The sequence below is a fragment of the Micromonospora sp. NBC_00362 genome (assembly GCF_026342155.1).
Lineage (GTDB): Bacteria > Actinomycetota > Actinomycetes > Mycobacteriales > Micromonosporaceae > Micromonospora > Micromonospora hortensis.
In genome coordinates this window covers 4,914,196-4,971,866 of sequence record NZ_JAPENH010000001.1, presented here as the reverse complement: position 1 = coordinate 4,971,866, position 57,671 = coordinate 4,914,196, and the positions used below count along the sequence as shown (strand labels likewise).

Here is a 57,671-nt window from a genome sequence, read left to right as displayed (position 1 = left end):
GCAGCACGCCCGTGACCTGCCGTGGCGCGAGCCCGGCGTCACCCCGTGGGCCATCCTGGTCAGTGAGGTCATGCTCCAGCAGACACCCGTGGTCCGGGTGGTGCCGGCCTGGCAGGCGTGGCTGGCCCGCTGGCCGGAGCCAGCCGCGTTGGCAGCGGACACGCCAGCCGAGGCCATCCGAATGTGGGGACGCCTCGGCTACCCCCGTCGGGCGGTCCGCCTACGCGAATGCGCTGTCGCGATCGTGGACCGGCACGGCGGCCAGGTGCCGGACCGGCTGGAGCAACTGCTCGCGCTGCCCGGCGTCGGCACGTACACAGCGCGGGCGGTCGCCGCCTTCGCATACGGACAGCGGCACCCCGTCGTCGACACCAACGTACGCAGAGTCGTATGCCGGGCGGTGGCCGGCGAACCGGACGCCGGGCCTGTCACCCGACCGGCGGACCTCGTCGCCACCGAAGAACTACTCCCGACTGAGCCGGCCGCAGCGGCACTGGCCAGCGCCGCGTTCATGGAACTGGGCGCGGTGATCTGCACAGCCCGGTCACCGCGCTGCACCGCCTGCCCCGTCGAGTCGGTCTGCGCCTGGCGGGCGTCTGGCCAGGAGGCGCCGGCCGGGCCGACCCGCCGACCCCAGCGGTACGCGGGCACCGACCGACAGGTCCGCGGTCTACTGCTCGGAGTGCTCAGGGACAGCACCGGCCCGGTCCCACACCAGCGGTTGGACCAGGTCTGGACCGACGACGTGCAACGCGCCCGCGCCCTCGCCGGGCTGGTGCAGGACGGGCTGGTCGAAGCCGCCGGCACCGACTCCTTCCGCCTGGTCGGTGACGGCCCGTCCCTGCCAACCGCGGACCTCACCACCTGACCCCCGCGCATCCTGCGCGCCACGGGCCACGCGCCACGCGCGAAGGCCGGCCTATCGGCGCCCTTCCACACCAAGATCGTGCTCGATCCTGGATGTAGTGGTGTCGGGCGCATCGGATGCCACTACATCAAGGATGTAGCGCGATCTTGCGGTCCGAGGCACCCACGGGAGCGAGGCCGCCGGCAAGCTCACCCTTCCCCACCAATACGCGCCGCAACATCAGGGAAAGTGCTGCCTCCGGACGACGCGAGGCAGCACTTTCCCTGATGTTGCGGGGATCTTGCCGGGCGCGGCAGCGTGAGAGCGCCGCATGCGGGCGGGGTGCGGGCGGGGCGGGGTGCGGGCGCGGTCCGGGCGCGGTGCGGGCGGGGTGCGTCGGGGCGGGGTGCGGGCGGGGTCCGGGCGGGGTGCGTCGGGGCGTGGTGCGGGCGGGGTCCGGGCGCGGTGCGGGCGGGGCGTGGTGCGGGCGGGGTCCGGGCGCGGCGCGGGCGGGGCGTGGTGCGGGCGGGGTCCGGGCGCAGTGCGGGCGGGGCGTGGTGCGGGCGGGGTCCGGGCGCAGTGCGGGCGGGGCGTGGTGCGGGCGGGGTCCGGGCGCAGTGCGGGCGGGGCGTGGTGCGGGCGGGGTCCGGGCGCAGTGCGGGCGGGGCGGGGTGCGGGCGGAGTGCGACGCCGAGGCTGGCCGGGAGAGCACGAGCAGGGGCCGGCGAGGTGATTGGGACGCAACAAAGGCGGGGCCCCGGTGGCTTGCGCCACCGGGGCCCCGCCCCTTGCTGGTTGTGTTACTCGTCCACTCCCGCGGCGGCGGTGCCAGCGGCAGTGCCACCGAGATCGGCCGGGACGGCGTCCGGAACTTCGACCGGCTTGTCCGAGCCCCGGAAGACGAGCTTGGAATTGTCGATGTCGTCCGGGTCGCCCTCGCAGTCCACCACGACGATCTGACCTGGGGTCAGCTCGTTGAACAGGATCCGCTCGGAGAGGTTGTCCTCGATGTCGCGCTGGATCGTGCGACGAAGCGGACGGGCACCGAGCACCGGGTCGAAGCCCTTCGCGGCCAGGTACTTCTTGGCGTTGTCGGTCAGCTCCAGACCCATGTCCTTGTTCCGCAGCTGGCCCTCGATCCGCTGGATCATGATGTCCACGATCGAGAGGATCTCGGTCTGGCGCAGCTGGTGGAAGACGATGGTGTCGTCGATCCGGTTGAGGAACTCAGGCCGGAAGTGCTGCTTGAGCTCGTCGTTGACCTTCTGCTTCATCCGGTCGTAGTTGGACTCGGAGTCCTCCGACTGCTGGAAGCCCAGCGACACCGCCTTGGCGACGTCACGGGTGCCCAGGTTGGTGGTCAGGATGATGACCGTGTTCTTGAAGTCCACGATCCGACCCTGACCGTCGGTGAGCCGACCGTCTTCGAGGATCTGCAGGAGCGTGTTGAACACGTCCGGGTGGGCCTTCTCGATCTCGTCGAAGAGGACCACCGAGAACGGCCGACGCCGCACCTTCTCGGTCAGCTGCCCGCCCTCGTCGTAGCCGACGTAGCCGGGAGGGGCACCCACGAGCCGGGAGACCGTGTAACGGTCGTGGAACTCGGACATGTCCAGCTGGATGAGGGAGTCCTCGCTGCCGAAGAGGAACTCGGCGAGCGCCTTGGACAGCTCGGTCTTACCGACACCGGACGGGCCGGCGAAGATGAACGAGCCCGACGGGCGCTTCGGGTCCTTCAGGCCGGCCCGGGTACGCCGGATCGCCTTCGAGACCGCCTTGACCGCGTCCTCCTGGCCGATGACGCGCTTGTGCAGCTCGTCCTCCATGCGCAGCAGGCGCGAGGTCTCTTCCTCGGTCAGCTTGTAGACCGGGATGCCGGTCCAGTTGCCGAGCACCTCGGCGATCTGCTCGTCGTCAACCTCGCTGACGACGTCCAGGTCACCGGCCTTCCACTCCTTCTCCCGCTGAGCCTTCTGCCCGAGGAGCTGCTTCTCCTTGTCGCGCAGCTGGGCGGCGCGCTCGAAGTCCTGCGCGTCGATCGCGGACTCCTTGTCGCGACGCACCTGGGCGATGCGCTCGTCGAAGTCACGCAGGTCTGGCGGCGCGGTCATCCGACGGATCCGCATCCGCGCACCGGCCTCGTCGATCAGGTCGATCGCCTTGTCCGGGAGGAAGCGGTCGGAGATGTACCGGTCGGCCAGGGTCGCGGCGGCCACGAGAGCGGCATCCGTGATCGAGACGCGGTGGTGGGCCTCGTAGCGGTCCCGCAGGCCCTTAAGGATCTCGATGGTGTGGGCCAGCGACGGCTCACCCACCTGGATCGGCTGGAAGCGGCGCTCGAGAGCGGCGTCCTTCTCCAGGTGCTTGCGGTACTCGTCGAGCGTGGTGGCACCGATGGTCTGCAGCTCACCACGGGCCAACATCGGCTTGAGGATGCTCGCGGCGTCGATCGCGCCCTCGGCGGCACCCGCACCCACCAGGGTGTGGATCTCGTCGATGAACAGGATGATGTCGCCGCGGGTGCGGATCTCCTTGAGCACCTTCTTGAGGCGCTCCTCGAAGTCACCGCGGTAGCGGGAACCGGCGACGAGCGCGCCCAGGTCGAGCGTGTAGAGCTGCTTGTCCTTGAGGGTCTCGGGCACCTCGCCCTTGATGATCTTCTGGGACAGGCCCTCCACCACGGCGGTCTTGCCGACGCCGGGCTCACCGATCAGGACCGGGTTGTTCTTGGTACGGCGGGAGAGCACCTGCATGACCCGCTCGATTTCCTTCTCGCGCCCGATGACCGGGTCGAGCTTGCCCTCGCGGGCGGCCTGAGTCAGGTTGCGGCCGAACTGGTCCAGCACCAGGCTGGTCGACGGCGCGGCCTCACCCGGCGCGGCGCCCGCCGCGGCAGGCTCCTTGCCCTGGTAGCCGGAGAGCAGCTGGATCACCTGCTGGCGGACCCGGTTAAGGTCGGCGCCGAGCTTGACCAGCACCTGGGCGGCGACGCCCTCGCCCTCACGGATCAGCCCGAGCAGGATGTGCTCAGTGCCGATGTAGTTGTGGCCGAGCTGCAGCGCCTCGCGCAGCGACAGCTCCAGCACCTTCTTGGCCCGCGGCGTGAACGGGATGTGCCCGCTCGGCGCCTGCTGGCCCTGGCCGATGATCTCCTCGACCTGCTGGCGGACGCCCTCCAGGGAGATGCCGAGGCTCTCCAGGGCCTTTGCCGCGACGCCTTCACCTTCGTGGATCAGGCCCAGCAGGATGTGTTCCGTACCGATGTAGTTGTGGTTGAGCATCCGGGCCTCTTCTTGGGCCAGGACGACAACCCGTCGCGCTCGGTCGGTGAACCGCTCGAACATGCCCTCGTGCTCCTCACGTGCCGTGCGCCTTGATGGTCAAGATCTTGGCGGGGCCGGTGCACGAACGTCCAGGACGGGCGTCCGTGCCTCCTTACTCTATCGTCGCCGACCGACTCAGCTGAGGTCGTGTGTCTCTGCTCTGGGTCGGTTCCACGTCGTTTTGAACAACCGTCCGCGCTCAGGAGGTGTTCCGGTAGCCCTGTCGCTACGCGCAGAGCGAAATCCGACTGGGTCGACGGAAGCCCGATCGGGGGTCCGGAAGCGCTCCGGAAGGCCCTGGAGGGCGAACCGGCGGTCGCGACGAGTGCCGCGCCGGGCCCCTGGGGAAGGTTGTCCACAGGCTGTGGATGGCTGTTCCACTGGTTGTGGACAACGTCGATTGGCCCGGAATGCTTCCCAGCCCCGAACGGGCACGAGAGGCCGCCCCGGACGGGCACGAGACGCCGCCCCGAACGGGCACGACGACCGCGCCCGGACACGGCGACGCCGGCCCGGAGAACTCCTCCGGCCCGGCGTCGGTGTCGCCTGCGGTGGCGGCTGGCCACCAAGCTGCTGACGGATCAGCGCTTCGCGTGGAACTCGTCCACGATCTCCTGCGGGATACGACCCCGGTCCGAGATGTCCTTGCCGGCCTTCTTGGCCCACTCCCGGATCGCCTTGTTCTGTTCCCGATCGGCGGTCGCGCCACCCCGACCGCGGGCAGCCCGCCCACCGATCACGACACCACCCCGGCCGACCTTGGTGCCAGCGCCCACGTACGACGCAAATGCATCGCGCAATTTCGCGGCGTTGGCGCTCGACAGGTCGATCTCGTACTGAACGCCGTCGAGGGCGAACTTGACGGTCTCGTCCGCGTCCCCGCCGTCCAGGTCATCGACCAGCTTGTGAATGATCTGCTTGGCCACGTCCCACATTCCTTTCGAGCAGGGTGCTCCTGCTAACGAGAGCACAATAACCCGCGCGCCGCTCGTCGCGTCAATAGGATCCGGTTACGGCTCGGCGTACGCCCGGACGGGACTACTCCTGGCGGACCAACGGGAAGAGGATCGTTTCCCGAATTCCGAGGCCGGTCAGGGCCATCAAGAGCCTGTCGATTCCCATTCCCATACCGCCGGCCGGCGGCATTCCATACTCCATCGCCCGAAGAAAGTCCTCGTCGAGCCGCATCGCCTCGTCGTCGCCACGGGCGGCCAACTGGGCCTGGGCGACCAGTCGCTCGCGCTGCACGATCGGGTCGACCAGCTCGGAGTACCCGGTGCCCAACTCGAAGCCGAGCACGTACAGGTCCCACTTCTCGGCCAGCCCCGGCTCGCTGCGGTGCGCCCGGGTCAGCGGGCTGGTCTCCTCCGGGTAGTCCCGCACGAAGGTGGGCGCCTGCAGGCCGGGGACGACCAGTTCCTCGAACAGTTCCTCGGCCAGCTTGCCCGAGCCCCACTTCGGGTCCACGGCCAATCCCACCTTGTCCGCGTACTCCACCAGACGGGACCGTTCGGTACGGACGGTGACCTCCTCGCCCAGCGCTTCGGAAAGCACACCGAACAACGTCACGGACCGCCACTCGCCACCCAGGTCGAACTCCCGCCCGTCGGCATGGGTCACCACCGTCGAGCCGCTGACCGCGATCGCCGCCTGTTGCACGAGATTACGGGTCAGCTCGCCGATCGTGTCGTAGTCGCCGTACGCCTGGTACGTCTCCAGCATCGCGAACTCCGGCGAGTGCGAAGAGTCGACACCCTCATTACGGAAGTTGCGGTTGATCTCGAAGACGCGGTCGACGCCGCCGACCACAGCGCGCTTGAGAAACAGTTCCGGAGCGATTCGCAGATACAGATCGGTGTTCAACGCATTGCTGTGGGTCACGAACGGTCGGGCCGTCGCTCCGCCATGCAGCAGTTGCAACATCGGCGTTTCCACCTCGATGAAGCCCTGCCCGTGCAGTGAATCGCGCAGACTGCGTACCGCGGCGGCCCGGGTGCGCACCATCTCCCGTGCCTGCGGCCGGACGATCAGGTCGACGTAACGCTGCCGGACGCGCGCCTCCTCGGAGAGGGGCTTGTGGGCCACCGGCAACGGTCGCAGCGCCTTGGCGGTCATTTCCCACTGCTGGGCCAGCACCGACAGCTCACCCCGACGGCTGGTGATCACCTCGCCGGTGACGCCGACGTGGTCGCCGAGGTCGACGAGGCGCTTCCACGCCTCCAGCCGCTCCGGCCCGACCCGGTCCAGGGAGAGCATCGCCTGCAACTCGGTGCCGTCGCCGTCCCGGAGGGTGGCGAAGCAGAGCTTGCCCGTGTTGCGGACGAAGATCACCCGGCCGGTGACGGCGACCTGGTCGCCGGTGGCGGTGTCGGTGGGCAGGTCGGCGTAGGCCGACCGGACCTGCGCCAGGGTGGTGGTGCGGGGAAAGCCGACCGGGTAGGGCTCAACGCCCTCGGCGAGCATCCGGTCCCGCTTCTCCCGGCGGACCTTCATCTGCTCGGGAAGGTCGTCGGCGGGGTCCACTGGCACGGGGTTCTGCTCGGTCACGGCACGCTTCCTCGTCACGGAGATACAGGGGGTCAGGCCCGAGCGTACTCAAGCGGCCCGGAGGCCGTTACGGGATAACCTGCCCGTCATGGTCGATCACACTCACGCCCTGTCGTTCGGTGCCGCTGCGAGTGATTACGACCGGTTTCGGCCACGTTATCCCGAGGCTGCGGTCCGGTGGGCACTCGACGGGCTGAGCGAAGCCCGGGTGGTCGACCTCGCCGCGGGCACCGGCATCCTGACGCGCGCTGTGCTGGCAGTGGGTCACGAGGTCGTACCGGTCGAGCCCGATCCGGGGATGCGGGCGCAGCTCGCTGCCAGCACCCCGGGCACGACGGCCCTGGCGGGCAGCGCCGAGGCCATGCCGCTGCCCGACTCGACGGCGGACGCGGTGCTGGTCGGGACGGCGTACCACTGGTTCGACCGGGAGCCCGCGCACGCCGAGATCGCCCGGGTGCTCCGCCCCGGCGGCACCTTCGCCCCCATCTGGAACATCCGGGACGGCAGCGTCGACTGGGTGGCGGAGCTGGGTCGCATCGCCCACTTCGGGGACAAGTCGACCAGCCAGCTCTTCGGCGAGCACCCCGACTTCGGCCCCGCGTTCGACGCCGTCGACAAGCGCGAGTTCACGCACCGCACCACGCTCACGCGGGACGAGGTGCTCGGCATGGTCCGCACCCGCTCGTACTGGCTCACCGCCTCCACTGACGATCAGCGGCGGGTCGAGCGGGAACTGACCGAACTCCTGGACACCCACCCCGCCCTGGCTGGCCGGGACGCCATCGAGCTGCCGTACCGGACGCTGGTGCTGCGCGCCCGGCGACGCTGACGCCCACACGAGGCCGGCGCCCGACGGCGGCCGGGGTCACAGGTTGCGGTCGTAGACCATCCGCAGACCGATCAAGGTGATCATCGGCTCGTGGTGGGTGATGCTGCGACACTCGTTGATCACCAGGGAGGCGAGGCCGCCGGTGGCGATCACCGCCCGCACCTCGCCCAACTCCTCGGTCATCCGCTCGACGATCCGGTCCACCTGTCCGGCGAAGCCGAAGTACAGGCCGGCCTGGAGGCACTCCACGGTGTTCTTGCCGATCACCGAGCGGGGCTTGGTGGCCTCGACCTTGCGCAGCTGCGCGGCCCGGGCCGCCAGCGCGTCGAAGGAGATCTCGATGCCCGGGGCGAACGCGCCGCCGAGGAACTCACCGCGCTCGCTGATCACGTCGAAGTTGGTGGTGGTGCCGAAGTCCACCACGATCGACGGACCGCCGTAGAGGGTGTACGCGGCCAGGGTGTTCACCACCCGGTCGGCGCCGACCTCCTTCGGGTTGTCGATCGCCAACTGCACCCCGGTCCGCACCCCCGGCTCGACCACGACGCTGGGCAGGTCGGCGTAGTAACGACTGAGCATGGTGCGCAGCGACCGCAGCGCGGCCGGCACCGTGGAACAGGCGGCCACACCGGTGATCTCGACGTTGTCCCCGGCGAGCAGACCCCGGAACATCAGGCCCAGCTCGTCCGCCGTCGAGCGGGCATCGGTCTTGATCCGCCAGGAGTGCACCAGCTTGTCGCCGTCGAAGGTCGCCAGCACGGTGTTGGTGTTTCCGATGTCGATGCAGAGCAGCACGCACGCAGCCTAGACAACTACTCCGTGCGCAGGTCCAGCGCGATGTCCAGGATCGGCGACGAGTGCGTCAGCGCCCCCACCGAGAGGAAGTCCACGCCGGTGGCCGCGTACCGGCCGGCCACCTCCAGGGTCAGCCCGCCGGTCGCCTCCAACTCCGCCCGGTCACCCACAGCGGCCACCGCCTCGGCCAGCACCTCCGGCGTCATGTTGTCGCAGAGCAGAAAGTTCGCACCGGCCTCCACCGCCTCCACCGCTTCGTCGACAGTGGTCACCTCGACCTGCACCGGCACCTCCGGGAACGCCTCCCGGACCCGCCGGTAGGCCGCAGTGATGCCGCCGGCCGCCAGCTTGTGGTTGTCCTTGATCATGGCCACGTCGTAGAGGCCCATCCGCTTGTTGGTGCCGCCGCCGGCCCGCACCGCGTATTTCTCCAGCGCCCGCAGGCCCGGCGTCGTCTTGCGGGTGTCCAGCACCATCGCCTTCGAGCCGGCCAGCGCGTCCGCCCAGGCGCGGGTGTGGGTGGCCACCCCGGACATCCGGCAGAGCAGGTTGAGCGCCGTCCGCTCGGCCGTCAGCAGCAGCCGGGTCGGGCCGGTCACCGTCGCCAGCACGTCGCCGCGGGCCACCCGCTCGCCGTCGCGGGCCAGCACCGACACCTCGACGGTACGACCGAAGCCAGTCACCTCGCCCACCAGCTCGAACACGGCGGCGGCCACCGCCATCCCGGCCAACACCCCATCCGCTCGGGCCACCAGGTCGGCGGTGTCGGTCTGTTCCGCCGGGATGGTGGCCACGCTTGTGACGTCCAGGAAATCCGGGCCCAGATCCTCGACCAGCGCGCCCTCGATCACCTGCCGGACGTGCGCCGGATCCAGCCCGGCCGCCCGCAACGCCGTCTCCGTCGACTCGATCATTGCCATCTCCGTTCGCGACTGCGGGGCTCGCAAGACCGGCTCGCTCCTCGCGCTCACTGGGCCGTCTCCGTTCGCGACTGCGGGGCTCGCAACACCGGCTCACTCCTCGCGCTCACTGTGAATTCCCCTTCCACTGTTGCGTCACCCGGCCCTGCGCCCCGACCGCCCCGACCAGATGGCCCAGCCACCGTTCGTCGGCCGTCGGGAAGTCCTCCCGCCAGTGGCAGCCCCGGGTCTCACCACGGGCGTACGCGGCGGCAACCAGCGTCGACGCCACGGTGAGCAGGTTCGTCGCCTCCCAGTCGGCGGTCCGCGGCCGGCCCCGGGCAACGCCCAGCTCGGTCAACGTCCCGGCCGTCTCGGCCAGCGTCGCCGCGGATCGGAGCACCCCGGCCCCCCGGGTCATCGCCCGTTGCAGGGTCGGCGTCACCTCCGCGGGCAGCACCCAGCCCGTCCCGCCACGCCACGCGCCGGTCTCCGCCGGCTGGGCCTGCTCGGGCAGGCCGGCAGCGATGTCCTCGGCGATCCGCCGCGAGAAGACCAGACCCTCCAGCAGCGAGTTGCTGGCCAGCCGGTTCGCGCCGTGCACGCCGGTGCAGGCGACCTCGCCACAGGCGTACAGGCCCGGGATGGAGGTACGGCCGCGCAGATCGGTACGGACCCCGCCGGAGGCGTAGTGGGCAGCCGGCGCCACCGGGATCAGATCGGTCGCCGGGTCCACGCCGATCGCCAGGCAGGACGCCACGATGGTGGGAAACCGACCGGCCAGGAAGTCGCCGCCCAGATGCCGTGCGTCGAGGAAGACGTGGTCCGCGCCGGTGGCCAGCAGCACCCGGTGGATGCCCTTGGCCACCACGTCCCGGGGTGCCAGCTCAGCCAACTCGTGCTGGCCCACCATGAACCTCTTGCCGTCCGCGTCCACCAGGTACGCGCCCTCGCCGCGCAACGCCTCCGAGACCAGTGGCTGCTGCGCGTGCCCCGCCCCGGGCACGCCCGCGCCGGACGGGGTGATCAGGGCGGTCGGATGGAACTGGACGAACTCCACGTCGGTCACCGCCGCACCGGCCCGCAGCGCCAGCGCCACCCCGTCCCCGGTCGAGACCGCCGGGTTGGTGGTGGCCGAGAAGATCTGCCCCATGCCGCCGGTGGCGAGCACCACGGCACGGGCCAGCAGCGCGCCGACGCCGTCCTCGCTGCCCTCACCCAACACGTGCAGGGTGATCCCGCAGGCCGGGCCCAGCCCGTCCGGGCCGTCGCCGGGCGCCCGCAGGAGATCCAGCACGAGGGCGTGCTCGACCAGCCGGATCCACGGGTCGCGCTGCACAGCGGCGTGCAGGGCCCGCTGCACCTCCGCGCCGGTGGCGTCGCCGCCGGCGTGCACGATCCGGTCCGCCCGGTGCCCGCCCTCACGGGTCAGCATCAGCGAGCCGTCCGGGTGACGATCGAACTCGGCGCCGATCCGCATCAGCTCGCGGAGCCGGGTCGGGCCCTCCTCGACCAGCACCCGGACCGCCGCCGGGTCGCACAGCCCGACCCCGGCTACCTCGGTGTCCCGGGCATGCGCCGCCGGGGTGTCGGCCGGGTCGAGCACGGCGGCGATGCCGCCCTGCGCCCACCGCGTCGAGCCGTCGTCAATGTTGACCTTGGTGACCACAGTGACGTGCAGACCGGCCTCACGCAGGTGCAGCGCCGCGGTCAACCCGGCCACGCCGGAGCCCACCACGATCACGTCGGTGGTCTCCACCCAGCCGGGCGCGGGCGCGGCCAGCAGCGCGGGCAGGGCAGGCAGGTCGACGGTCGGGAGGTCCATCCCCCCAGTCAACCCGAACCATCCTCGCCCGGGGCGGCGGGGGCGGGACGAGTGTTTTGGGCGACCCCGTCCGGCGCGCGCCGCGCCGCGCCGACCGTCAGGCAGTGGTCACTTCGTCCGGACCGGCAGACCAGCCGGGCCTGCGCCCTTCAGCGAGGCGGTCACCGTACGGTCGCTGAGCCACAGATAGCAGCGGACGCCCCGATCACCGACCTTCCAGCGCCCCGCTCCGGGCGGACGGACCACCACACCGCTGCGGAAGCGCAGCTTGGCGTCGTCCGGTACGCCCGCGTACCGGGCCAGGACGGTGCGACAACCCGTGTAGAGCGGCAGCCAGTCGGCGTCCCGGGTCGGGTACGCCAGGTCCGGTGCGCGCCACACCCCGACGAACTCGGCGTCGTGCTGTTTGCCGCACTCCACCGGGGTCAGCGTCTGCACACCCCGGCCGGCGCCACCGCGGGTCTGCTGGCAACCGAGGCGCAACCCGCTGGGGCCCTTCAACGCGTCCCGCAGACTGCCCGACCGGACCACCACTGTGGCCGCCGCCTCGACAGTGGTCAGCTCAGTGAGGTCGCAGCGGAACCACCGGGAACCCGCCGCCCACCCCGGCCCGTTGGGCAGCGCCACTGACAGCCGCAGCCGGCCGGACCGCCAGTCGTCACCCACATAGCCGGTCGCCCGGGTGTCGCACTCGGCGAACGCACCCCGCAGCTCGGCCGAACCACCCGCCGGAGCGACCGTCCGCTCGGCCGGGAAAGCCCCCACGTGCACGGTCTCCAGACGGTGCGGCCCGGCGCAGTCCACCGGCTCATAGCTGGCCAGGCTGACCAGATCGGTGAAATCGGCGGCGTGACACACACCGGCGGCCGGGGTGAACGCCGACGGTGCCGGCAACGCCGCCCAGTCATCGGTCAGATCACCGTCCAGGCCGCCGGACCCGGCACAGCCCACCAGCAGCGCCGCCGCGACAACAGCGGCGAACAGGGTCGTTCTGGCACGGCGCATCGCGGCCTCCCCCAGCCACCGACCGGCTTCCGCCAGCGTGCCCAGGGTAACCGGAAATGACCTTCTGGTGACAGACCGGAATCGCGGTACGCGGGATCAGACTCCGGACACGGCCAGCGGGCTGGGCACCGGGTTCCCGGCCGTGCCGGGCGCCGCTGCTGCCGGGTCGGCACCCAACTCGATGACCCGGTTGTCGGCGTCGACGTGCACGACCCGTGGCCGGTAGGACCGGGCCTCGGCGTCGTCCATCTGCCCGTACGAGATCAGGATGACCAGGTCGCCGGGGTGCACCAGGTGCGCGGCGGCGCCGTTGATGCCGATCACGCCACTGCCCCGCTCGCCCGGGATCACGTACGTCTCCAGCCGGGCGCCATTGGTGATGTCCACGATCGCCACCTGCTCGCCGGGGAGCAGGTCGGCGGCGTCGAGCAGATCCTCGTCCACAGTCACCGATCCGACGTAGTGCAGGTCGGCCTGGGTCACAGTGGCTCGGTGGATCTTCGACTTGAGCATGGTCCGCAACATCGAAGTGGCCTTTCGCGGTATCGGTGGGGGTGGTACGGCCGGGTCAGGGACGCGGGGCGAGGTGGATCGCCGCGTTGTCGATCAACCGGGTGGCGCCCACCCAGGCGGCGATCACCAGCCGGGCCGGCCCGGCCACCGGCCCCGGTTCCAACTCGGGATCGGTGAGCACCAGGTAGTCGAGGCGGGCACCGGGCGTACCGGCGCCGAACGCGGCGTGCGCGGCGGTCAGCACCGCGCCCGCGTCCAGGCCGTCGTCGGCGGCTTGCGCCCCAGCCCGCAGCGCGGCGGACAGACTCAGCGCGGCGGCCCGCTCCGGCTCGCTCAGGTAACGGTTGCGGCTGGAGAGGGCCAACCCGTCCGGCTCCCGGACCGTCGGCACGCCGACCACCTCGACCGGCACGTCCAGGTCGCGGGTCATCCGCCGGACCAGGGTGAGCTGCTGGTAGTCCTTCTCGCCGAAGAAGGTCAGGTCCGGCCGGGTGAGCTGGAGCAGCTTCAGCACCACTGTGAGCACCCCGTGGAAGAAGCCGGGGCGGCTCGCCCCCTCCAACTCGGCGCCGAGCGGGCCCGGATCGAGGCGTACGCGGGGCTGACCGTCCGGGTACATGTCCGCCACCGACGGGGCGAAGACCAGATCGGCGCCCGCCCGCCGGCACACCTCAAGGTCGGCGTCGAGGGTGCGCGGGTAGCGGTCGAAGTCCTCGTTCGGCCCGAACTGCAACGGGTTCACGAAGACCGTAACCAGCACGTGGTCGGCCTGTTCCCGGGCCGCGCGCAGCAACGTCTCGTGCCCGGAGTGCAGCGCGCCCATTGTCATCACCACCCCGACAGTGCCCTTCAGCCCGGCCCGGGCCTCGGCCAACTCGGCGCGCGTGTGCACCACCCGTGTCACAGCGGCACCTCGGTTCGCGACTGCGGGGCTCGGAAGATGGGCTCACTCCTCACGCTCACAGCGGCACCTCGGTTCGCGACTGCGGGGCTCGCAAGATCGGCTCACTCCTCACGCTCACAGCGACACCTCGGTTCGCGACTGCGGGGCTCGCAAGATCGGCTCACTCCTCACGCTCACGCAGCCACCTCCCGACCGCTGTCGGCCAGCACGCCGAGCAGCGACTGTGCGTCCACCGGCCGCAGCCGACCGGCGGCGATCGCCCGGTCGGCGGTACGACGGGCCAACGCCAGGTAGGCGGGGACGGACTCCGGTGCGGTGGCCGCCAACCGGGCCAGGTGCCGCTGCACGGTGCCCGCGTCGCCGCGGGAGACCGGGCCGGTCAACGCGTCGTCGCCGAGCCGCAGCGCGTTCTCCAGGGCGGCCCGCAGCAGCGGGGCGAGCACCTTCTCCGGCCGGGACACCCCGGCGTCCCGCAACCGGTCGGTCGCCTCGTTGACCAGGGTCACCAGGTGGTTAGCGCCGTGGGCCAGCGCGGCGTGGTAGAGCGGGCGGTCCGACTCGGCCACCCACTCGGGCACGCCACCGAGGTCGGCGACCAGCCGGGCAGCCAGCGGGCGCAACTCGGCCGGAGCGGTCACCCCGTACGAGATGCCGTCCAGCCGGGCCAGGTCGTCCGGCGTACCGGTGAAGGTCATCGCGGGGTGCAGGGCGAGCGGCCGGGCGCCGGCCGCGACGGCCGGCGCCAGCACGGCCAGGCCGTGCGCTCCCGAGGTGTGCGCGATGATCTGGCCCGGATGCAGCGCGCCCCGCTCCGCGAGGTCGGTCACCACACCGGCCAGTTTGTCGTCCGGCACCGCGATCAGCAGCAGGTCGGCGGCGGCGTGGGCCACGGCGGTGACCGGGCGGCGAGGGACGTCGGGCAACAGCAGGGCGAGGCGGGCGCGGCTGGCTCCTGAGTTGCCGGAGACGGCGACCACAGGGTGCCCGGCGGCGGCGAGCGCGGCGCCCAGCACGGCGCCGACCCGACCGGCGCCAACGACACCGACGGTGAGCAGACGGGAGGTGGCGCGGGCGCCGGGAACGGCGCTATCCCACGAGGCGGCGGGCCCGTGCGGGCCGGCCGGACGCGGGCGCAACGGTGCGCTCATGACGACGATCCAGTCCTCGAGAAGGGGTACCGGTCGATCGCAAGTATGCGCCCGGCCTACCGAACCCGGACAAGCATGTGTGAAAACCTTCACCACCGCCGGAAGGCCCCTCGTCAACGCCTTCCCGGAGCGGACGTGATCGCGCGGAGCTCCGTGGCCACCTCGTCGATCAGGTCGGCGAGCGAGGCGTCATCGTCGGACGCGACCCAGCGGGCGTACGCCACGCGGAAGACCGTGCCACCCGACTCGGTGGCCAGCGTGGCCGTGGTCTCGTCGAGGCCCTTGGCGCGGAGGGCTGCGCTGACGGCGGCCAGCAGTGCGCCCGTCTTGCGCAGTTCGCGCTCCTGCAGCTCCGGGCTGCTCTCAATGATCGAATGGCGCATCCGGACCAGCTCACGGCGGTCGGCGAAGATGTCCACCGCCATCTGACGGAAGGCGGCGATGACCGCCTCGAAGGGGGCGGCGTCCGTCTCGGCCACCACCTTGACGAGGGCCTCCTCCACGCGCTCGCTGCCGCTGAAGAGAGCCTCACGCTTGTCGCCGAGGAGCCGGTAGAAGGTGCGTTTGTCGAGGCCGGCATGGGCGGCGATGTCGGCGACAGTGGTCTGCTCGAAGCCGCGCTCGCGGAACAACTCGAAAGCAGCCGCTTCCAAGCGGCCGCGCGCGTCTGGTTGCCAGCGAGCCATGTGGCGATGGTAGCCGATGTCACGCTGCGACATTATTTTCCCCGAGCCATGTCACATAGCGACATCGCGAGGTACGGTCATGTCGCAAGGTGACATTGCCCCTACCCGCGAAGGAACCACCATGCGCGTATTCGTCACAGGCGCCTCCGGCCATCTCGGCTCCGCAGTCGTGCCGGCACTGCTCTCCGCCGGACACGAAGTCGTCGGTCTGGCCCGCTCCGAAACGTCCGCCGCCGCGATCGAGAAGCTCGGCGCTGAGGCGCGCCGCGGCGACCTGTCCGACCTCGACCTGCTTCGCGACGAGGCGGCCGCCTCCGACGGGGTCATCCACCTGGCGTTCCGCCACGACCTCATGCTCAACGGCGACATGGCCGGCGCAGCCGAGGCCGACCTGGACGCCCTCACGGCACTAGCCGACGGGTTGGGCGGCTCCGGCAAACCCCTGGTCGGCACGAGCGGGACGGCCATGCTCGCGATGGGCGGCATCGTCGGCCGCCCCGGGACCGAACGCGACGCCTTCCCAAGCGGCTACCGGATCGACGCGGAGAATTTCGTAGTCGACCTTGCCTCTCGCGGTGTGCGCTCCTCCATCGTCCGGCTCGCGCCCACAGTGCACAGCTCGCTCGACCGCTACGGCTTCATCACCGCCATCATCGCCACCGCCCGCCAGAATGGGTACGCCGCATACGTCGGCGACGGCGCCAACCGGTGGCCGGCCGTGCACACGCTCGACGCGGCAGAGCTCTACCGTCTGGCCCTCGAAAAGGCCCCGGCCGGCACGCGCCTGCACGCAGCCGCCGACGAAGGAGTCCCCTTCCAGCAGATCGCCACCGTCATCGGCCGCAGCCTCGACATCCCGGTCCGGAGCATCGGCCCCGACGAGGCAGACGACTACTTCGGCTTCCTCGGAGCGTTCGCCCAGATGGACAATCCGACGTCGTCCGCGATCACACGCGAACTGCTGGGCTGGGCCCCTGCCCGCCCCGGCCTGATCGCCGACCTGGACGAGGGGCACTACTTCCAGGCGTGAACCACGAACGGCGGCCCTGACCGTAGGGTCGGCACTGTGACCCACGCTCAACTCGGAGTGGACTGATGTCGATCCTGTGGCGAGACGCGATGAGTCGGGCGCTCTACGGCCCGGGCGGCTTCTTCGTTAGCGGTACCGGGCCGGCCGACCACTTCCGCACCAGCGTGCACGCGTCCCCCGCCTTCGCCACCGCCCTGCTGCGCCTGATCACAGAGGTGGACGCTGCCCTCGGCCACCCCTCTCGACTTGACGTGGTCGACGTGGGGGCCGGGCGTGGGGAACTGCTGCAAAGCCTGCTCGGGCTCGTCGCGTCTGGGGACGCCATCGTGGTTGCGGTGGGGGTTTCCGAGGAGCCCACCCGCCCAGGGCGGTCAGGCTTGATCCCTCCGCGGGCGGGCTCCCCGGAAACCCTGACTCCCACGGCCTCCGTCCGTCGGTCGCCCGACGAGCCGTCGTCGGTCGCCGCCCGCCCGCCGCTCGCGGACCGCGTTCGCTTCACAGCCGTCGAGTACGCGGACCGCCCCGAGAACCTGCCCGAAGAGATCACCTGGACAGCCGAGATCCCCGCCGGAATCACCGGAGTGCTGCTGGCCACCGAGTGGCTGGACAACGTCCCGCTGGACGTCGCGCTGCACACCGAGGACGGCTGGCGATACCTGCTGGTCGACCCCGACAACGGTGCCGAATCAGTTGGTGAGCCGGTCAGCCCCGATGATCTCGACTGGCTCAACGCCTGGTGGCCCAGCCCCGCAACCGTGCCCAGTACGGACAGTGACCCGGATCTGGGAGTGACCTCATCGGGCGCGACAAGCGGTAGCGAGTCGGGTTTCGGGGCAGCCCGGTCGGCGCAGGGATCAAGCCTGACCGCCCGGAGCCGGCCGGGCTGCCCCGAAACCCCCAGCAGTGACTACCGACGAGCCGAGATCGGCCGCTCGAGAGACGAAGCCTGGGCGCAGGCGTTAACAAAGATCGAGCGAGGGCTGGCGGTCGCGGTCGACTACGGGCATCTGCGGGAGAGCAGACCGGTCGACGGGACGTTGACCGGGTACCGGGGTGGTCGGCAGGTGCCCCCCGTGCCCGACGGGTCGAGTGATGTCACAGCGCACGTGGCAATGGACTCGGTGGCCTCCGCTGGTGCGGCGGTCGCCCGGTGCGCGTACTCCCTGGTCTTGCAGCGTGAGGCGCTGCGGGCGCTCGGGGCCGACGGCGGGCGACCGCCGCTCAGCCTGGCCGGCACCGACCCGGTCGGGTACGTGCGGGCGCTGGCCACCGCGTCGGCGGTGGCCGAGCTGACCGACCCGGCCGGGCTCGGCGGGCACTGGTGGTTGCGCCAGCCGGTCGGCATCCCGCTCGGGCCGGCCGTGGCACGATGACGGGCATGACCACCGACGCCGGGGACCTTCGTGAACTGACCGTCGGCACCGGGGCCGGGCTGATCGCCGGCACCGGCGATCAGCAGCTCGGCACCGACATGGTGCTGAACATCGGGCCGCAGCACCCCTCCACCCATGGTGTGCTGCGGTTGAAGCTGGTGCTCGACGGCGAGCGAGTGGTCGCCTGCGAACCGATCGTCGGTTACATGCACCGGGGCGCGGAGAAGCTCTTCGAGGTGCGTGACTACCGGCAGATCATCGTGCTGGCCAACCGGCACGACTGGCTCTCGGCGTTCTCCAACGAGCTGGGTGTGGTGCTCGCTGTGGAACGCCTGATGGGCATGGAGGTGCCGGAGCGGGCCACCTGGCTGCGGATGGCCCTCGCGGAGCTGAACCGGGTGCTGAACCACCTGATGTTCCTCGGCTCGTACCCGTTGGAGATCGGGGCGATCACGCCGATCTTCTACGCCTTCCGGGAACGCGAGACCATCCAGGCGGTGATGGAGGAGGTCTCCGGCGGCCGGATCCACTACATGTTCAACCGGGTGGGTGGCCTCAAGGAAGAGGTGCCCTACGGGTGGACCGGGCGGGCCCGGGCGGCGATCGGCGAGGTACGCCGGCGGTTACCCGACCTGGACCACCTGATCCGGCGTAACGAGATCTTCCTGGCCCGTACCGTCGGCGTGGGCGTGCTGTCCGCCGCGGACGCCGCCGCGTTCGGCGCGTCCGGCCCGGTGGCCCGGGCCTCGGGGCTCGACCTGGACCTGCGCCGCGACGACCCCTACCTGGCCTACGACGAGCTGGACGTTCCGGTGGTCACCAAGACCGCCGGGGACTGCCACGCCCGTTTCGAGGTGCTGCTCGACCAGGTGTACGCGTCACTGGACCTTGCCGAGCAGTGCCTCGACCGGGTGGACCGGCTGACCGGGCCGATCAACACCCGGCTACCGAAGGTACTCAAGGCGCCGGAGGGGCACACGTACGCCTGGACGGAGAACCCGCTCGGCATCAACGGCTACTACCTTGTGTCGCGGGGTGAGAAGACGCCGTGGCGGTTGAAGCTGCGTACCGCCTCGTACGCGAACGTGCAGGCGTTGGCCACCCTGCTCCCCGGCTGCCTGGTCCCGGATCTGATCGCGATCCTCGGCTCGATGTTCTTCGTGGTCGGCGACATCGACAAGTGACCCGGGTCGCCTGACCGGTCACCGCCAGCGGTCGGCGGGTGGCGCACCGCCGGCACGCGGTACGTCGTCCTGCGGCGGGTAGCCGTAGCGCTCGTCGACCCGTCGACGGCCGGTCCGTTCCGGCTCGGGTTCCGCCTGGTGGCCGCGTTGGCGTGGCGGGCGCCACTCGTCCGGCACCGGCACACCGCCCACCGGCAGCGCGGGCCGTCCCGGCTCGGCCCGCCGACCGTCGTGACGGCGCGGTTCGTCATACCGGCCGGCGTCCTCGTAGCGGCGCGGCTCCTCGTGACGGCGCGGCTCCTCGTGGCGGCGCGGCTCCTCGTGGCGGCGCGGCTCCTCGTGACGGCGCGGCTCCTCGTGACGGACGGCGGCCCAGCGGTCGGCCACCCGGTACTCGGTGCCGGTGGCGTCGGCGTGCACCTCGGCCCGACGCTCGCCGACCCGCACCTCGCGACCGTTCTCGTCGTCGCGGACGGCGGCCCACCGGTCACCGCCCCGCAACTGCGACCAGTACTCGCCGGTGTCGTCGGCCCGCAGCGGCGGCCCGGCCTGCGCTGCCGGGGCGCCCGCCCGGTCACGCTGCTCCGACCAGCCCCGATCGTCAGGACTGTCCCAGGATTCCGCCGCCGGCCTCTCCGGGGTGCGGTGTGACCGGGCGGTTGGGGCCGCCTCGTCGGGCTGGGCGTACGCGTCGCGCCGATCCGTCCACTCCGGTTCGTCGCGGCGGCCCGTCCAGCCCGGCTCGTCGCCGTACCCGGCCCTGGGGTGCTGCTCCGGCTCGCTCCTCGCCCTCCCGGACGGGCGAGGGGGCTGATCGGCGTCGCCGCCCCGGTTCCACTCCTGCGCGGGTGGGGTCCACTGACCGGCGTACCCGCCGCCGTAGCGCCCGGCCGGCTCGGCCGGGCCGCCGTCCACCACCGTGTGCCGGGTGGTGACGTGCACGGTCTCGGTGTGTCGGACCACGCCGCCCGGCCGGTGCGCAGCCTCGGGGCGGTCGTGTTCCCGAGGGCGAGCTGAGCCGTACGCGGTGGGGGCCGGCCGTTCCCCGCCGTACGTCCCGGCGGGGGCCGGCGGTTCGGGGGCCTCCCGGGCGTACGCCGGCTCGTCGTCGTCCGGGTGCTCGGGGCGCCCCCAACGGGACGCGTCGTCGGGGCTGGACACCCGGACGCGGCCGGCCGACGCGTCGCCCCGGGAACGGACCACGGGCGTGTCGTCCACCGGCGGCTCGACGGCGGCCACCCGCGCCCGCCCGGCGCCCGCCGGTTCGACGGCGGGGGCGGCACCGGCGAGGGCGGCACCGCTGGCGTCGAGACGGCGGCGCACCGCGGCGATCCCCTCGTGGGCCCGTTGCGCCTGATCGAGCGCCTGGTTACCGCGCTGGGCGGCGGCCACGATCTCGCCGCGCAACTCCCGACGCAGTTCCTCGATCTCGTCAAACAACTCGTCGGTCCGCGCCGAGGCGTCCTCACCGTCGGGCCGCAACGCGATGGAGAGGCCGATCAGCACCACGGCGAGGATGGCGAGCACCGCGGCGAAACGCAGCGGGCCATTGCCGTCGGCCACCAGCAGGATCAGCGCCGCCACCGGCGCGAGAGCGACGCCCGCCCAGAAGAGCATGGTCAGCAGCGGTGGTTGACGCCGGGCGTCAGAGGTGGCCGGGGCTGGCATGGATGTGCAGCCTACCCACGATATCCACCGGAGGGAACGGGGTCCCCGGGACGCGCGGACGCCCCCGCCCGGTCGGGGGCGGGGGCGTCCTCAGCACGTGCGGAACGGGCTCAGCTGGTGGCGAAGGCGCCATCCGAGGAGAAGATCAGACCCACGCTGATCGAGCCGTCACGCAGCCCGCTCTTGGTCAGCGGCCCGCCCTGGTCCAGGGAGGAAAACTTGCCGACCGACAGCCCGTAGGTCTTCTCCAGGCCCGGCTTGCAGAACGGACGCTGCTCGCACTCCGGCGGGCCACCCAGCACCGTCGCGCTGCCGGAGCACTTCGCGGCCAGCTCGGAGAGGGTCCGCACGCCGTACTTGTCGGCGAAGGCCTGGGTCACCGCGAAGGCGTTCTGGTCCTGTGCGGCGGCCGGGGTGCCGAAGGTGAGGCCGGCCTTGTCGCCCTCGGCCTTCAGCGCGGTCACCGTCGTGTTGACGTCCGGCGAGGAGATCGGCTGGGCGTTCTGGCCGTTGGCCTTGGTGTTGAGGAACTCGGCCATTGTCGCCGCGTACTCCGGGACGACCTGGATCTCGCCCTTCTCCAGAGCCGGCGCGTAGAGCTCCCGGTTGCCGATCTGCTGCACCTTGACCTGGTAGCCGGCGGCGCTGAGCGCGATCCGGTACAGCTCGCCCAGGATCTGGCTCTCGGCGAAGTTACCGGCGCCCACAGTGATGTCGCCGCCCGGGCCCTTGGCGATGCCCGCGGTGAGGTTGTTCGCGCTGGCGAACTCCTCGGCCGCCACCTTGGGAGTCTTGCGGTCCTCGTTGACAGCCTTGTTGAGCTGGATCAGCTTCGGGGTGTCGAGCGCGGCGGAGACCTTGTCCAGTGCGGCGATCAGCTGCGGATTGGCCGCCTTGCTGTTGACAGCGGGTATGACGTTGTCGGAGTTCTGGAGCTTCTTGTCGTCCTGCAGAGCGATGAGCTGCTGGCCGGCGACCGGGGCGCACCCGGCGCCGGAGGCGCTCGTCTGGGGTGCATCGGTGCCGGACGAGCCGGCGTCACCGCAGCCGGTGAGGAGTGCTGCCCCGGCGATGGCGCTGACCGCCCCGATCGCCAGACGTGTACGTGCGCGCATGTGCCCGCCTTCCGTGTCCCGGCGCGGCCCGTTCCGGGCCGGCCGCGTGTCCGACGGGCGATCCTGACTGTCGGCCGCCCGCGAATGTCCACCCAACATGGTCCGGAACCGACCGACAACTTGGGATGGACTTCGTCACCCCATCGTCACCGATTTGACGGGCGTGGGTTGCCAGCGCGACGCGGGCTCACCCGGACGGGTCAGGCGCTTCCGGTGGCGTCGGCGGCTCGGGGCCGCCCGAGGCGCTGCCGCCCGCGCCGCAGCGGCTTGGGGGTGACCAGCCGTTCGACGCCGCCGAGGACCACCTCGGCCAGCAGCGCGAGCCCGGCCACCAGCACGCCGCCGGCGACGATCTGCCCGCCGCCGGCCGCGATACCGATGCCGAAGCCGGTCCGGATGATCTGGCCCAGGCCGCCGCCGTTGACGAAGGAGGCCAGCGCCGCGGTCGCGATCACCTGGACCGCCGCGGTGCGGAAGCCGGCCGCCAGGTAGGGCACCGCGAGCGGCAACTCCACCCGGCGCAGCAACTGCCCGCCGGACAGGCCCATCCCCCGGGCCGCGTCGCGGGCCTCGGGGTCCACCTGCCGCACCCCGGTGTACGCGTTGGCCAGCAGCGGTGGCACGGCGAAGACAGCCAGTGCCACCACTACCGGTGTCTTCCCGAAGCCGCTGGCGAAGACGACCGGGAGGATGGTCAGCAGCGCCAGGGTGGGGATGGCCAGGGTGGCGTTGGAGATCAGCACCACGAGGCCGCCACCTCGACCGAGGTGCCCCAACCAGAGCCCGAGCGGCCAGGCCACCAGGCAGCCGAGCGCCACCGCCAGGGCGGAGATCGTCAGGTGCTCGCCGAGCCGGTCCAGCATGCCGCCGGGGTTGGTCCAGTTCAGTGGGTCGTTGATCCAGGTGATGGTCTGCCCGATCGGGTTTTCCGCGACGGTCACCGTGCCCTCCGAGTGGACCAGGGAGTCACCAGTCGGGCGACCAGGATGAGCAACAGGTCGAGCACGACAGCGAGCGCCACGCAGAGCAGGGCGGCCGTCATGATCTCGGCCTTGTAGAGGTTGTTCTGGAAGCCCGCGAAGATCAACTGCCCGAGCCCGCCGTGCCCCACCAGCACCCCGACCGTGACCAACGCCACAGTCGAGACGGTCGCCAGCCGCACGCCGGTGACGATGCCCGGCAACGCCAGCGGCAGGTCGATCCGGAACAGACGCCTCCACCGTCCGTAACCCATGCCCTCGGCGGCCTCGCGAACCTCCGGAGGCACCTGGTTGAGGCCGGCCACCACGTTGCGCACGATCAGCAGCAGCGCGTAGAGGACCAGCCCGACCAGCACCGTGGTCGCCCCGGTGCCCAGGTAGGGGGCGATGAACGCGAAGAGCGCCAACGACGGGATGGTGTAGACCACCCCACTGACAGCGAGGATCGGACCGGCGAGCGGACGGACCCAGTACGCCAGCACCGACAACGGCAGGGCGATCAGCACCGCGATCAACACCGCTCGCCCGGTGAGGGAGGCGTGTTCGCGCACCGCGGCGAGGATCGTGTCAGAGTTGTCCCGCACGTACTGCCAGGAGAACCAGGGGTTACCCGGGTCGGCCCGGTAGCTCAGGCGGAAGGACATACGTGGACGTTACCCCGGAGGCTGCCGGCGTGGCCCAATCCCCTCGCGCGGCGTCGATCTCCCTGGAGGGCATCCAGAAGCGCTACCCGAACGGCACCGAAGCCGTCCGGGACCTCAGCCTGGAGGTCCGGGCCGGCGAGCTGGTGGTGCTGATCGGCCCGTCCGGTTGCGGCAAGTCGACAGTGCTGCGGATGATCAATCGCCTGATCGAACCGACCGCCGGTCGCATCACGCTCGGCGACGAGGACGTCACGAACGTCGACCCGGTGCGACTGCGCCGTCGAATCGGATACGTGATTCAGAACGTCGGCCTCTTTCCACACCAAACCGTGCGGGCCAACGTGGCCACTGTGCCGGGCCTGCTCCGCTGGCCCAAGGGCCAGACCCGAGCGCGCGTCGACGAGCTGCTCGACCTGGTCGGGCTGGACCCGGCGGAGTTCGGCGGTCGCTACCCGCACGAGCTGTCGGGTGGCCAGCGGCAGCGGGTCGGGGTGGCCCGCGCACTCGCCGCCGACCCGGTGGTGCTGTTGATGGACGAGCCGTTCTCGGCCGTCGACCCGATCGTCCGGGCCCACCTCCAGGAGGAGTTCCTGCGCCTCCAGGCCGAGGTGCGCAAGACGATCGTGCTGGTCACCCACGACCTCGACGAGGCCGTCCGACTCGGTGACCGGATCGCGGTCCTCTCCGAGGGCGGGCACCTGGAGCAGTACGACACCCCTGCCGCGCTGCTCGGCGCACCCGCCACCGCGTTCGTACGCGAGTTCGTCGGCGCCGACCGGGGCATCCGCCGATTGGCGGTCACCCCGCTCGACCGGGAGGCGCTGGAGCCGGTGCCCGAGGACGCCGAACCGGACCTGCCCACCGTCGCCGTGGACGGCTCGGCGTACGACGCGTTGGCGGTCCTGCTCACCTCGGGCCGGGACCGGCTCCTCGTGACCGACGCCGGCCGGCCGGTGGGCGCGCTCAGCCGACAGCGCCTCCTCGACCTCGGCCGCCCGACCAACTGACCCGCTGGCCGAGGCAGACACGACCGCCGCGCTAACCCTCGCCTCGGTCGGGTCAGGCGCGACCGCCGAGGCTGGCGATGCCGATGATCCACCCGGTGAGGAAGCCGTAACCGGCACCGGTGCTGGCGTCCTGCAGGGCCCCCAGCAGTGACGGTGCCGGGCCGAGCAGCGCCGCCAACACGGCGGCCAGCCCGCCAGCCAGCACGTACGCGGCCCAGCCGGAGAAGAACTGGCTGACCGGGCCGGGCACCCGGGCGACCTGGGCGGCGGGCAACAGGTAGAGCAGCGCCACCGCGAGGACCACCAGCAGCACGGCTCGCAGGTCGGCGGCGAACAACCCGCCGGCCTGCCCGTCCGCGTCGAGCCGCCAGGCCGGCCAGGCGAGCAGGCGCGCGTAGAACGCCCCGGCCGACTCCGGGTCGGTCAGGGTGACGGCCCAGCCGGTGTACGCCGGACTGCCGCAGATGCCAACCAGCAGCAACACGGCGAGCGCGCCGGTGCCGGCGGCCGTGCCGTAGCGGCTGACCGGGCCGGAACGGTGCATGAGAGACGCGATCCGCCCAGGCCCCGAACCGGTGGCTCGAGCGGGCCTGGGCTGCCCCGAGCGGCTCAGTGCTTCATCAGGTAGTCGATGAAGGCGGCCCGCAGCAGCGGCGCCGACTCCTCGTAGCCGTGACCGGTCAGCTCCCGCCACAGCGCGTTGGCCTCGTCGATCGTCGGGCCGATCGAGTTCGGGGCGCCGTCCAGCACCGTGGCCTCGTCCGCGTTCGGCAGGTGGCGCAGCACCGACCAGAAGAAGGACACGTCCCGACGCTCCCGGGCCCGGGCGAACGCCCGCTCCCGCAGTTCCTCGGTGGACAGCGCGTCAAGCTCCTCGAACGAGGTTCCGCCCGGGGTGGCGGCAGGTGAGTCGGTCATGTCGCCGAGCCTAACGGTCGAGATCAGCTCCGGCTCGGCGGACGCGACGCGGCTCACCGCTCGTCGGTGTCCCACCGTCGTGGGCCGTCCTCCCACCGCGGATCCCGCCACGGGTCGATCGGTTGCGGCGCGGCCTGGGTCGGCAGCGTGGGAGGCCAGTTGTCGACGGACTGCGGCTGCGGCGTGGTCCAGCCCGAGCTGATCGTGCCGTCGCTGACCGGCTCGGGCCGGTCGGGGCCGCCCGGTCGGGGCCGCCCGAGCGTCTCGACCAGCCGGGTGACCAGCAACCCGACGCCGAGCGCTGCCCCGCCGATCATCCAGTTGCTCAGCGTCCAGCCGCGCTCCGGCGCGTACACCTGGAAGACCGTGACGAGGCCGACCGCCAGCAGCGTGCCGAACACACCGCCCCGGCGGCCGTAGGCGCTGGTGCCGGCGAGCAGGGCCACGCCCATGGCCAGCACCGTCCAGTCCAGCCCCGAGGTGGGCGCCACCGGCCCGGGGTCGTTGGCGGCGAGCAGGATGCCGGCCAGGGCCGCCAGCACCGTGGAGACGACCAACGCGACGGCGGTCACCACGGCGGCCACCGTGCCACGCCGACGGGCCGGGTCGGCGATCGGTCGGTACCGGCCGGCGAGCCGGCGGACCGCCCGGATCGCGCCGAACAGCCCACCCAGGACGGCCACCGCGGCGAAGCCGGCGAAGAGGTAACCGGCGCTGCGGGTGGGGTCGTAGTCGCCCTGCACCAGCACGGGCGCCGATCGGCGTTCGATGTACACCACAACGGCGGCGGCGCCGGCCAGGCTGGCGGCCCAGCCCGGTACGTGCAGCACCACCACCGCCAGCGCCAGCGCCAGCCCGCCCACCGCGGCGACCGCCACGGCCGGGCCGAGCGACGCCGGCAGGCCCCGGTCACCCTGCTCCGCGTAGTGCAGGGCGGCCGCTACCGCGATCGGGCCGACGGCCAGGTTCGGCGCGGCCGTGCGCAGGCTCAGCCCGGCGGCCAGGGCGAGCAACCCCAGCCCGACCGCGTTGATCAGCAGCGTGCGCAGGTTGCCGTCACGTACCGCGGCCGGATCCTCCCGCCAGAGCAGCCAGCTCACCGCGGCCAGCCCGGCCAGCAGCAGCAGCTCCCACCCCAGGTGTACGCCGATCCGATCCCGGCCGGGCTCACCGTGGGTGGGATCGTCGAAGACGTTGTCCAGGACGGCGGCCGGCACCCCCGACGAGGGTTCGGCCGACCGGTCCCGGCCCGCTTCTTCGTACCCCATGACGCCGCCTCCCCAGTGGCCGACCGTCCCCAGTCCGGCGCACGGACGGACCCTGGGTGGCCCTTGCTCTCCGATCGCAGGCACCGTACCCGCGCCCACAGCCGGGCGTAACCCCCTGCTCAGCGCTGGCCGGGGCGGCTCTCCCGAGGGTCCTGCTCGCTCTCGTCGTCCGGGCGTTCCGGCACCCGGCAGGAGTGCTCCAACCAGAGCGCGGCGCCGACCAGTGCCAGCGAGGCGAGCAGGCCTCCGCCGGCGGCCGGTCGATCGTCCAGGGCTGCGCGGGTGGTCTCCACGAAGAGCCAGCCGGTGAGCCCCGCGTAGAAGCCCGCGAAGATCGCGGCGGCCAGTGCCGACGCCTTGGCCAGCACCACGAAGCGGGCGACCAACAGCGGATTGACCGGCTCCCGACCCGGCTTGCGCTCGATCCGGCCCCGGGTGTTGATCGCGGCGTACGCCTCCAGCACGGCGAGCCCCGCCAGCGTCACCACCGGCAGCCAGGGCAGCCGGGGAATGCCGCTGTAGTAGAGGGTGCTGATCAGCAGCCAGGCCACCGCCGCCGCAGCCAGGCCGGCCACGACCAGTGTCGAGATCCGGGTGGGGCCCATCCGCGACCCGTCCGGGCCCGACCCGCGGGGTGGGGGCTTCGCCTGCGTCATGCCGGCCGGTTCCGCTCGGTCATGCCGTCGACTCTAACGCCAACTCCGGCCGGGGACGCAGTTCCAACGCCTCGTCCGCCGCGGGGCCGGTGGTCAGCAGGTCGGTCAGCCAGCCGTGACCGGGCAGCCGACCGTAGGGCTGGATGTCGATCCACGGACGCAGCACGAAGGCGCGCAGGTGCGCCCGGGGGTGCGGCAGGGTCAGCTCCTCCTCGTCGCTGAGCACCGGCTCGTCGTCGTCGCCCCAGACCGCGATCACGTCCACGTCGAGGGTGCGCGGCCCGAACCGCCGCTGCGGGTCACGGGCCCGTCCGGCCGCGCGCTCCGCGTCGCGGGCCCGCTCCAGCCAGTCGCGCGGGGTCGCGCTCTCGTCCTGCACGAGCACCACCGCATTGAGGTACGCGGGCTGATCGGTGTCGCCCCACGGTGGAGTCTCGTACACCCCGGAGAGCACGAGCACCGCGTCGCCGAGGGTGGCGACGGCCGTCCGCAGGTGCTCCAGGCGGTCGCCCAGGTTGCTGCCGAGCGAGAGAACCGCCCGGGTCATCGGGTACGCGTCCGGGTCATGGTGACGGCCACGTCGGTGAAGGTGTGCGGTACCGGAGCCTCCGGCTTGTGCACCGTGATCGTCGCGGCGTCGACCCGCTCGTCGGCCAGGCAGACCGCGAGGAGCCGGTCCGCCAGGGTCTCGATCAGGTTGACCGGCTCGCCGGTCACCACAGCGACCAGGCGTTCGGCCAGCTCACCGTAGTGCACTGTGGCGGTGACGTCGTCGCTGGCGGCGGCCGGGCCGAGGTCCAGCTCCAGGACGGCGTCGACCACGAAGTCCTGCCCCTGGACGCGCTCGAAGTCGTACACGCCGTGCCGGCCGCGCGCCCGCAGGCCGGTCAGGTGGATCCGGTCCGTCGTCATCGCCGTACCCCATGCTCGTGATCGTCGTGCGTTCGCTTCCTGTCGTGCGGCGGCACGGCCAGGCGAGGGCTGCCGGTCGCCGCCCAGACGGCGAGCGCGTCGGCGGTGGCCCGGACGTCGTGCACGCGTACACCCCAGGCGCCCGCGGCGACCGCGAGCACGCTGGTGGCCACTGTGGCCGCCTCCCGCTGGGCGGTCGGTCGCGGCGTGCCGTCCGCGGCGGCGAGCAACCCACCGAGGTACGACTTGCGGCTTGCCCCGAAGAGCAGCGGGTAGCCGAGATCCAGCAACTCCGGCAGGCGGGCGCTGAGCTCCCAGTTGTGTGCGGCCGTCTTGGCGAAGCCGAGCCCGGGGTCGACGATGAGGCGGTCGGCGGCCACCCCGGCGGCCAGCGCCGTGTCGATCCGTTGGGCCAACTCGGCCCGGACGTCGGCCACCACGTCGGTGTAGGTGGCCAGCTCGCGCATGCCTCGGGAGTGTCCACGCCAGTGCATCAGCACCCAGGGGCAGTGCGCGTCGCGGACCACCCGGGCCATGTCCGGATCGGCCAGGCCACCGGAGACGTCGTTGACCACCGCCGCTCCGGCGACCAGAGCGGCCTCCGCCACCCGCGCGCGGGTGGTGTCGACGCTGACCGCCACACCGGCGGCGGTCAGCTCGCGGATGACCGGCAACACCCGCTCGGTCTCGGTCGCGGCGTCGATCCGCTCGGCGCCCGGACGGGTCGACTCGCCACCGATGTCGACCAGGTGCGCACCGGCGTCGCGTAGACGGACGCCGTGTCCGACGGCGGCGTCCAGGTCGGCGTACCGTCCGCCGTCGGAGAAGGAGTCCGGTGTGACGTTGAGGACGCCCATCACCACCGGGCCCGAAGCCCGCACCAGATCGGTCACGACTAGACGGTACCGGTCGCGGCAGCGGCGCCCAGCGACCCGGGTAGGCCCCGCACCACTGCCCCTGACGTGCCGATTAGAACAGGTGTACGATCGGTCATCTGGGCAGTATCGGGCAGCCCCTTCGCGGCTTGTCGCAATCCGGGGCGGCCCGTACGCTTTGGAATTGGCCAGCATCGAGATGGCGAAGCTTGGAGGGAGGGCCGAAGCGGGGGAAAACCGCCCAAACCTCGCCACCCTCCGTGGTGAGTAACGAACACAGGGTCAAGAACGCCATGCCCTGTGGAGCACTTTTCCCGCCAGGCTTGCCTATTGCACCGCCGCGGCACCGCCGGCCGCGCTATGGGGAGGTTCCAGTGATCGCCTTCGAGCTCATGGAGACGGCGTCGTCCGGCGTCGCCCACGCGCTCTCCACCCTGGCGTCGGCTCCACTCGCGGAGCCGGCACCGAAGGGGATCGACACCAACAGTGTCGTCACCTTCTTCGCCAGCAAGATCGCGCCGATCCTGCTCGCCGTCCTGGGCGTCATCTTCATCGGCCGCGCCAGCCGAGGTGAGATCTCCAAGGTGCTGACCAGCTCCGCGATCGCCATCGTCGGGCTCGCCTTCATCGCGGGCGCGGCAACACTCTTCTTCGTCGGCGATTACCTGATCGACCTGATCTTCGAATAGGCGCGTTCACCAGATGCGGCTGCGCACCGACGACGACATCTACCGGGCCCGCCTGGTCTACCTCGGGCCGCCCGGTTACACCCTTCCGGTCCACCTGCCCTACGCCCAGTACGGGCTCTTCATGCTGCTGGTCCCCCTCTACATGTTCATCCACTGGCTGTTCACGTTGACGGTCGAGCTCTTCCCCGCCTGGGAGATCGCGCTCGCCATCGTGACCACGTCGTTCATCTTCCGGCACGTCGACCCCGATCGGCCGGCGCGGGTGGTCATCCGCACCGCGCTGACCGACTGGCGACGCACCCGGGAGCCGGCGGTCGAGCAGCGCGATCCGCGCCTGGTCGGCAGCCGGATCAGGATTCGGGAGGAGCTGGCATGACCGGACGTACGTCGAACGGTCCGTCGCAGGACGCGGGCATGGGTCTGCCGACAGTCGCCGAGGCGATCGCATGAGCCGCTCCTCCACGCCGGGCTCCCCGGCCGGCCGCCCGGGCGCACCGGTTGGTCACCGTGCGCACTCATTCGACTACACCGAGGACGAGGACGAGGTTGCCCTCGACCCCGCGCTGGTGACGTCACCCGGCCACGGCGCCGTCGGCGTGTTCCAGGCACCCCGGCCGATTCCCCGCCGGACGCCACAGGCCGAGCCCACCGCCGTGTCGGCCGGCGAGAACGCCGACATCGACTCCCCTTTCCTGGACCTCTTCGGCGGCGGGGGGCGACCCGCCTCGCCACGAGCCGTCACCGCCGGCCCGAGCACCCGCGAGCAGCAGGCGATCCCGCATCAGCCGCCACCCACCGCCAGCCCGGCACCAGCCCGGGCGGTTCCTGAGCTCGAACCACCCTGGACGCCTGCCGACCCGCCCGGCAATGGTGGCCGACCCGTCGAGCCACGACACGGCGGCGGCCACCCGGCCAGCGAGTCCCGGGTGCCGCATCAGGCCGGCGATCGACGGCCGATGCTGCGTCCGCCGGACGAGCCCGGCCCGCCCACCGACGGCGGGTCAGCGTCGGCGACCACCGGCCCCGTCCGCCAACCCGCCAGCACCGCGCAGGGCGGCCGCCCCGCAGCGACGGCCCGACCGGCGGCTCAGGCGTCCCGGCCGACGGCCGCCGCCAGCCGGTCCACCGCGCCGCCGGATCAGTCGGCCATGATCACCGCTGCGGATCGCCCAGCTCTCGAAAGCACGGCACGCCGGGTCACCGACTCGGATCGACCCCGGAGCACCGGCACCGCGGCCACCGGCAAGGAGGTCGCCGCACCGCGACAGCGCACGGCGAGCCGACCGGACCGACCGATCAAGCCGACCCGGGTTCGTGCTCCGAAGATCAAATTTGGGGATCGGGATCCGTCTGTCGAGCTGGCCATCACCGAGATCGCCGGTCACCTGACCTTCACGCCCAACACCGTCACCGCGTGGTATTGGCTGCCCGAGGTCCGCTGGGCGTTCCGGCCGGACGCCGAACGCGAGGCGCTGCTGTCGGCGATCTCCGAGCAGTACGCCGGCCTGGCCGGCTTCCGACTGCACCTGCGCCGCACCACCCGGCCGTTCCCCGCCGACGAGTGGGCGCGCACGATCGACACGCACACCTCCGCGCCGCTGCCCGACGTCCCCGGCACCACCGGCTGGGCCGACCACCTGGTCGCTGCCCAACGCCACCTGATGGCTGTCAACCACGCCGAGGGCCAGACCTACCTGGGTGTCACCTTCGCCCGGCGCTCCCTCGGCGACTCGCTCACCGAGCGGCTGCTGCGCACCTTCGGCAGGGGCACCGCCGATGGGGAACGCCGCAAGCTGGGCCGCACCGTGGAACAGTTCGACGAGGTGCTCGGGGCATTCGGCATGCGCGGCCGGCGGGTCACCGCCCAGGAGCTGGAATGGCTGCTCTACCGCTCGGTGGCGCTGTGCATGTCGCCGCCGAGCACCCTGTCCCCCGTCACCGACGGGCGCTGGGAGCGCGGCGACCTGCTCGCCATGACCGAGCAGGTCGAGCGCTACCGCACCCCGTACGGCTCGACGGTCAAGCTGGTCAACCGGATGACCGGCGAGGAGCGGCACGTGGCAGTGCTCGCTGTCGGCCGGATGGAGCCGCTGGAGATCCCGGAACGACACGAGCCCTGGCTGCACTTCCACGAGCGGCTGCCCTGGCCGATGGAAATCTCCACCCGCGTCGACATCCTCGGCTCCGGCGACTCCTTCCGTAATCTGGAACACCGGCTGCGGATGATCCGATCGCAACAGCTCGACTACGCCGAACACGGCATCGACGCGCCCCCGGAGCTGGAGCGACTGGCCAAGCGCGCCCTGGTGATCGGCGACGAGATGACCACCGGCCTGCCGGTCGACTCGGCCCGTGCCCACGGCTGGCACCGGATCGCGGTCGGCGGCCGGACCAGGGAGGAATGCCTGGAACGGGCCCGCCGGCTCATTCAGCTCTACTCCCGGGAGCTGCGCATCTCCCTGCAGCACCCGAAGAACCAGGACTGGCTGGCCCGCGAGTTCATCCCCGGTGAGCCGATCGCCAACACCGGCTACGTGCGCCGCATGCCGGTGCCGTTGCTCGCCGCCGCGCTCCCCCAGGCCGCCTCCAACGTGGGCGACCGGCGGGGCGACCTGATCGGCCGAACCGCCGGCACCTGCCGCCGCCCCGTCTTCCTCGACCTGCACTTCCCCATGGAGGTCCGGGAACGCTCCGGGCTCGCGGTCTTCGTCGCCGAACCGGGCGGTGGCAAGTCCACACTGCTCGGCGCCCTGGGCTACCTGGCCGCCCGCCGAGGTGTCCAGGTGACCCTGCTCGACCCGTCCGGCCCGCTGGCCCGCCTCTGCGCGATGCCCGAGCTGCGGCCGTACTCCCGGGTGTTGAACCTGACCGGCTCGGAGCACGGCACCCTGGCGCCCTACTCGCTCATCCCGACGCCGCTGCGCTCCGAGTTCGGCGTCGGGGCCGCCGGTGACCGGGAGTTCGAGATCGCGGTCTCCAACGCTCGGGCCGAACGGCGGATGCTGGTCCAGGACATCTGCATGATGCTCGTCCCGCCGCAGGTGGCCAGGGAGGCGTCGACCGCAACCCTCTTCCGGCACGCCGTCCGCCAGGTCCCCGCCGAGGAGACCTCCACCCTTGACGACGTGGTGAGCTGCCTCGGGCGGCTCGACGACGACGCCGGCAAGGAGCTGGCCAACCTCCTGCTGGACACCGCCGAGATGCCACTGGCTATGCTCTTCTTCGGCCGACCGCCGGAAGGGCTCCTCGGTGCCGACGCGGCACTCACCGTGATCACCATGGCCGGGCTACGGCTGCCCGACCTCAAGATCGAACGCGAGTACTGGTCAGCCGAGGAAGCGCTGGCCCTGCCAATGCTGCACACCGCGCACCGGCTCGCCGTCCGGCGCTGCTACGGCGGCTCGATGTCGTCCCGCAAACTCGTCGGCCTCGACGAGGCGCACTTCATGGAAGGTTGGCGGTCCGGGCGCTCCTTCCTGGTCCGACTCGCCCGCGACTCCCGCAAGTGGAACCTGGCCGCGCTGGTCGCCTCCCAGAACCCCAAAGACATCCTCGGCCTCGACGTGCAGAACCTCGTCTCCACAGTCTTCGTCGGCCGCATCGCCGAGGACGCCGAAATCGCCTCCGAGGCGCTACGGCTGCTGCGGGTGCCGGTCAACGACGGGTACGAGGCCACCCTGGCCTCGCTCTCCGCCGCCGACACAAGCTCGTCCAGCCGGCTCGGCTTCCGCGAGTTCGTAATGCGCGACGTCGACGGCCGGGTGCAGAAGGTCCGAGTCGACGTCTCGTACGTCGAAGGGCTGTTGGACCACCTCGACACGACGCCCGCCGCGATCGCCGCGGCGGCCGGAGTCCTGCCGAGCATCCCCCTGCCGGATCTGGAGGCGTGACATGGCTAGGGCCTGGGCAAGGACTGCGTCGTTCCTGCTCGCCCTTGGCGTGCTGGCCGGGGCCACCCTCACCTGGCCGCTGATCGGCGCGGAGGCCGCAGCCGCCGCACCGCCCGCCGCCCAGGCCCGCGCCGACCTCTGCACGACCGCCGAATGGCAGGCCGACTTCCGCGCCTGCGTGGCGAAGCTGAAGCAGGTCAGCAAGGCCGAAATCGATTGCCTCAAGCCACCTGTGCCTTCCGCTCCGGATTCGGGCCTGGCTGGCTGGTTCGCCTCCCGTCCGGACTCGTCCAAGCTGCCCGGGCCAAAGGGCATCTACAGCGACTACGGCTACGGCGGTTACAGCTTCAACACCTACAACGTGGAGGGCGGATGCGCATCCACCGTCCTCCATCCGGACTACAAGTTCACTACCACCGTCGCCAACGGTGAGCTCATGATCGCCACGGCGGTCGTGGGTGCCTCGAACGCCCTGCGGGAGCGAGCCTGGGATCCCCGCTCGATGTGGAGTTGGGCCGACCCACTGGTGGAGAAAGCCACCAAAGGCGTATACGAGAAAGTATTCAGCGTCTTCGGAATCGTCACGCTCTGCGTGGTGGGTCTCTACCTGCTCTGGCGCTCCCGCCAGTCGGACATGAGCAATGCGATGACGACGGCAGGCTGGGCCCTACTGGTGATGGTGGCAGTCACCGCGCTGGCAGCCTGGCCGGTCAAGTCGGCGAACATCGCCGACGGCACTCTGATCACCTCACTCGGCGTCGTACACGACGCCATAGGCCCGGCGTCAAAGGACACCCCGCCGGAAGAGTGCGACGATCCAGATCCCAAGGCCTGCAAGGACAACCGGCCGCCGGCCGTACGAGCCAGCGACACTGCGACCGAGGCGATGCTCTATCGCAATTGGCTGCGTGGAGTTCTCGGCTCGGCGGATAGCGAGACCGCCCGAAAGTATGGCCCTGCCCTGTACGACGCCAAGGCGTTCTCCTGGGAGGAGGCCGAGAAGCTGCGGGCCAACCCGGCCACCCGGCCAGCGACGATCGAGGCCAAGCAGCAGCAGTGGATGACTGTCGCGGGGCAGATCAAGAGCGAGGACCCGGAGGCGTACGAGTTCCTGACGGGCACCCGCGATATGGACCGAATCGGCTCCGGTTTTATCGCCGTGCTCGCGGCCGTGCTCTTCGCGATGTTCGACCTGACCGCGTCAGTGCTGGTCCTGCTGGGTTTCCTGATCTTCCGATGGGCGGTGATCGCGGCACCCATCCTGGGCACCATCGGCCTGCTCAGGCCGGCCAGCGCCGGCCTGCGACGGTTGGCGAACGCCGTGGTGGCTGCGGTGTTCAACATCGCCATCTTCGGCACTGGCGCCGCCATCTACCTGTTCGCCGTCGACCTGATCATGAGTACCCCTGCCCTGCCGGGTTGGCTTCAGGTGGTGCTGGTCTGGCTCTGCGGGGTGGTCGGATGGCTGCTGCTGCGGCCGTACCGGCGGATCACGCAACTCGGTGGCAAGGACAGCAGCGAAGCGGTCGGTTCGGCCGGGTCCTGGCATCGCCGGTTCTTCCGCGACATGCGGACCGCCGCTCGCCTGGACGTAGCCGAGCCGGGCGGCACCGCCGAGCCGGTGGGCGGACGTCGACTGTCGCCCGATGCAACCCAGACCCGGCTACGTCCCGAGGCGCGGCGGGAGGACCCGGCCCCGGTGCCGAACGCAGTGGCCGACGGCCGGCGCGCGGACGCGGTACGCCCCGACGGTCGAGAGCGGCCCGAAGAGGCCCCGGCCGAGGAGGGCAGGGGTCGGAGCCGCAAGACCGCCCCGCAGCCCCGACGCCGACAGCCAGCGACCTGGACCGAGCCGGACGTTCCGGCTGAGAATCCGTCGTTCGTTGTCTACCGCCCGGGCTCCACCGAGCGTGTACCGGATCGCACCGGACCTCGGGTGCGCTCAGAGGCGAGGTGACGGTCATGCGACGGGCGTTGGAATTCCTCTTCACCCGGGCGCTGCGATCCCGACTGGGCGTTGCGCTCGTGATCGGGGTGGTGGTCGTCGGTGTGCTCGGGGCGGCCAGGCTGATCTCCAACCCGGGCGACTCAGCCGATGGGTTGAGTAGCCGTCCGGATGGGCCGATCATCACCGTGGACCCGACGGCTGGCGACGACGGTCTGCTCAACAGCGCGGCTCCGCCGTCACCAGTGACGTCGCCCGGCGCCCGCACGCCCGAACAGACCGCCGACCGCTTCGCCAAGGCCTGGCTGGGCCGTCCCGGGATGACCACCGAAGAGTGGCAGGCTGGTCTGCGGCCACTCTCCACACCGGGGTTGAGGGAGAAGTTGACCGGTGCCGAGCCCGAGAGCGTGCCGGCCGAGAAGGTCGCTGGTCCTCCAACCATGCGGGAGCGGACCGAAACGTTCGTCGAGTTGCTACTCCCCCTTGATGCCGGCGGGCTCCGGTTGGAGCTGGTCACCTCCGACGATGGTTGGCTGGTCGACGTTCTGGACTGGGAGCGGCCGTGAGCGACGCTGGTAGCGCCAAAATCCGCCGCGGTCCCCTCCGGCTCGGTGTGGTCGCCGCGGTGCTCACCGGGATGTTGCTTCTGCTCTGCTGCACCGGCGGCACCGCTGCGTTCTTCCTCACCGGGCTCGGAGGCGACGACGCCGAGAACGGCGACACCATGGCGGGCATGGAGTGCGGGCCGGGCCGAGCGGTCAACATCGCGGGCAAGCTGCCGCGATTCGCCCAGTACGGCGACAGCCAGGTCCGCAATGCCGCGATCATCATCAAGGTCGGCCAGGACATGGGCGTACCTTCGCGAGGTTGGGTGGTTGCCCTCGCCACAGCTATGCAGGAGTCCGCCCTACGCAACCTGGCGAACAGCGGCGTAGCCGAGTCCCTGGCCCTGCCGCACGAGGGCGTTGGCGCGGACCACGACTCGCTGGGCCTGTTCCAGCAGCGGCCGGGTTGGGGCAGTGTCGCCGAGCGGTTGAACCCCGCGTACGCGGCCCGCAAGTTCTACGAGAAGCTCGTCAAGGTGGGGAGCTGGCAACAACGACCGCTGACCGTGGTCGCGCAGCGAGTCCAGGTCAGCGCATACCCGGACGCGTACGCCAAGCACGAAGAAATAGCCAGCCGGATCGTGGACGCGCTGGCCGGCGGCGCGGCCCGCACTGTCGAGATCAACGGCAAGGCGGTGTGCAACGCGGCCGAGCGCGGCCAGATCGCTGCCTCCGGTTGGACCGCACCCATCCCTGGCGGAGTCGGCTCCGGTTTCCGCACCGCCAGCCGGCCCAGCCACAACGGAGTCGACATCGGTGCGGCAAAGGGCACCGAGATTCGCGCGGCAGCGACCGGTCGAGTGTTGGTTTCGACCTGCGACGAGGACCGCCGCCTCCGGCAGGACTGCAACGTGGACGGATTCCCCGGCAAGGGAGGCTGCGGCTGGTTCGTCGACCTGCTGCACGCCGGTGGCTACATCACCCGGTACTGCCACATGGTGGTTCAGCCCTTCGTCAAGAAGAATCAGATCGTGACGGCCGGTCAGGTGATCGGCAAGGTCGGCAGCAGTGGTAACTCCTCCGGCCCGCACCTGCATTTCGAGGTTCACCTGCAGAATAACCGCAACGCCTCCGGCGCGGTGAACCCGGTCCCGTTCATGCGCGAGCGGGGTGCCCCGCTGCGCGCCGCTGAGTGAGGCCACCACGGGTATGACCGGACCGTTACCCGACCCGTTCGCCGACCAGCCGGACTGGGCACCGCAACCGCCGAGACCGCTGGCGATCGTCCCCGCGACCGAGCGGGTCGAGCTACGCGGTCGACGGGTGCTGGTCGGGCTACCCGGGATGGGTTGGCGCGGGGACCTGCGCGCGGACGACCGGGTGGTGCAGAGCGCCCGGACCTACGTTCCGGTGATCCCCGAGCACGAGTGGTACCGGGCCGAAGCCGACCAGGTCGAGGTGTTCGCGCCGCTGGTGCCGGTGGAGCGGGTCTGGGTGGAGACCGTCGGCAGCCGTCCGGAAGTTGACGACGCCCGGGACAACGGCATCCGGTTGGTTTCGCTGGACGGACCGGCACACCGGACCCCTACACCGGTCTTCGAAGCGGACGCGGTCACCGGTCGGCGGGTGGTGCACGTCGAGGGCGGCCTGGAGCACCGCGACCTTCGAGCGGTCACCGAAACCTACTCGGGCGCCGAAGGCGACATCTGCGTGCGAGTCACACCCGAGGTGGAGTGGTACCGCTGGGCCTGGCGCGGCCAGTCACCCACCACGCTGGAGGTCCCGGTTCACCTCCTATGGATTGAGTGACGTTAGCTAGCCGGCGTTCCGCCACAAATTCGCCACCCATCGTCACCCTCGACGACAGAGAACGTCCAGTCCTCACGGCGGCTGCTTCGGACAACGCCCTCGGCCGACCCAGAAATGGTCAGCGTGGTTTCGACCGTTTCTCCCTCACTCGATGGCGTGCGAGTCAGTTGGCCCCAACTGACTCGCACGGCTACGTTGAACTTCGACTCGCGCTGCTCAATTTCGACTCTGAGATCTCGAACGGCTTGCATGTCGGCCGGACTCTCGCAGGTGAAGAGGTCTGCTCTTACGTCATTGCGATCCACGAGGAACGCGCGCAGATAGTTGTCCACCACCACGTCTGGCGTGCTGCGGTCGGGTGTTGAGGCGCGGTTGTACCAAACCAGGGCGGTGGCGACCCCGCCGAGGCAGAGCAGGGCGAGCACGCCAGCGACGACAGTGAGCACCGTTCGCATCCGACGGCGTGGCGGCTGCGGTGCCGGCGTTACCGGGGCGGGCGGCAGCTGCTCGGAGGGTGTCCGCTGGGCCGGTACGCGGGAGACCTGGGAACCGGCGGGGGGCTGCACTGATTCCACCTCCTGAAGTTATCGGCTGGACGCTCCGGAGCCAATGCCTCAGATCCAGCGGATCGTGACGGACCCCTCCCCACCGGTGAGATCCACGACAACACCGGCGCAGCGCCGAGCCACCTCCCGGAGGAGGGCCGTCGGCTGGGATACCGTCTCTGCTTGGGGAGGGGTTGCCAACCTCGGGTAGAGGGGGTGGACGCGGTGGCCGGTCCGAAGGCTCGCACGAACCGCGCCGCAGCCCTGCACCGTCGGGCGGCGGCCGTCGCGACCGCGGCTGCCGGGATCCTGGACGAGACGCGGCCTGCTCCGGCCGATCAGCGCCGCCAGTACGAGGTGGCCGACCGGTTACGGACGGCCGCGGCTGTGCTGGCGCCGGGTTGGTCGGGCGCGGCACTGGACTCGCTCACAGTGGACTCGCCGGCGGGTGATGGTCCGCCGCCGTTCGTTCGGGTCGGTACCGCGGCACCGTTGGACGACGCTCGTTTCCCCGCTCTGGTGCCACTTGTCGGCACCGGTCACCTCAGCGTGGACGCTGACGCGAGGGAGCCGCGGGTGGCGGGGTTGCTCCGGGCCGTACTTCTGCGGTTGTTGGGTGCGGCACCGGCGGGTGCCCTGCTGATTCGCGCGGTGGATGCCACCGGAGCTGTGCTGACGCCGTTCGGGGCGCTCGCGGATGCCGGCCTGTTGCCGCCGCCGGCGGTGGACGTGGCGGGTCTGCGCGCGGTGCTGACCGAGGCGGAGCAGTGGGTGACGCCGGGGGCGAGTGGGCGGCGCCGTCACGATCGGACGCTGTTGCTGGTGGTGGCGGCGCTACCGGAGTCGACCGGCCCGTCCGATCTGGCGCGCATCGAGACGTTGGCCGAGCAGGGGCCGGCCGCTGGGTTGCACCTGGTGGTGGCGGGTTGGCCGCCCGCCGGCCCGTACTCGGCCCGGGCGCCCCTGCCGCACACCACTTCGCTGGCGTTGCGGAACGCGTACGCGCTGCTCGGCGATCCGCCGGGGGCGTCGTTCGCCGGCCCGGGCGCTGATCCACCGGGCGGTTTGAACTCACCGGTCTTCGTCGAGTCGGACCCGCCGGCCGAGTTGGTCGACGCGGTCTGTCGGCGGCTCGCCGAGCAGGTGGAGGCGGGTTCCCGGTTGGCGTTGGGTGCTCTGCTGCCGCCGACGGGTGAGCGACTGTGGGAATCGGATTCGGCCGACGGGCTGACCACTACCGTCGGCGATGCCGGGGGCCGATCGGTGCCGCTGGGCTTCACCGAGTTGACCCCGCACTGGCTGGTGAGTGGCCGGTCCGCTGCGGGCCGGGCGGCGTTCCTGACCACCGCGCTGCTCGGCCTGGCCGCCCGGTACGGCCCTGATGACCTGGCGTTCTACCTGGCGGATCTCGGCGACGGCGAGTCCTTCGTGGAGTTCTTGCAGACCGAGCGGGACCGGTCGTGGGTTCCGCAGGTGCGCGCGGCAGCGATGGCCGCCGACCGGGAGTACGTCCGGGATCTGCTGGACGAGTTGACGGCCGAGGTCCAGCGCCGCACGGAGGCGGGCGCTCGGGCCGGGGGGCAACGCTTCGCGGAGCTGCGTCAGCACCAGCCGCTGCCCCGGATCGTCTGTGTGGTGGACAATGTGCCGCTGCTCTTCGCCGAGCGGGATCGGCTGGCCGCCGAGGTGGCAGCCCAGTTGGACGGGCTGGCGCGGGCGGGTCGGGCGTACGGCGTGCACCTGGTGTTGGCGGGTGCGGGCGAGTTGGGGTTGAGTGCGCGCGCGGATGCTGGTCATCGGGATTCGGTGCTCGGGCAATTTCCGGTACGGGTGGCGCTGCCGGGCGGGAGTCCTGTGTTGGAGCCGACGAACGACTCGGCGGCCGGTCTACCGGTGGGCAGCGCGGTGGTGAACACTGCCGGCGGGCTCGGCGGCCCACGGGGTGCGATCCGTGGTCACGAACGGTTGATCCGTCACCCGGATCCGCAGGATCATCCGGAGGTCGTGGAAGAGCTGCGCCACGAGTTGTGGGCGGCGCGTCCGGTCGGGTCGGTGCCGCCGGTGGTCTTCGCGGGTTACGCCCGGCCGCTGCTGGGCAACGATCCGCGGCACCGGGCGGCCCTGGCGGGGCAGGCACACGGACCGGCCGCCCTGTTGGGCCGGGCGGTGGACGTGGCCCGCTCGACGGTCGCTGTGCCGCTGGGTCCGGCGGCCGGGCGCAACCTCGCGGTGCTGGGGTCGGGCGCCGCGGCGGGCGGGCTGTTGGCGACGGCGGCGCGCAGCACGTCGGCTCACCACGCACCGGGCAGTGCCCGCTTCCTGGTGGCGGTGCCGGATCCGGGCGCGCGGGCTTTGGCGGAGGCGTTGACGGCGGATTTGGCGACCCGGCATGCGGCCGAGTTGGTGGATCTGCCGACGCTGCTCGCGGACGCGGCCGACGACCTACCGACGTATCTGGTGGTCTTCGGGCTGGACCGGCCGGGGCCTCGGGAGCTACCGGTGGACCGGCTGCGGTCGCTCCTACGGGACGGGCCGCCGGCGGGCCGGCATCTGCTGGGCTGGTGGCGTGCGGTGCCGCCGTTCGCCGCGTTGTTCGAGCCGGCGGGCGAGGTCGACAAGCTCGCGGCGGTGGCCGTGCTGGACGTGCCGGTCGCGCAGCTCACAGCGGTCTTCGGTCGGCCGGTCGAGTGGCAGGTGCGCCCCGACCGGGCGGTGCTCTGGGACGGTCCGGACGAGCGGGGCACCGTTTTGGTGCCGTTCGCCGACGAGGCCGGCTGATCGGGTGGCGCACGTGGAGGGTGTCGAGGTGGATCCGATCGCGACGGTGACCGGGCCGGGGCGGCAGCGGGCAGCTGCGACGACCGGGGACGCCACGCCGCGGGCGGTCGAGCCCAGCACGGCCTGGACGGATTATCTTGCGGCCGCCCGCCAGTTGGACGGGGTACGCCGGGGCGCGGCTGCCGCTGCCGGTGAGCAGGCCCGGTCGGCGGAGGCCGCCCGGGAGGAGTTGACCGTGGTCCGTACCGGGCTGGCGAGTCAGCAGGAACGGCTTCGCGAGTTGGGCGTACCGGCGATCTCCCTGGTGCCGTCGCCGCCGGAGCTGACCGAGGCGGCACGGTCGATGGCGGGTGGCCCGGCGGCCGTTTTGGCGGCGCTGCGGACCGCGCGTGGTCGGGCCGAGGCGGCGGACGCGGCGCTGGCGGCGCGCCGCCGATTTCGGCCGGGGTCCTGGCCCGCGCGGGCCCGCAACCTCCTGGTGTACGGGCCGTTCGCGCTGCTGGTGCCGCTGATCCAGGTCGTGGTTCTCGCAACGACGGGGGTGGGACCGGCCACCGTGGCGGCGTTGATCTGCGGACTGCCGATGCCGGCGGTCGCGTTCGTCGCCGGTTGGATCGGCATTGGCCGGTTGTTCCGGGTCAGCCCCAGCGAGCGGCTGGACCGTACGGTGCGTTTCGGCGCGTTGGTGTGCCTGGTGCCGGCGGTGCTGGCCACGGCCGGCCTGCTGTTGGCGCTGCTCGCTGGCTGACCTACCGGGCCGGTAAGCCGCCCGGCCGGAGCAACGCCGGGCGGGTGGGGAAAACGCAACGGCCGGCCGTCCCGGGTGGGTGTCGGCCGGCCGTGGTGCGGCGGGTTGTCAGCGCGGGATGATCAGCGCCATCGCTTCGGCCCGCGACTTGGAGTCCGACTGCAGGATGCCGCGTACGGCCGACGTGATGGTCTTGGCACCGGATTTCTGGATGCCGCGCATCGCCATGCACATGTGTTCGCATTCGAGCACGACGACGACGCCGCGTGGTGCGAGTTTGCTCATCAGCAGGTCGGCGACCTGCGAGGTGAGCCGTTCCTGCACCTGCGGCCGACGGGCGAAGACCTCGACGAGGCGGGCCAGCTTGGACAGGCCGGTGATCCGCCCATCGGGGCCGGGGATGTAGCCGATGTGCGCGCTGCCCCGGAAGGGCAGCAGGTGGTGCTCACAGAGGCTCATCACGTCGATGTCCCGGACGATGACCAGCTCTTCGTGGTTGGCCTCGAAGGTGGTGCTGAGCACCTGGGCCGGGTCGACCCGCAGGCCGGCGAAGAGTTCGGCGTACGCCCGGGCGACCCGGGCCGGGGTCTGCTGGAGGCCGTCGCGGTCCGGGTCCTCGCCGACCGCGATCAGGATCTCGCGGACGGCCTTCTCGATCCGGCCGAGGTCGACAGCGTCCTCGACGGGGCGGCCGGTCAGTTTGCCGCTGATCAGCCGCGCGGCCACGTAGTCCAGCTCGTCGTCGCCGTCGGGTTCGGTCGCGGAGACGGCCAGCTCCCGGTGTGGGGAGCTGGCCGTCGGGTCGTTGCTCAGTGCGTGCCGTCCGAGTTGTTGGACGGCGCGACGCCGCCGACCGACGCCTGCGCGCCGTCGGCTTGGGCCTGCGCCTTGAGCTTGTCCTTCTCCGAAGGGGTGAGCACGGGCGGCTCGGTGGACGGCTGACGCTTGCCGAAGCCGTTGTACGGCGCCAGCGGCGGGCGCTTGACCACCCGGGAGCAGATCCGCGCCATGTCGGCAGTGGAGAGGGTTTCCTTCTCCATCAGCTCGAGCACGATGTTGTCCAGGACGTCCCGGTATTCCACCAGGATCTCCCAGGCCTCGTCGTGCGCCAGCTCGACCAGTGCCCGCATCTCGCCGTCGATCTCGGCGGCCACCGAGTCCGAGTAGTCCCGCTCGTGGCCCATGTTGCGGCCGAGGAACGGCTCGTCCCCGCTGGTGCCGTACTTGATCGCGCCGAGCTTGGAGCTCATGCCGTACTGGGTGATCATCGCGCGGGCCAGTTGGGTGGCCTTCTCGATGTCGTTGCCGGCGCCGGTGGTCGGCTCGTGGAAGACCAGTTCCTCGGCGGCGCGACCGCCCAGCGCGTACGCCAGGGTGTCGATCATTTCGGCGCGGGTCTGGGTGTACTTGTCTTCGGTGGGGAGCACCAGGGTGTGGCCCAGCGAGCGACCACGGGACAGGATCGTCACCTTGTGCACCGGCGCGGCGTGCGGCAGCGCCCAGGCGACCAGCGCGTGACCACCCTCGTGGTACGCGGTGATCTTCTTTTCGTTGTCGCTCATCACCCGGGTCCGCCGCTGCGGACCGGCGACCACCCGGTCGATCGACTCTTCCAGCGAGTCGTTGGAGATCGCCCGCTGCTCCTTACGAGCGGTGAGCAGGGCCGACTCGTTGATCACGTTGGCCAGGTCGGCGCCGCTGAAGCCAGGCGTGCGACGGGCCACCGCGTCGAGATCGACGTCGGGCGTGAACGGCTTGCCCTTGGCGTGCACCCGCAGGATGGCCTTGCGGCCCTCCATGTCGGGGGCGTCCACCGGGATCTGCCGGTCGAACCGGCCCGGGCGCAGCAGCGCCGGGTCGAGGATGTCCGGCCGGTTGGTGGCGGCGATCAGGATGACGCCGCCCTTGGTGTCGAAGCCGTCCATCTCGACGAGGAGCTGGTTGAGCGTCTGCTCGCGCTCGTCGTGGCCGCCGCCCATGCCGGCGCCACGGTGCCGGCCGACGGCGTCGATCTCGTCGACGAAGACGATCGCCGGGGCGTTCGTCTTGGCCTGCTCGAACAGGTCACGGACCCGGCTGGCGCCGACGCCGACGAACATCTCCACGAAGTCCGAGCCGGAGATGGAGTAGAAGGGCACTCCGGCCTCGCCGGCGACCGCGCGGGCCAGCAGCGTCTTGCCGGTGCCGGGCGGGCCGAACAGCAGCACGCCCTTCGGGATCTTGGCGCCCAGGGCCTGGTACTTGGCCGGGTTCTGCAGGAAGTCCTTGATCTCGTACAGCTCTTCGACGGCCTCCTCGGCACCCGCGACGTCCGCGAAGGTCGTCTTCGGAGTGTCCTTGGTGATCATCTTGGCCTTGGACTTGCCGAAGTTGAGCACCCGGGAGCCGCCGCCCTGCATCTGCGACATGAAGAACAGCAGCAGGAGCACGAGCAGCGCGATCGGCAGCAGGTTGACCAGCAGGCTCACCCAGATGCTGTCCGACGAGACCTTGGCGTCGGCCGGGCCGGTGACCCGGTTGTTCGCCTTGGCGTCCAGCACCTCGTTCCAGATCTCGTCGCCGACCTGGTACGGGAACTGGGCCTCGATCTTGTTGGTCTCGGTCTTGCCGAACTTGGTCTTCTGAGCCAGGTCCAGCTGGAGCGTCTGCTCCTTGTCCTGGAAGACCACCTTGTTGATCTTGGCGGTGTGCAGTTGATCGAGCGCAACGGAAGTGTCCACGCGGTGGTAGCTGGGACCACTGGTGAACAGCTGACTGAGCACAACGGCGCCGAGGATGACCAGGATGATCCAGACCACCGGTCGGCGGAAGAAACGCGTACGTTCCATACTGTTGTCGAGCGCCGGGGCGCCCGCATCCTCCTGATCGACGTCCTGACCGTCTGATGGTGTCGCCGCGTTGAGCGGCGGCCGGAGCCGCCGTGCGGGCCGGCCTCGACCCCGAGGCGCGAAAACTACCGCGCCGCGGTCATTCGACGGTACACCGTGTACGCGAGGAGTGAGCTTGCGAGCCCCGCAGTCGTGCACCATCAAAAGACCGTGTACGCCAGCAGCGAACCTGCGAGCCTACGCACCCTGCGCGCCTTCGACATCGACGACACGCACCGTGGGCAGGCCCACCAGCCCCGCAGCCAACGTACGGCGAGTCCGGGTGGAAGCCGGCGTGGCGGGGAGTCCGGCTCGGCCACCCGAGCGCCCGGTCACGCGATCGAGAGGGTCGAGCGCGGAGAAACCTCCGAGCCACCGTGCTACACGGTAACCGCATCAGCTGAGAGCGCGCTGAACGTCGGCTTGATGGATGCCGATGCAAGTAGGGCTCATGTCGACCGGTAGGCCGCCGCGACAGGTCGGCGGGCCGTCGCGACGGGTCGGGCCCGGCGTCAGGAGCGGGCGTAGACCTCGGGCTTGAGCACCCCGACGTACGGCAGCTCCCGGTAGCGCTCAGCGAAGTCGAGGCCGTACCCGACCACGAACTCGGTGGGGATGTCGAAGCCGACGTACTTCACCGGAACCGGCACCTTCACCGCGTCCGGCTTGCGGAACAGGGCGACCACCTCGACGCTCGCCGCCGAGCGCGACTCGAGGTAGCGCAGCAGCCAGGAGAGCGTGAGCCCGGAGTCGACGATGTCCTCGACGACGATCACGTGCCGACCGGCGATGTCCCGGTCCAGATCCTTGAGGATGCGGACCACCCCGGAGGAGGTGGTGCCCTGGCCGTAGGACGAGATGGCCATGAAGTCGAGCTCCGCAGGCGGGCCGTTGCGGCCCAGCGCCCGGGCGAAGTCCGCCATGAACATCACCGCGCCCTTGAGGACGCACACCAGCAGCAGCCCGTCACCCACGTGGGAGTAGTCGGCGGAAACCTGCTTGGCCAGCTCCGCCGTCTTCTCGCGGATCTGCGCCTCGGAGATGATCACGTGGTCGATGTCGGCGTCGTACCAGGAGCCGTCAGCCATGACTCCTAGCCTGCCGTACGTCGGATGGCCTCCGTCGGCGGGGCCGCACCTTTGGCGCGGTCCCGCCGAGGATTTTCCGGGCAAATAGCGCTAATAACATCAGTTGGTGCGTGACCGCCAGCGGCGGCCATCGTCGCTCGGCTTCCAGTCGGCCGAATCGTGGCTGTCGACGGTGAGGCCGGCCGCCGAGGCAGCGGCGAGGAGGACGAGGAACAGGAGGATGAACAGGAACTCCATGGCGGCGCTCGCTTTCGCATGATTGCTGTCGGTTTCGCCGCCGGTGCGCACCGGACTGAGACCAGTCTGCGACGTCACGAAGCGACCGGACAGTGGCAGGAATGCCATTGGTCATCGATTTACTGCCACCTGTCGGGTTACCCTCGTCACATGCTGCGGTCCGTTGCCGTCCTCGCCCTCGACCAGGTCGCTCCCTTCGAGCTCGGCGTGCTCGCCGAGGTGTTCGGCACCGACCGGACAGCCGACGGTTTCCCCGCCTACCGCTTCCAGGTGTGCAGCCCGGACGGCGCTCCCGTGCGTACCTCGTCCGGCTTCCACCTCACCCCCCACGCCGACCTCGGCCCGGTCGACGAGGCCGACCTGGTGGCCATCCCCGCGCACAGCCAGGGCACCACGGTCCCCGGCCCGGTGCTCGACGCGCTCCGCCGGGCCGACGCCCGCGGAGCGCACCTGTTCAGCGTCTGCTCCGGCGCCTTCCTGCTCGGCGAGGCCGGGCTGCTCGACGACCGCGAGTGCACCACCCACTGGCGGTACGTGGACGAGCTGCAACGGCGACACCCGCGCGCCCGGGTGCGGTGCAACTCGCTCTACGTCCAGGACGGTCGGTTGCTCACCAGCGCAGGCACGGCGGCCGGCATCGACGCGTGCCTGCACCTGATCCGCCAGGAGCACGGCTCGACCACCGCGACCCGACTGGCCCGGCGGATGGTGGTCCCGCCGCACCGCGACGGCGGCCAGTCCCAGTACGTCGAGGCGCCCATCCCGAAGGCGCCCGAGGCACCCACCCTCGAACCGGTGCTGGAGTGGCTGATGGGTCACCTGGACCGGACGATCACCGTGGAGGAGTTGGCCGCCCGCGCCGGCATGGCGCCCCGCACGTTCGCCCGCCGGTTCCGCGCCGAGACCGGCACCACCCCGCACGACTGGCTCACCAACCAGCGGGTGCTGCTCGCCCGGCGGTTGCTGGAGGAGACCCCGTTGAGCGTGGAGGCGGTCGCCGACCAGTCCGGCTTCGGCGACGCGGCAGCGTTGCGCCACCACTTCAGTCGCCGGGTCGGCGCCACCCCGCACAGCTACCGGACCACCTTCCGCGACCGGGCGCACAGCGGCTGAGACCGGCAGGTCAGGTCAGGTGGGGCGCACCGATGCCAGCCGGCCGTCGCGGCGGAGCACCCGAACGCCGCCGGGCAGGTCGGCCGGGCCCTGACCGTGCCAATCGGTGACCAGGGCGTCCAGGGCGGCGACGTGCCGATGCGACAGGGCACCGGGCAGCGCGCCCACCTCGCGGGCCCAGGAGTGCAGCACCCGGCCGCGTACGGCGGGCACCAGGCCGAGCAGCGCTGGCACTGACAGCCCTCCGTCGGGGCACCGGGCCGCCGCAAGCGCCGTCCCCGCCAACTCGTCGAGCGCGGCGTTGTCGGCGGCCACCAGCCGGGCGGTGCGCGCCAGGTTGTCCACCACGCCCGGCCCGAGCGCCCGCACCAGCGCCGGCAGCAGGTCGCCCCGCACCCTCGACCGGGCGTACGACGGGTCGCTGTTGTGCGGGTCCTGCCAGGGGCTCAGCCCGAGGACGGCGCAGGCGGCGCGCGTCTGCTCCCGACCGATCTCCAACAGCGGGCGCACCAGTGGCACCCCGCCCAGATCGCGCCGGGCGGGCATCCCGGCCAGCCCTCGTGGGCCGGCGCCCCGGGCGAGCGCGAGCAGCACCGTCTCCGCCTGGTCGTCACGGGTGTGCCCGGTGAGCACCGCGACGGCGTTCTGCTGCCGGGCCGCTTCGGTCAGCGCCTCGTAGCGGGCCTCGCGGGCGGCCGCCTCCGGCCCGCCGGGACGCCCGGCCACCTCCACCCGGGCCACCGTCACCGACGCGAACCCGACAGCCCGCCCCCAGGTGGCCACCGCCTCGGCGCGCTCCGCGGAGCCGTCCTGCAGGCCGTGGTCGACGGTGACGAGCGCCGCGGCGCGGCCCAGCCGCGGTGCCACGAAGACGGTGGCCGCCGCGAGCGCGAGCGAGTCGGCACCACCGGAGCACGCGACCAGCACCGGACCACCGAATGGCAGACCGGTCAGGGCGCGGCGGACCGCCACCCGGATCGCGGCCACCGGCGGAGCGAGCGCGGCCACCGGCGGGTGGTCAGCCAGCGGCCGGGATGGGGCCGGCCGGGCCGTGCACCCGGGCGACCCAGGCGTCCGGGTCACCCAGCTCCGACAGTCGGGGCAGGGTCAGCGGCGAGTTGAAGATCGAGTTGAACCCGTCCATGCCGACGCGTTCCACCACCCCGTGCACGAACTTGCGCCCCTCGGCGTACTGGCGCATCTTGACGTCCACCCCGAGTAGCCGGCGGATCGCCTTCTCCAGCGGGTTGCCCGCCTCCCGGCGTCGGTTGAACGACGCCCGGATCCGCTCCACGCTCGGGATCACCTGCGGGCCGACGCCGTCCATCACGAACTCGGCGTGCCCCTCCAACAGGGTCATCAACGCGGTGAGCCGGTCCAGTACGGCCCGCTGGGCCGGGGTCTGCACGATGTCCAGCACGCTGGTGCGGCTCTCCGAATCACGAACCGCGTCGGACAACGTGGCCACCCCGCGCCGCAACCGTTCGACCAGGTGCTCACTTCCGCTGGACGAGGCGTCGACGAACGCCTGCACCTCGCTGAGGAAATAGGCCCGCATCCACGGCACGGCAGTGAACTGGGTGCGGTGGGTGACCTCGTGCAGACACACCCAGAGCCGGAAGTCCCGAGGGTCGGCGCCGAGCTTGCGCTCCACCTCGACGATGTTCGGTGCGACCAGGAGCAGCTGGCCCGGGTCGGCCGAGAAGACCTCGTACTGGCCGAGCACCCGGCCGGAGAGGTAGGCCAGCACCGTCCCGGCCTGCACCCCGGTGAGCCGGGACCCGATCGCCTCGGTCAACGCGCCCGGTTGTTTGTCGCCGGAGAGCCGACTCACCAGCGGTGTGATCACCTCGCGGAGACCGGCGATGTTCGTCGCGGCCCAGTCGCGGCGATCGACCACCCGGACCGGCGGGTGCGACACCTGCGCCCGCAACCCCGTGTAGTCGGCCACGTGCCCGGCCGCCTCGTCGGTCAGCCGACGCAGGTCGCCGACCACGTCGGTGGCTTCCGCGTACGACACGCGGGGGCCAGACTTGCTCAACGCCCCCGCCGTGGCGGCGGCCAGATCCCAGTCCACGAACTGCGCCATGAACCCACCGTACCCGCGCCGCGACACCCCGGCCCGGGCTCGCGCCCTCGATCGACACCGGTGGCGACCGCGTCACCCCCCGACCGGCGACTGTCAGCCGCAGCCGCAACCGGCCAGCGCTGCGGCGATCCGGTCCAGTGCCGGCTGGGCGGTGTCCCGGTCACCCGGCACCTTGTCGGTGAGCACCGCGAAGGTCAACAGGCGACCATCGGCGGTGGTTACCAGGCCCGCGACGGAGTGCACGCCGGTCAGGGTGCCGGTCTTGGCCCGGACGCTGCCCGCGCCCGCGGCAGTGCCAGCGGCGTTGCGGTAGCGCTCGTTCAGCGTCCCGGACCAACCGCCCACCGGCAGACCACCGAAGACGCCGGCCAGCTCCGGATGGTCCGGACTGGCGGCCAGGCGGATCAGATCGGTCAGCAGCGACGGGCTGATCCGGTTGAGCCGGGACAGGCCGCTGCCGTCGGAGACGCTGATCTCGTCGGCGGGCAGGCCCAGCTCCGCCACCTCGGCGTCCATGGCGGCGGCGCCACCGTCGAAGGAGGCGGGCTGTCCGCGGGCCAACGCGACCTGCCGGGCGAGCGCCTCGGCCACCAGGTTGTCGCTCTCGCTGATCATGACGTCGACGAGCCGGATCAGCGGCGGGGACTGCACCACGCCCAGTTCGGTACCCGGTGCCGGGCTGGCGCCGGTCGCCGCCTGAGGCGGGGCAGCGCCCCGCTTCACGGCGGAGGTCGGCACCCCGAGCAACCGGGCGAACGCCTTGCCGGCGGCCAGGTCCGGCTCGGCGAACCGCTGGGCGGACCCGTGCTCGACGCCCGGGTCGGTACGCGCGCCGTCGGTCATCAACGCGGTCATCGCGCCGCCCGAACCGCCGGTGGGGATGTCGTCGTCCCAGCCGGGGCCGTAGACCGGGCCGGAGTAGACCGAACCGTCGACCGTGACACTGGTCGGGGAGGTGCCGCCGAGCGCGGTACGCACCTGGGCGGCCAGGTCGTCGAGGCGCGCCGCACCCGGGTAGTAGCCCTTCTTGTTGATCGCGAGGGTCGGGTCGCCGCCCCCGACGATCACCACCTCGCCGGCCTTCGCGCCGGCCACGGCACGGGTGGGGATCCGGTAGCCGGGGCCCCGGGCCGCCAGCACCGTCACAGCGGTCGCCAGCTTCGTTACCGAGGCGGGCACCGTGCCGTCGTCCGCCCCCTTGGCGAACAGCGTCTGACCGGTGATCACGTCGGCGACCGAGACGTTCACCCGGTCGCCCAGGGCGGCGACGCCGACCAGTGGATCGAGCACGGCCCGAACCCCGTCCGGGGTGGGCACCGGGGCGTTCGAATCCGGGCCACCCAGCACGTCCGACGGGGCGGGCTCCGGAGTCGCGCCGACCGCGTTCGTCCCGGGCCCGGCGTCGTCGCCCAGCCACCCGGCGACCGGGCCGGGACGGGTGATCACGACCGCGACGCTGGCGAGCACCAGCAGGAGCACGGCGGCCAGCAGCACCGGCAGCCGCCTCCGGCGGCGCGTCGCGGCGGCTGCCGGTGCGGGCGTGGCGTCGGCGGGCGCCGGCAACGCGGAGATCGGTGGGCCCACCGGGGGGACCCCGCCAGTGCCGGGGGCGGTCGGCGCGGGACCGAACGACGGGCTGACCGGCGCAGGACTGACCGGGACCGTGGCACTGCCGCGTGGCGGGCCGCTCACCGGTTGCTCACCGCCGGCTACCGGGAAGTGACCCGCGTTCGGAGCGGGCGACGCCGGCCCGGCCGGCGGGCGCCAGGGCAGCGGCGGGGGCCGCTCGGGCACCGTTTCCGGTGCCGGGGTCGGAGCTTCGGGAGCTCGTGGGAGGTGCGCCTCCGGCACCGGGACCCGTCCCTTGGCACTGCCGGAGCCGGATCGTCCGGTACCGTGCGCGGAGCCCCCGTCCGGGCGGTAGTGTGAATCTTCCCTCCCCACGACCCCCTCCTCCCCCAGCGAAAATCGGCTTGGGTGACACTACTTCGGTCCGAAGACTATGCGGCGGCCGGAGTCGGCGGGTGGGCATTCACCTGTCCGGAGGGCCGCCAGTGGTTCCGTTAGCCAGCGTGGGCAGACGAGGGAGCGTGCAGATGGATTTCGACGTGACGGTTGAGATCCCCAAAGGTCACCGGAACAAGTACGAGGTGGACCACAAGACCGGCCGGATCCGGTTGGACCGCACCCTCTTCACCTCCACCCAGTACCCGGCCGACTACGGGTTCATCGAGGGCACCCTCGGCGAGGACGGCGACCCGCTGGACGCGCTGGTGCTGGTCCCCGAGCCGACCTTCCCGGGCTGCCTGATCCGCTGCCGCACCATCGGCATGTTCCGGATGACCGACGAGAAGGGCGGGGACGACAAGGTCCTCTGCGTGCCCTACGAGGATCCTCGCCAGGAGCACCTGCGCGACATCCACCACCTCGGCGAGTTCGACCGGCTGGAGATCCAGCACTTCTTCGAGGTGTACAAGGACCTGGAGCCCGGCAAGTCGGTGGAGGGCGCGACCTGGGTCGGCCGCACCGAGGCCGAGGCCGAGATCCACGCCTCCTACAAGCGAGCCAGGGACGCCGAGGCGCGCGGCGAATCCATGCACTGACGAACGCTGACGCACCGGGCCCGGGGGCCGCTCAACCGAGCAGCCCTCGGGCCCGGTCGTACAGGTCGAGCACCGCGCAGGCGATCGGCACCACGGCGACCACCAGGGCCGTGTCGGTGAGGTCCGCGATCCTCCCGAGGTACGGCGAGACCGGCCGGCGGGCGTACCCGGTGCCGCTGGCGACCGCCACCAGGGCCAGCGCCGCCCCGCCCAGGATCAGCACCAACCGCCCGGTCTCGTCGGCCCGGCCGACCAGCACGGCACCCAGCGCCGCGTAGCCGGCCAGCCCGGCGAGCACCGTCGGCACCCGGTGTCGCAGCGCCACGAACAGCCGCGACCGCAGCAGCAGCACCGCCGAGGTAACCGCCACCAGCACCCGACCGGCAGTGCCACCGACGACCACGAGGACCACAGCGGTGGCCACCACCAGCAGGGCGTGGCCGATCAGCATCCCCGTGAGCATCTCCTCGGTGCGGATCACCGCAGCGTGCACCCGGCCCCGGTCCGGCAGGTCCCGGACCCGCTCCGGCTCCTCCGCCGAGGTGGTGGCCGGCAGGGTGATCGGCGGCAGGGGCAACTTGCCCAGCCGGATGGCCAACAGCGGAATCACGCCGACGGCGAAGACCAGTGCGCCGAGCAGCACCGCCGCCGTACCGGCCGTGGTCATCAGCAGCCCACCGAGCGCGGCCGCCGCACCGATCAGGCCGACAGTGACACCGGCCACGAAGACCCGCAGCCGACTGGCCACCCCGAGGAGACCGATCAACGCCGCCAGCAGCAGCGCGACCGAGCCGGCCAGCAGTTCGGGGGCGCCGACCCAGCGGGCCGGCCCGATCGGCCCGACCGGGTCGCCGGAGCCGACGGCCAGGGCACCGGCAGTGAACGCGTAGGGCAGCGCGTAGCCGCCGAGCGTCGCCCCGGCGGCGCCGTCGCCGTTGGCACGGGAGGCGACAGCGCCGGCCACGGTGAGCACCAGCGCCACCGCGACGGCCGCCAGCCAACCGACCCGGTGCGTCGGGCCACCGGCGAGCAGCGCGAGCAGTCCAACCCCGAGGGGTACGGCGGCACCTGCCAGACCCGCTGCCCGGGTGGCGGTGGGCGACCAGGCGCCGCCACGGCGGCGGGCACCGTCGACGATCGCCTCGATGACGTCGTCGTACTCCAACTCGGGCCAGTGCGCGCGGGCCGGCACGAGGTGCAGCACCTCACCGTCGCGGACCCCCTGCGGCAGCAGCGCCTGTGCGGTCACCAGCAACGCCCCGTCGGTGCGGCGGAGCACCCAACCGCCGTGCTGCTCGCCGTCGTCGGCGAGCCCGACACCGGCGTGCCGGAGCACGTCGGGCAGCAGCTCAGCCAGGGGCACCTGCTCCGGCAGGGCGACGTCCACCCGTCGTTGCGGCGCGCTGATGGTGACGCGTGCCAGCCCGGTAGTCATCGACTGGTCTCCATATCGACTGGGATCGGAGGCTGCGCGGACGACAGGACTTTACCTACCATGAGCCAGGCTCGGGTTACCCAGCGCTGTCAGGAGGCCGAGTGTCCACCGTCGTCATCAAGCGTCCACCGCGCCGACCAGCGCCGGAGATTCCCGCCGGTGAGCTGTCGGTCGACGCGCCGCCGGAGATTCCCGTGGTGACCGGCGGGCGATGGCAGCAGCTGCTCATGCTGCTGCCCATGCTCGGCGGCACTGTCGCGATGGCGATGATGTTCGGCCGGGGCGGTGGGGCCTACTCGTACGTGGTGGGCGGCATGTTCGGGCTCTCCTCGTTGGCGATGCTGGTGACGTCCTGGGGCAGCGCCTCCGGCACCCCGAAGAAGTCCGAGATGATGGCCGCCCGCAGGGAGTACCTGCGTCACCTGGCCACGCTGCGGCGGCGGGTCCGGCGGACCGCGGGCCAGCAACGGGCCGGGCTCTTCTACAGGCATCCGGATCCGGGCCGGCTCTGGTCGACGGTGGACAGCCACCGGGTCTGGGAGCGGCGCCCCGCCGACCCCGATTTCGCTGTGGTGCGGGTCGCCGTCGGGCCACAGACACTGGCCACCCCACTGGTCCCACCGGTCACCCGGCCGCTGGAGGAGCTCGAGCCGATGACCGCCGGCGCGCTACGCCGCTTCCTGGACGCGTACTCGGTGGTGCCGGACCTACCGGTGGCGCTGTCGCTGCGCAGCTTCGCCCGGGTGCACGTACGATCCGCCGGCCGCGCCCGGGCGACCACCCCGACCACCGGCGGGCCACCCACCGGCGACCCGGCGGCGCAGGCGCTGGTCCGGGCCGTGCTGACCCAGCTGGCGGTCTTCCACGCCCCCGACGAGCTGCTCGTCGCGGTCTGCGCCGGGCCGGAGCGCCGCGCCTGCTGGGAGTGGGTGAAGTGGCTCCCGCACGCCCACCATCCCGGCCGCACCGACGCGCTCGGCCCGGTACGCCTGGTCACCAGCTCGGCCGCCGAGTTGGAGTCGTTGCTGGCCGACGTGCTGGCCACCCGGTCCCGGTTCAGCCCGGCCGGCCCGGCCACCGACGGCCCGCACGTGGTGGTGGTCCTCGACGGCGGCGACCTGACCGGTGCCAGTGACCTGACCGGCGACGGCGGCATCGACGCGGTAACAGTGCTGGACCTGGACACCCCGCCGCCCCGACTGCTGGACCGGTACGCGCTGCTGCTGGAGTTGCACGGCCGGCGGCTGCACTCGCGGTCGTCCGACGGGCACGCCGAGGTGGGCACCGCCGACCAGTTGGACCTGGCCGACGCCGAGGCGGTCGCCCGACGGTTGGCGCCGCTGCGGCTGGCCGGCGCGGCCCGCGGGCCGGACGCTCCGCTCCAGGCCGACCTGGGCCTACCCGAGTTGCTCGGCCTCGGTGACCCGGAGAGCTTCACTGCGGAACAGGGCTGGTTGCCGCGTTCGGCACGAGACCGGTTGCGGGTGCCGATCGGGGTGGGCGCGGACGGCGGCGCCATCGAGCTGGACCTCAAGGAGTCCGCCCAGGACGGCATGGGCCCGCACGGCCTGCTCATCGGGGCGACCGGCTCCGGCAAGTCCGAGCTGCTCCGCACGCTGGTGCTGGGGCTCGCCGCCACGCACAGCTCCGAGCAGCTCAACTTCGTGCTCGTCGACTTCAAGGGTGGCGCCACCTTCACCTCGTTCGACCGGCTGCCGCACACCGCGGCCGTGATCACCAACCTGGCCGACGCGTTGCCCCTGGTCGATCGCATGGTGGATGCGATCAACGGGGAGTTGGTCCGCCGCCAGGAGTTGCTGCGGCGGGCCGGCAACTTCGCCAGCGTGCGCGACTACGAGCGGGCCAGGGCGGCCGGCAGCCCTCTCGCCCCGCTGCCGTCGTTGCTGCTGATCTGCGACGAATTCTCGGAGCTGCTCTCCGCCAAGCCCGACTTCATCGACCTGTTCGTGCAGATCGGCCGGCTGGGCCGGTCGCTCGGCGTGCACCTGCTGCTCGCCAGCCAGCGCCTGGAGGAGGGCCGGCTCCGCGGGTTGGACACCCACCTCTCGTACCGGATCGGGTTGCGCACCTTCTCGGCGCTGGAGTCCCGGACGGTGCTCGGCGTGGCGGACGCGCACGAGCTGCCCCGCTCACCGGGCCACGGCTACCTGCGTGCCGGCACCGACCCGCTGGCCCGCTTCAAGGCCGCGTACGTCTCCGGTGCCGTCCGCCGTCGGGCCGCTCCGGGTGGCGTCGCCGCCGAGGGGGGCGCGCGGCTGCTCACCTTCACCACCCACGTCGTACCGGTGCCCGAGCCGGCGGTCCCGGTCGTGCCCGTCGTGGCGGAGGAGGAGGGCACCAGGACGCTGCTCGACCTACTGGTGGACCGGCTCGTCGGGCAGGGCCCGCCGGCGCACCAGGTCTGGCTCCCGCCGCTCGGCCAGCCACCGGTCCTGGACGAGCTGCTCGGTCCGGTCGAGGTGCACGCGAAACGCGGGCTGACAGTGGGCAACCCGGAGCTGCACGGGGCACTCGGCGTGCCGATGGCGGTGGTGGACAAACCGTTGGAGCAGCGCCGGGACCTGCTCTGGCTGGCGCTGGACGGCGCCGCCGGGCACGTCGCGGTGGTCGGTGCGCCGCAGAGCGGCAAGTCCACAGCCCTGCGCACGCTGATCTGCGCGCTGGCGCTCACCCACACACCGGCCGAGGTGCAGGTCTACTGCCTCGACTTCGGTGGCGGCGGGTTGGCCGCGCTGCGCGACCTTCCGCACGTCGGCGGGGTGACCGGCCGCGCCGACCCGACCGCCGTACGACGCACCGTCGGCGAGATGACCACCCTGCTGGTCGACCGGGAACGCCGCTTCGCCGAGCTGGGCGTGGAGTCGATGGCCGCGTACCGGCAGCGTCGAGCGGCAGCGGGGACGGCCGGCCAGCCGGGCGCCGACCCGTACGGCGACGTGTTCCTGGTGATCGACGGGTGGACCACCATCCGCGGCGAGTACGACGACTTGGAGCCGCTCGTCACCGACCTGGCCACCCGGGGTCTGTCGTACGGGCTGCACGTGGTCGCCACCGGGCTGCGCTGGCTGGATTTCCGCCCGGCGATCCGGGACCTGTTCGGCTCCCGGCTGGAGTTGCGCCTCGGTGACCCGGCCGACTCGTTGGTGGCCCGGCGTGCGGCCGCCAACGTGCCGGAGCGCTCCGGCCGAGGGGTGACCGCTGAGGGCCTGCACTTCCTCACCGCGCTGCCCCAGCTCGGTACCGCCGGCGGAGACACCGCCGATCTGGTCAAGAGGGCCGCCGGCGGGTGGGCGCGTTCCCCGGCGCCCCGGGTGCGGCTGCTCCCGCCGGTGCTGCCGTACGCCGATCTGGATCTCGCCTCGACGACCGGGCTGCGGCTGCCGATCGGGATCGCGGAGGCGGACCTGCGCCCGGTGTCGCTCGACTTCGCCACCGAGCCGCACTTCGTGGTCTTCGGGGACTCGGAGTGCGGCAAGTCGTCGTTCCTGCGCGCGCTGGCCACGTCGATCATCACCCGGTTCACTCCCGAGCAGGCCCGGGTGATCCTCGTCGACTACCGGCGCAGCCTGCTCGGTGCCATCGAGACGCCACACCTGATCGGGTACGGCACCGCGGCGGCACACACCGCCGACCTGGTCGAGTCGGCTGCCGGTTACCTGGAGCGGCGGGCTCCCGGGCCGGAGGTCACCCCGCAGCAGCTGCGGGACCGGTCCTGGTGGTCCGGGCCGGAGCTGTTCGTGCTGGTGGACGACTACGACCTGGTGGCGGCGGGGCCGGCGAACCCGTTGCGCGCACTGGAGGAGCACCTGCCGCACGCCCGGGACATCGGGCTGCACCTGGTGCTGGCCCGACGGTCCGGTGGGGCGAGCCGGGCCCAGTACGAGCCGATCGTGCAGCGCCTGCGGGAGCTGTCCACGGCCGGCCTGGTGATGGCGGGCAGCCCCGAGGAGGGCGCACTCGTCGGGCCGGTGCGCCCCGGACCACTGCCGCCGGGGCGTGGTCGGTTGGTCACCCGGCGGGAGGGCGTACGCCTCGTTCAGCTGGCACAGCTGCCGCCACAATGACCTGACTCGCCGGTTCTTCCCGTGACGGGTGGGGAAACCGGTAATCTCCGATCGTCATGGTTCCGTCGGGATGAATGGCTGGGTATGTGACTGGGGTGCGGTACAGCGGTCCGTCGACGGCCCGACGAGCGACCGGCCGGGCGCTGCTCGGCGTGGCCGCGGCGCTTGCCGTCGTGGCCCCGACCGCGGCAGCCGTGCCGGTCGCCGCGCCCACAAACGGTGGACAGCTCGCCGGCGCGCCGATGGCGTTCGCC

Annotated in this window: 50 protein-coding genes (2 of these 50 only partly in view); 19 read left to right on the top strand and 31 right to left on the bottom strand. The window is 71.8% G+C overall.

Going from position 1 to position 57,671, the window contains the following annotated elements:
- Positions 1–868, top strand: partial view of an A/G-specific adenine glycosylase gene (locus OG992_RS22885; RefSeq protein WP_238687014.1) — the 3' portion only. Its footprint begins 44 nt before the window's first position; 868 of the gene's 912 nt are visible here — the last part of the coding sequence; its start codon lies beyond the left edge, outside the window; it ends in the stop codon at positions 866–868.
- Between the two features lie 779 nt (positions 869–1,647).
- Here OG992_RS22885 and OG992_RS22880 read toward each other — a convergent pair.
- From OG992_RS22880 to lysS, 3 genes are all read right to left on the bottom strand, one after another.
- Positions 1,648–4,191, bottom strand: a complete 2,544-nt coding sequence (locus OG992_RS22880) for an ATP-dependent Clp protease ATP-binding subunit (RefSeq protein ID WP_238687015.1) — start codon at positions 4,189–4,191, stop codon at positions 1,648–1,650.
- 560 nt (positions 4,192–4,751) lie between these two features.
- The gene (locus OG992_RS22875; protein WP_036392792.1) at positions 4,752–5,096 is read right to left on the bottom strand and encodes an Lsr2 family protein; all 345 of its coding nucleotides are present in this window, start codon (positions 5,094–5,096) and stop codon (positions 4,752–4,754) included.
- A gap of 112 nt (positions 5,097–5,208) precedes the next feature.
- Entirely contained in the window at positions 5,209–6,717 is a 1,509-nt protein-coding gene (lysS, locus tag OG992_RS22870; RefSeq protein WP_238687016.1) for a lysine--tRNA ligase, read from the bottom strand.
- An 88-nt stretch (positions 6,718–6,805) separates the two neighbouring features.
- On the opposite strand from lysS, the gene OG992_RS22865 reads away from it, so the two are divergent.
- Positions 6,806–7,546, top strand: coding sequence for a class I SAM-dependent methyltransferase (locus OG992_RS22865; RefSeq protein ID WP_266304264.1), 741 nt, complete (start codon positions 6,806–6,808; stop codon positions 7,544–7,546).
- A gap of 36 nt (positions 7,547–7,582) precedes the next feature.
- Here OG992_RS22865 and OG992_RS22860 read toward each other — a convergent pair whose 3' ends face one another.
- The 8 genes from OG992_RS22860 to OG992_RS22825 all read right to left on the bottom strand — a co-directional run bounded on the left by OG992_RS22860 (position 7,583) and on the right by OG992_RS22825 (position 15,354).
- Positions 7,583–8,341 (bottom strand): type III pantothenate kinase, encoded by a 759-nt coding sequence (locus OG992_RS22860; RefSeq protein ID WP_091403191.1) that lies wholly within the window; start codon positions 8,339–8,341, stop codon positions 7,583–7,585.
- A 17-nt stretch (positions 8,342–8,358) separates the two neighbouring features.
- Positions 8,359–9,255: a carboxylating nicotinate-nucleotide diphosphorylase gene (nadC, locus tag OG992_RS22855; protein ID WP_266304263.1), complete on the bottom strand. Its 897-nt coding sequence runs from the start codon at positions 9,253–9,255 to the stop codon at positions 8,359–8,361.
- Positions 9,256–9,367: 112 nt separating this feature from the next.
- Positions 9,368–11,065 (bottom strand): L-aspartate oxidase, encoded by a 1,698-nt coding sequence (locus OG992_RS22850; protein WP_266304262.1) that lies wholly within the window; start codon positions 11,063–11,065, stop codon positions 9,368–9,370.
- Between the two features lie 108 nt (positions 11,066–11,173).
- Positions 11,174–12,070, bottom strand: a complete 897-nt coding sequence (locus OG992_RS22845; protein WP_266304261.1) for a septum formation family protein — start codon at positions 12,068–12,070, stop codon at positions 11,174–11,176.
- Positions 12,071–12,166: 96 nt separating this feature from the next.
- The gene (panD, locus tag OG992_RS22840; protein WP_030327945.1) at positions 12,167–12,595 is read right to left on the bottom strand and encodes an aspartate 1-decarboxylase; all 429 of its coding nucleotides are present in this window, start codon (positions 12,593–12,595) and stop codon (positions 12,167–12,169) included.
- A gap of 43 nt (positions 12,596–12,638) precedes the next feature.
- Positions 12,639–13,487 (bottom strand): pantoate--beta-alanine ligase, encoded by an 849-nt coding sequence (panC, locus tag OG992_RS22835; RefSeq protein ID WP_266304260.1) that lies wholly within the window; start codon positions 13,485–13,487, stop codon positions 12,639–12,641.
- A gap of 173 nt (positions 13,488–13,660) precedes the next feature.
- The gene (locus OG992_RS22830) at positions 13,661–14,635 is read right to left on the bottom strand and encodes a Rossmann-like and DUF2520 domain-containing protein (protein WP_238687023.1); all 975 of its coding nucleotides are present in this window, start codon (positions 14,633–14,635) and stop codon (positions 13,661–13,663) included.
- A 113-nt stretch (positions 14,636–14,748) separates the two neighbouring features.
- On the bottom strand, positions 14,749–15,354 hold the full coding sequence (locus OG992_RS22825) for a TetR family transcriptional regulator (protein ID WP_266304259.1): 606 nt from the start codon (positions 15,352–15,354) through the stop codon (positions 14,749–14,751).
- Between the two features lie 88 nt (positions 15,355–15,442).
- Between OG992_RS22825 and OG992_RS22820 the strand changes: the two genes are divergently transcribed.
- The 3 genes from OG992_RS22820 (at position 15,443) to OG992_RS22810 (ending at position 18,908) form a co-directional block, all read left to right on the top strand.
- Complete coding sequence (locus OG992_RS22820; RefSeq protein WP_238687060.1) at positions 15,443–16,351, top strand: SDR family oxidoreductase; 909 nt, start codon at positions 15,443–15,445, stop codon at positions 16,349–16,351.
- Positions 16,352–16,416: 65 nt separating this feature from the next.
- Entirely contained in the window at positions 16,417–17,724 is a 1,308-nt protein-coding gene (locus tag OG992_RS22815) for an SAM-dependent methyltransferase (protein ID WP_266304258.1), read from the top strand.
- A complete protein-coding gene (locus OG992_RS22810; protein ID WP_181539454.1) occupies positions 17,721–18,908 on the top strand; it encodes an NADH-quinone oxidoreductase subunit D in 1,188 nt (395 codons plus the stop codon). The genes OG992_RS22815 and OG992_RS22810 overlap by 4 nt, the downstream gene beginning before the upstream one ends.
- Positions 18,909–18,926: 18 nt before the next feature.
- Here the strand turns inward: OG992_RS22810 and OG992_RS22805 are convergent, their stop codons facing one another.
- The 4 genes from OG992_RS22805 to OG992_RS22790 form a co-directional block, all read right to left on the bottom strand.
- A complete protein-coding gene (locus OG992_RS22805; RefSeq protein ID WP_266304257.1) occupies positions 18,927–20,576 on the bottom strand; it encodes a hypothetical protein in 1,650 nt (549 codons plus the stop codon).
- Between the two features lie 110 nt (positions 20,577–20,686).
- Entirely contained in the window at positions 20,687–21,691 is a 1,005-nt protein-coding gene (locus OG992_RS22800; protein WP_266304256.1) for a glycine betaine ABC transporter substrate-binding protein, read from the bottom strand.
- A 200-nt stretch (positions 21,692–21,891) separates the two neighbouring features.
- A complete protein-coding gene (locus OG992_RS22795; RefSeq protein ID WP_266304255.1) occupies positions 21,892–22,632 on the bottom strand; it encodes an ABC transporter permease in 741 nt (246 codons plus the stop codon).
- Complete coding sequence (locus OG992_RS22790; protein ID WP_091403225.1) at positions 22,629–23,315, bottom strand: ABC transporter permease; 687 nt, start codon at positions 23,313–23,315, stop codon at positions 22,629–22,631. The genes OG992_RS22795 and OG992_RS22790 overlap by 4 nt, the downstream gene beginning before the upstream one ends.
- Before the next feature lie 29 nt (positions 23,316–23,344).
- Between OG992_RS22790 and OG992_RS22785 the strand changes: the two genes are divergently transcribed.
- Positions 23,345–24,322: an ABC transporter ATP-binding protein gene (locus tag OG992_RS22785; protein ID WP_266304254.1), complete on the top strand. Its 978-nt coding sequence runs from the start codon at positions 23,345–23,347 to the stop codon at positions 24,320–24,322.
- Between the two features lie 52 nt (positions 24,323–24,374).
- On the opposite strand, the gene OG992_RS22780 is transcribed toward OG992_RS22785, so the two are convergent.
- The 7 genes from OG992_RS22780 to folP form a co-directional block, all read right to left on the bottom strand.
- Positions 24,375–24,866: a hypothetical protein gene (locus tag OG992_RS22780; protein ID WP_238687029.1), complete on the bottom strand. Its 492-nt coding sequence runs from the start codon at positions 24,864–24,866 to the stop codon at positions 24,375–24,377.
- 65 nt (positions 24,867–24,931) lie between these two features.
- Positions 24,932–25,240 carry a hypothetical protein gene (locus OG992_RS22775; RefSeq protein WP_238687030.1) on the bottom strand — a complete coding sequence of 103 codons (309 nt, stop codon included), beginning with the start codon at positions 25,238–25,240 and terminating at the stop codon, positions 24,932–24,934.
- A 53-nt stretch (positions 25,241–25,293) separates the two neighbouring features.
- Entirely contained in the window at positions 25,294–26,508 is a 1,215-nt protein-coding gene (locus tag OG992_RS22770) for an ABC transporter permease (protein ID WP_238687031.1), read from the bottom strand.
- Positions 26,509–26,627: 119 nt separating this feature from the next.
- Positions 26,628–27,164, bottom strand: a complete 537-nt coding sequence (locus OG992_RS22765) for a DUF3180 domain-containing protein (RefSeq protein ID WP_238687032.1) — start codon at positions 27,162–27,164, stop codon at positions 26,628–26,630.
- A 19-nt stretch (positions 27,165–27,183) separates the two neighbouring features.
- Positions 27,184–27,711 carry a 2-amino-4-hydroxy-6-hydroxymethyldihydropteridine diphosphokinase gene (gene folK, locus OG992_RS22760; protein WP_238687033.1) on the bottom strand — a complete coding sequence of 176 codons (528 nt, stop codon included), beginning with the start codon at positions 27,709–27,711 and terminating at the stop codon, positions 27,184–27,186.
- Complete coding sequence (gene folB / locus OG992_RS22755; protein WP_238687034.1) at positions 27,708–28,076, bottom strand: dihydroneopterin aldolase; 369 nt, start codon at positions 28,074–28,076, stop codon at positions 27,708–27,710. The genes folK and folB overlap by 4 nt, the downstream gene beginning before the upstream one ends.
- Positions 28,073–28,969 (bottom strand): dihydropteroate synthase, encoded by an 897-nt coding sequence (gene folP / locus OG992_RS22750; RefSeq protein WP_238687035.1) that lies wholly within the window; start codon positions 28,967–28,969, stop codon positions 28,073–28,075. The genes folB and folP overlap by 4 nt, the downstream gene beginning before the upstream one ends.
- 356 nt (positions 28,970–29,325) lie before the next feature.
- On the opposite strand from folP, the gene OG992_RS22745 reads away from it, so the two are divergent.
- From OG992_RS22745 to OG992_RS22715, 7 genes are all read left to right on the top strand, one after another.
- Positions 29,326–29,640, top strand: coding sequence for a hypothetical protein (locus tag OG992_RS22745; protein ID WP_030327982.1), 315 nt, complete (start codon positions 29,326–29,328; stop codon positions 29,638–29,640).
- 13 nt (positions 29,641–29,653) lie between these two features.
- The gene (locus OG992_RS22740) at positions 29,654–30,016 is read left to right on the top strand and encodes a hypothetical protein (RefSeq protein WP_053654782.1); all 363 of its coding nucleotides are present in this window, start codon (positions 29,654–29,656) and stop codon (positions 30,014–30,016) included.
- Between the two features lie 70 nt (positions 30,017–30,086).
- Complete coding sequence (locus OG992_RS22735; RefSeq protein ID WP_266304253.1) at positions 30,087–33,530, top strand: ATP-binding protein; 3,444 nt, start codon at positions 30,087–30,089, stop codon at positions 33,528–33,530.
- Position 33,531: 1 nt separating this feature from the next.
- Positions 33,532–35,487, top strand: coding sequence for an MFS transporter (locus OG992_RS22730; RefSeq protein ID WP_266304252.1), 1,956 nt, complete (start codon positions 33,532–33,534; stop codon positions 35,485–35,487).
- A complete protein-coding gene (locus OG992_RS22725) occupies positions 35,484–36,041 on the top strand; it encodes a hypothetical protein (RefSeq protein WP_266304251.1) in 558 nt (185 codons plus the stop codon). Before OG992_RS22730 ends, OG992_RS22725 begins: the two co-directional genes overlap by 4 nt.
- A 71-nt stretch (positions 36,042–36,112) precedes the next feature.
- The gene (locus OG992_RS22720) at positions 36,113–37,216 is read left to right on the top strand and encodes a M23 family metallopeptidase (RefSeq protein ID WP_266305256.1); all 1,104 of its coding nucleotides are present in this window, start codon (positions 36,113–36,115) and stop codon (positions 37,214–37,216) included.
- A gap of 13 nt (positions 37,217–37,229) precedes the next feature.
- On the top strand, positions 37,230–37,829 hold the full coding sequence (locus OG992_RS22715; protein ID WP_238687040.1) for a hypothetical protein: 600 nt from the start codon (positions 37,230–37,232) through the stop codon (positions 37,827–37,829).
- Between the two features lie 2 nt (positions 37,830–37,831).
- On the opposite strand, the gene OG992_RS22710 is transcribed toward OG992_RS22715, so the two are convergent.
- A complete protein-coding gene (locus OG992_RS22710; protein ID WP_266305255.1) occupies positions 37,832–38,395 on the bottom strand; it encodes a hypothetical protein in 564 nt (187 codons plus the stop codon).
- A 195-nt stretch (positions 38,396–38,590) separates the two neighbouring features.
- On the opposite strand from OG992_RS22710, the gene OG992_RS22705 reads away from it, so the two are divergent.
- Entirely contained in the window at positions 38,591–41,152 is a 2,562-nt protein-coding gene (locus OG992_RS22705; RefSeq protein ID WP_266304250.1) for an FtsK/SpoIIIE domain-containing protein, read from the top strand.
- 37 nt (positions 41,153–41,189) lie between these two features.
- Entirely contained in the window at positions 41,190–41,900 is a 711-nt protein-coding gene (locus OG992_RS22700) for a hypothetical protein (protein WP_238687062.1), read from the top strand.
- A 108-nt stretch (positions 41,901–42,008) separates the two neighbouring features.
- Here the strand turns inward: OG992_RS22700 and folE are convergent, their stop codons facing one another.
- The 4 genes from folE to OG992_RS22680 all read right to left on the bottom strand — a co-directional run bounded on the left by folE (position 42,009) and on the right by OG992_RS22680 (position 46,200).
- A complete protein-coding gene (gene folE, locus OG992_RS22695) occupies positions 42,009–42,674 on the bottom strand; it encodes a GTP cyclohydrolase I FolE (protein WP_091403265.1) in 666 nt (221 codons plus the stop codon).
- A gap of 35 nt (positions 42,675–42,709) precedes the next feature.
- Positions 42,710–44,728: an ATP-dependent zinc metalloprotease FtsH gene (ftsH, locus tag OG992_RS22690; protein WP_266304249.1), complete on the bottom strand. Its 2,019-nt coding sequence runs from the start codon at positions 44,726–44,728 to the stop codon at positions 42,710–42,712.
- A gap of 551 nt (positions 44,729–45,279) precedes the next feature.
- Positions 45,280–45,855, bottom strand: a complete 576-nt coding sequence (gene hpt / locus OG992_RS22685; protein WP_091403272.1) for a hypoxanthine phosphoribosyltransferase — start codon at positions 45,853–45,855, stop codon at positions 45,280–45,282.
- Positions 45,856–45,954: 99 nt separating this feature from the next.
- Positions 45,955–46,200 (bottom strand): hypothetical protein, encoded by a 246-nt coding sequence (locus OG992_RS22680; protein ID WP_238687043.1) that lies wholly within the window; start codon positions 46,198–46,200, stop codon positions 45,955–45,957.
- A gap of 42 nt (positions 46,201–46,242) precedes the next feature.
- Between OG992_RS22680 and OG992_RS22675 the strand changes: the two genes are divergently transcribed.
- The gene (locus tag OG992_RS22675; RefSeq protein ID WP_266304248.1) at positions 46,243–47,205 is read left to right on the top strand and encodes a GlxA family transcriptional regulator; all 963 of its coding nucleotides are present in this window, start codon (positions 46,243–46,245) and stop codon (positions 47,203–47,205) included.
- A 15-nt stretch (positions 47,206–47,220) separates the two neighbouring features.
- On the opposite strand, the gene tilS is transcribed toward OG992_RS22675, so the two are convergent.
- The 3 genes from tilS to dacB all read right to left on the bottom strand — a co-directional run bounded on the left by tilS (position 47,221) and on the right by dacB (position 50,878).
- The gene (gene tilS, locus OG992_RS22670; RefSeq protein ID WP_238687045.1) at positions 47,221–48,213 is read right to left on the bottom strand and encodes a tRNA lysidine(34) synthetase TilS; all 993 of its coding nucleotides are present in this window, start codon (positions 48,211–48,213) and stop codon (positions 47,221–47,223) included.
- Positions 48,214–48,223: 10 nt separating this feature from the next.
- The gene (locus tag OG992_RS22665; RefSeq protein WP_266304247.1) at positions 48,224–49,294 is read right to left on the bottom strand and encodes a zinc-dependent metalloprotease; all 1,071 of its coding nucleotides are present in this window, start codon (positions 49,292–49,294) and stop codon (positions 48,224–48,226) included.
- Positions 49,295–49,387: 93 nt separating this feature from the next.
- Complete coding sequence (gene dacB / locus OG992_RS22660; RefSeq protein WP_323181906.1) at positions 49,388–50,878, bottom strand: D-alanyl-D-alanine carboxypeptidase/D-alanyl-D-alanine-endopeptidase; 1,491 nt, start codon at positions 50,876–50,878, stop codon at positions 49,388–49,390.
- A 512-nt stretch (positions 50,879–51,390) separates the two neighbouring features.
- Here dacB and OG992_RS22655 point away from each other — a divergent pair.
- A complete protein-coding gene (locus tag OG992_RS22655; RefSeq protein WP_099849144.1) occupies positions 51,391–51,897 on the top strand; it encodes an inorganic diphosphatase in 507 nt (168 codons plus the stop codon).
- Between the two features lie 31 nt (positions 51,898–51,928).
- Here the strand turns inward: OG992_RS22655 and eccD are convergent, their stop codons facing one another.
- On the bottom strand, positions 51,929–53,332 hold the full coding sequence (eccD, locus tag OG992_RS22650; protein ID WP_266304245.1) for a type VII secretion integral membrane protein EccD: 1,404 nt from the start codon (positions 53,330–53,332) through the stop codon (positions 51,929–51,931).
- Between the two features lie 101 nt (positions 53,333–53,433).
- Between eccD and eccCa the strand changes: the two genes are divergently transcribed.
- Positions 53,434–57,417 carry a type VII secretion protein EccCa gene (eccCa, locus tag OG992_RS22645; RefSeq protein ID WP_266304244.1) on the top strand — a complete coding sequence of 1,328 codons (3,984 nt, stop codon included), beginning with the start codon at positions 53,434–53,436 and terminating at the stop codon, positions 57,415–57,417.
- A 74-nt stretch (positions 57,418–57,491) separates the two neighbouring features.
- Positions 57,492–57,671, top strand: partial view of a type VII secretion-associated serine protease mycosin gene (gene mycP / locus OG992_RS22640; RefSeq protein WP_266304243.1) — the 5' end (the start) only. 1,161 nt of this gene lie beyond the right edge of the window; only the first 180 of its 1,341 coding nucleotides appear in the window; the start codon lies at positions 57,492–57,494; its stop codon lies beyond the right edge, outside the window.

What these genes read in the sequence shown, in the direction of transcription:
- OG992_RS22820 (WP_238687060.1), top strand. Translation starts at nt 15,443, where the DNA reads ATGCGCGTATTCGTCACAGGCGCCTCCGGCCATCTCGGCTCCGCAGTC.
- OG992_RS22770 (WP_238687031.1), bottom strand. Translation starts at nt 26,508, where the DNA reads ATGGGGTACGAAGAAGCGGGCCGGGACCGGTCGGCCGAACCCTCGTCG.
- OG992_RS22810 (WP_181539454.1), top strand. Translation starts at nt 17,721, where the DNA reads ATGACGGGCATGACCACCGACGCCGGGGACCTTCGTGAACTGACCGTC.
- OG992_RS22720 (WP_266305256.1), top strand. Translation starts at nt 36,113, where the DNA reads ATGTTGCTTCTGCTCTGCTGCACCGGCGGCACCGCTGCGTTCTTCCTC.
- folK (WP_238687033.1), bottom strand. Translation starts at nt 27,711, where the DNA reads ATGACCCGGGCGGTTCTCTCGCTCGGCAGCAACCTGGGCGACCGCCTG.
- OG992_RS22735 (WP_266304253.1), top strand. Translation starts at nt 30,087, where the DNA reads ATGAGCCGCTCCTCCACGCCGGGCTCCCCGGCCGGCCGCCCGGGCGCA.
- OG992_RS22845 (WP_266304261.1), bottom strand. Translation starts at nt 12,070, where the DNA reads ATGCGCCGTGCCAGAACGACCCTGTTCGCCGCTGTTGTCGCGGCGGCG.
- OG992_RS22790 (WP_091403225.1), bottom strand. Translation starts at nt 23,315, where the DNA reads ATGTCCTTCCGCCTGAGCTACCGGGCCGACCCGGGTAACCCCTGGTTC.
- OG992_RS22775 (WP_238687030.1), bottom strand. Translation starts at nt 25,240, where the DNA reads ATGACCGACTCACCTGCCGCCACCCCGGGCGGAACCTCGTTCGAGGAG.
- OG992_RS22800 (WP_266304256.1), bottom strand. Translation starts at nt 21,691, where the DNA reads ATGCGCGCACGTACACGTCTGGCGATCGGGGCGGTCAGCGCCATCGCC.
- OG992_RS22850 (WP_266304262.1), bottom strand. Translation starts at nt 11,065, where the DNA reads ATGGACCTCCCGACCGTCGACCTGCCTGCCCTGCCCGCGCTGCTGGCC.
- panD (WP_030327945.1), bottom strand. Translation starts at nt 12,595, where the DNA reads ATGTTGCGGACCATGCTCAAGTCGAAGATCCACCGAGCCACTGTGACC.
- OG992_RS22730 (WP_266304252.1), top strand. Translation starts at nt 33,532, where the DNA reads ATGGCTAGGGCCTGGGCAAGGACTGCGTCGTTCCTGCTCGCCCTTGGC.
- OG992_RS22880 (WP_238687015.1), bottom strand. Translation starts at nt 4,191, where the DNA reads ATGTTCGAGCGGTTCACCGACCGAGCGCGACGGGTTGTCGTCCTGGCC.
- OG992_RS22765 (WP_238687032.1), bottom strand. Translation starts at nt 27,164, where the DNA reads ATGACGCAGGCGAAGCCCCCACCCCGCGGGTCGGGCCCGGACGGGTCG.
- OG992_RS22815 (WP_266304258.1), top strand. Translation starts at nt 16,417, where the DNA reads ATGTCGATCCTGTGGCGAGACGCGATGAGTCGGGCGCTCTACGGCCCG.
- OG992_RS22740 (WP_053654782.1), top strand. Translation starts at nt 29,654, where the DNA reads ATGCGGCTGCGCACCGACGACGACATCTACCGGGCCCGCCTGGTCTAC.
- OG992_RS22780 (WP_238687029.1), bottom strand. Translation starts at nt 24,866, where the DNA reads ATGCACCGTTCCGGCCCGGTCAGCCGCTACGGCACGGCCGCCGGCACC.
- OG992_RS22655 (WP_099849144.1), top strand. Translation starts at nt 51,391, where the DNA reads ATGGATTTCGACGTGACGGTTGAGATCCCCAAAGGTCACCGGAACAAG.
- OG992_RS22680 (WP_238687043.1), bottom strand. Translation starts at nt 46,200, where the DNA reads ATGGCATTCCTGCCACTGTCCGGTCGCTTCGTGACGTCGCAGACTGGT.
- nadC (WP_266304263.1), bottom strand. Translation starts at nt 9,255, where the DNA reads ATGATCGAGTCGACGGAGACGGCGTTGCGGGCGGCCGGGCTGGATCCG.
- OG992_RS22665 (WP_266304247.1), bottom strand. Translation starts at nt 49,294, where the DNA reads ATGGCGCAGTTCGTGGACTGGGATCTGGCCGCCGCCACGGCGGGGGCG.
- OG992_RS22825 (WP_266304259.1), bottom strand. Translation starts at nt 15,354, where the DNA reads ATGTCGCAGCGTGACATCGGCTACCATCGCCACATGGCTCGCTGGCAA.
- hpt (WP_091403272.1), bottom strand. Translation starts at nt 45,855, where the DNA reads ATGGCTGACGGCTCCTGGTACGACGCCGACATCGACCACGTGATCATC.
- folB (WP_238687034.1), bottom strand. Translation starts at nt 28,076, where the DNA reads ATGACGACGGACCGGATCCACCTGACCGGCCTGCGGGCGCGCGGCCGG.
- OG992_RS22805 (WP_266304257.1), bottom strand. Translation starts at nt 20,576, where the DNA reads ATGCCAGCCCCGGCCACCTCTGACGCCCGGCGTCAACCACCGCTGCTG.
- OG992_RS22675 (WP_266304248.1), top strand. Translation starts at nt 46,243, where the DNA reads ATGCTGCGGTCCGTTGCCGTCCTCGCCCTCGACCAGGTCGCTCCCTTC.
- ftsH (WP_266304249.1), bottom strand. Translation starts at nt 44,728, where the DNA reads ATGGAACGTACGCGTTTCTTCCGCCGACCGGTGGTCTGGATCATCCTG.
- OG992_RS22715 (WP_238687040.1), top strand. Translation starts at nt 37,230, where the DNA reads ATGACCGGACCGTTACCCGACCCGTTCGCCGACCAGCCGGACTGGGCA.
- eccD (WP_266304245.1), bottom strand. Translation starts at nt 53,332, where the DNA reads ATGACTACCGGGCTGGCACGCGTCACCATCAGCGCGCCGCAACGACGG.
- OG992_RS22865 (WP_266304264.1), top strand. Translation starts at nt 6,806, where the DNA reads ATGGTCGATCACACTCACGCCCTGTCGTTCGGTGCCGCTGCGAGTGAT.
- OG992_RS22830 (WP_238687023.1), bottom strand. Translation starts at nt 14,635, where the DNA reads ATGAGCGCACCGTTGCGCCCGCGTCCGGCCGGCCCGCACGGGCCCGCC.